The 56,773-nt window shown below is 67.6% G+C and carries 52 protein-coding genes and 2 pseudogenes (2 of these 54 running past the window's edge); 25 read left to right on the plus strand and 29 right to left on the minus strand.

Translation table 11 applies throughout. The features are described from left to right. Both AC6CID_RS11915 and AC6CID_RS11920 read left to right on the plus strand, forming a co-directional pair. Positions 1-1,010: the 3' portion of an ABC transporter substrate-binding protein gene (locus AC6CID_RS11915; RefSeq protein WP_006553698.1), read on the plus strand. The gene continues 163 nt to the left of window position 1, outside the view; only the last 1,010 of its 1,173 coding nucleotides appear in the window; the start codon falls outside the window, past its left edge; the stop codon is at positions 1,008-1,010. Between the two features lie 47 nt (positions 1,011-1,057). Further along, a complete protein-coding gene (locus AC6CID_RS11920) occupies positions 1,058-1,828 on the plus strand; it encodes an ABC transporter permease (RefSeq protein ID WP_202399481.1) in 771 nt (256 codons plus the stop codon). Between the two features lie 7 nt (positions 1,829-1,835). Here the strand turns inward: AC6CID_RS11920 and AC6CID_RS11925 are convergent, their stop codons facing one another. From AC6CID_RS11925 to AC6CID_RS11940, 4 genes are read right to left on the minus strand one after another with little or no spacing between them, the layout of a single operon-like run. After that, on the minus strand, positions 1,836-2,309 hold the full coding sequence (locus AC6CID_RS11925) for a nitroreductase family deazaflavin-dependent oxidoreductase (protein ID WP_039585025.1): 474 nt from the start codon (positions 2,307-2,309) through the stop codon (positions 1,836-1,838). 4 nt (positions 2,310-2,313) lie between these two features. Continuing rightward, positions 2,314-3,186, minus strand: a complete 873-nt coding sequence (locus AC6CID_RS11930; protein ID WP_019290848.1) for an alpha/beta fold hydrolase — start codon at positions 3,184-3,186, stop codon at positions 2,314-2,316. Further along, positions 3,176-3,817 (minus strand): TetR/AcrR family transcriptional regulator, encoded by a 642-nt coding sequence (locus tag AC6CID_RS11935; protein WP_220666564.1) that lies wholly within the window; start codon positions 3,815-3,817, stop codon positions 3,176-3,178. Before AC6CID_RS11935 ends, AC6CID_RS11930 begins: the two co-directional genes overlap by 11 nt. Next, positions 3,814-5,634 carry an N-acyl-D-amino-acid deacylase family protein gene (locus AC6CID_RS11940; protein WP_039585090.1) on the minus strand — a complete coding sequence of 607 codons (1,821 nt, stop codon included), beginning with the start codon at positions 5,632-5,634 and terminating at the stop codon, positions 3,814-3,816. The genes AC6CID_RS11935 and AC6CID_RS11940 overlap by 4 nt, the downstream gene beginning before the upstream one ends. 71 nt (positions 5,635-5,705) lie before the next feature. Here AC6CID_RS11940 and AC6CID_RS11945 point away from each other — a divergent pair, with 71 nt between their 5' ends. The 4 genes from AC6CID_RS11945 to AC6CID_RS11960 all read left to right on the plus strand — a co-directional run bounded on the left by AC6CID_RS11945 (position 5,706) and on the right by AC6CID_RS11960 (position 8,918). Next, entirely contained in the window at positions 5,706-6,767 is a 1,062-nt protein-coding gene (locus AC6CID_RS11945) for an alanine racemase (RefSeq protein WP_024102079.1), read from the plus strand. A 92-nt stretch (positions 6,768-6,859) separates the two neighbouring features. Then, positions 6,860-7,306, plus strand: a complete 447-nt coding sequence (locus AC6CID_RS11950) for an FAS1-like dehydratase domain-containing protein (RefSeq protein WP_019290845.1) — start codon at positions 6,860-6,862, stop codon at positions 7,304-7,306. Beyond that, complete coding sequence (locus AC6CID_RS11955; protein ID WP_094980008.1) at positions 7,303-7,740, plus strand: MaoC/PaaZ C-terminal domain-containing protein; 438 nt, start codon at positions 7,303-7,305, stop codon at positions 7,738-7,740. Before AC6CID_RS11950 ends, AC6CID_RS11955 begins: the two co-directional genes overlap by 4 nt. A 56-nt stretch (positions 7,741-7,796) precedes the next feature. After that, entirely contained in the window at positions 7,797-8,918 is a 1,122-nt protein-coding gene (locus tag AC6CID_RS11960; RefSeq protein ID WP_498353992.1) for a PQQ-dependent sugar dehydrogenase, read from the plus strand. A gap of 3 nt (positions 8,919-8,921) precedes the next feature. Here AC6CID_RS11960 and AC6CID_RS11965 read toward each other — a convergent pair whose 3' ends face one another. From AC6CID_RS11965 to AC6CID_RS11975, 3 genes are read right to left on the minus strand one after another with little or no spacing between them, the layout of a single operon-like run. Continuing rightward, positions 8,922-9,374, minus strand: coding sequence for a MaoC family dehydratase (locus AC6CID_RS11965; RefSeq protein WP_019290842.1), 453 nt, complete (start codon positions 9,372-9,374; stop codon positions 8,922-8,924). A 28-nt stretch (positions 9,375-9,402) separates the two neighbouring features. After that, positions 9,403-10,149: a GntR family transcriptional regulator gene (locus AC6CID_RS11970; RefSeq protein WP_498353993.1), complete on the minus strand. Its 747-nt coding sequence runs from the start codon at positions 10,147-10,149 to the stop codon at positions 9,403-9,405. Positions 10,150-10,175: 26 nt separating this feature from the next. Continuing rightward, on the minus strand, positions 10,176-11,327 hold the full coding sequence (locus AC6CID_RS11975) for an acyl-CoA dehydrogenase family protein (protein ID WP_019290840.1): 1,152 nt from the start codon (positions 11,325-11,327) through the stop codon (positions 10,176-10,178). A 212-nt stretch (positions 11,328-11,539) separates the two neighbouring features. On the opposite strand from AC6CID_RS11975, the gene AC6CID_RS11980 reads away from it, so the two are divergent. Both AC6CID_RS11980 and AC6CID_RS11985 read left to right on the plus strand, forming a co-directional pair. After that, the gene (locus AC6CID_RS11980) at positions 11,540-12,415 is read left to right on the plus strand and encodes an HpcH/HpaI aldolase/citrate lyase family protein (protein WP_052227260.1); all 876 of its coding nucleotides are present in this window, start codon (positions 11,540-11,542) and stop codon (positions 12,413-12,415) included. Between the two features lie 5 nt (positions 12,416-12,420). Continuing rightward, positions 12,421-13,464, plus strand: a complete 1,044-nt coding sequence (locus tag AC6CID_RS11985) for a MaoC family dehydratase (RefSeq protein ID WP_039585032.1) — start codon at positions 12,421-12,423, stop codon at positions 13,462-13,464. Positions 13,465-13,533: 69 nt separating this feature from the next. On the opposite strand, the gene AC6CID_RS11990 is transcribed toward AC6CID_RS11985, so the two are convergent. The 4 genes from AC6CID_RS11990 to AC6CID_RS12005 form a co-directional block, all read right to left on the minus strand. Beyond that, on the minus strand, positions 13,534-13,716 hold the full coding sequence (locus tag AC6CID_RS11990; protein WP_019290838.1) for a hypothetical protein: 183 nt from the start codon (positions 13,714-13,716) through the stop codon (positions 13,534-13,536). Positions 13,717-13,845: 129 nt separating this feature from the next. Further along, complete coding sequence (locus AC6CID_RS11995; protein ID WP_039585034.1) at positions 13,846-14,916, minus strand: 2-oxoacid:ferredoxin oxidoreductase subunit beta; 1,071 nt, start codon at positions 14,914-14,916, stop codon at positions 13,846-13,848. Further along, positions 14,913-16,847: a 2-oxoacid:acceptor oxidoreductase subunit alpha gene (locus AC6CID_RS12000; protein ID WP_498354003.1), complete on the minus strand. Its 1,935-nt coding sequence runs from the start codon at positions 16,845-16,847 to the stop codon at positions 14,913-14,915. Before AC6CID_RS12000 ends, AC6CID_RS11995 begins: the two co-directional genes overlap by 4 nt. Before the next feature lie 130 nt (positions 16,848-16,977). Beyond that, the gene (locus AC6CID_RS12005) at positions 16,978-17,691 is read right to left on the minus strand and encodes a dienelactone hydrolase family protein (RefSeq protein ID WP_094981007.1); all 714 of its coding nucleotides are present in this window, start codon (positions 17,689-17,691) and stop codon (positions 16,978-16,980) included. A gap of 212 nt (positions 17,692-17,903) precedes the next feature. Here AC6CID_RS12005 and AC6CID_RS12010 point away from each other — a divergent pair, with 212 nt between their 5' ends. Further along, positions 17,904-18,596 carry an SDR family NAD(P)-dependent oxidoreductase gene (locus AC6CID_RS12010; protein ID WP_006553717.1) on the plus strand — a complete coding sequence of 231 codons (693 nt, stop codon included), beginning with the start codon at positions 17,904-17,906 and terminating at the stop codon, positions 18,594-18,596. A 5-nt stretch (positions 18,597-18,601) separates the two neighbouring features. Here AC6CID_RS12010 and AC6CID_RS12015 read toward each other — a convergent pair whose 3' ends face one another. After that, positions 18,602-18,916: a WhiB family transcriptional regulator gene (locus AC6CID_RS12015; protein ID WP_371683083.1), complete on the minus strand. Its 315-nt coding sequence runs from the start codon at positions 18,914-18,916 to the stop codon at positions 18,602-18,604. Positions 18,917-19,079: 163 nt separating this feature from the next. Further along, positions 19,080-20,300, minus strand: coding sequence for a CaiB/BaiF CoA transferase family protein (locus AC6CID_RS12020; protein WP_019290835.1), 1,221 nt, complete (start codon positions 20,298-20,300; stop codon positions 19,080-19,082). A 205-nt stretch (positions 20,301-20,505) separates the two neighbouring features. Between AC6CID_RS12020 and AC6CID_RS12025 the strand changes: the two are divergent. Then, positions 20,506-21,920, plus strand: a pseudogene (locus tag AC6CID_RS12025) (MFS transporter). A 52-nt stretch (positions 21,921-21,972) separates the two neighbouring features. Here the strand turns inward: AC6CID_RS12025 and AC6CID_RS12030 are convergent. Then, the gene (locus AC6CID_RS12030; RefSeq protein WP_064060491.1) at positions 21,973-22,869 is read right to left on the minus strand and encodes a LysR family transcriptional regulator; all 897 of its coding nucleotides are present in this window, start codon (positions 22,867-22,869) and stop codon (positions 21,973-21,975) included. 71 nt (positions 22,870-22,940) lie between these two features. On the opposite strand from AC6CID_RS12030, the gene AC6CID_RS12035 reads away from it, so the two are divergent. From AC6CID_RS12035 to AC6CID_RS12045, 3 genes are all read left to right on the plus strand, one after another. After that, complete coding sequence (locus AC6CID_RS12035; protein WP_094980000.1) at positions 22,941-23,858, plus strand: CoA transferase subunit A; 918 nt, start codon at positions 22,941-22,943, stop codon at positions 23,856-23,858. Then, positions 23,855-24,631 (plus strand): CoA-transferase subunit beta, encoded by a 777-nt coding sequence (locus tag AC6CID_RS12040; protein WP_498353994.1) that lies wholly within the window; start codon positions 23,855-23,857, stop codon positions 24,629-24,631. The genes AC6CID_RS12035 and AC6CID_RS12040 overlap by 4 nt, the downstream gene beginning before the upstream one ends. A gap of 134 nt (positions 24,632-24,765) precedes the next feature. Next, on the plus strand, positions 24,766-25,776 hold the full coding sequence (locus tag AC6CID_RS12045; RefSeq protein WP_006553724.1) for a DICT sensory domain-containing protein: 1,011 nt from the start codon (positions 24,766-24,768) through the stop codon (positions 25,774-25,776). Positions 25,777-25,792: 16 nt separating this feature from the next. Here the strand turns inward: AC6CID_RS12045 and AC6CID_RS12050 are convergent, their stop codons facing one another. Then, complete coding sequence (locus tag AC6CID_RS12050) at positions 25,793-27,019, minus strand: EAL domain-containing protein (protein WP_498353995.1); 1,227 nt, start codon at positions 27,017-27,019, stop codon at positions 25,793-25,795. A 293-nt stretch (positions 27,020-27,312) separates the two neighbouring features. On the opposite strand from AC6CID_RS12050, the gene AC6CID_RS12055 reads away from it, so the two are divergent. Together AC6CID_RS12055 and AC6CID_RS12060 are read left to right on the plus strand one after the other, a co-directional pair. Then, on the plus strand, positions 27,313-27,735 hold the full coding sequence (locus AC6CID_RS12055) for an STAS domain-containing protein (RefSeq protein ID WP_052039944.1): 423 nt from the start codon (positions 27,313-27,315) through the stop codon (positions 27,733-27,735). A 221-nt stretch (positions 27,736-27,956) separates the two neighbouring features. Then, the gene (locus AC6CID_RS12060; RefSeq protein ID WP_498353996.1) at positions 27,957-30,569 is read left to right on the plus strand and encodes an AMP-binding protein; all 2,613 of its coding nucleotides are present in this window, start codon (positions 27,957-27,959) and stop codon (positions 30,567-30,569) included. Positions 30,570-30,682: 113 nt separating this feature from the next. Here the strand turns inward: AC6CID_RS12060 and AC6CID_RS12065 are convergent, their stop codons facing one another. The 7 genes and pseudogenes from AC6CID_RS12065 to AC6CID_RS12095 all read right to left on the minus strand — a co-directional run bounded on the left by AC6CID_RS12065 (position 30,683) and on the right by AC6CID_RS12095 (position 37,821). Continuing rightward, positions 30,683-31,723 (minus strand): acyl-CoA dehydrogenase family protein, encoded by a 1,041-nt coding sequence (locus AC6CID_RS12065; protein WP_498353997.1) that lies wholly within the window; start codon positions 31,721-31,723, stop codon positions 30,683-30,685. Next, positions 31,720-32,865: an acyl-CoA dehydrogenase family protein gene (locus tag AC6CID_RS12070; RefSeq protein ID WP_006553729.1), complete on the minus strand. Its 1,146-nt coding sequence runs from the start codon at positions 32,863-32,865 to the stop codon at positions 31,720-31,722. The genes AC6CID_RS12065 and AC6CID_RS12070 overlap by 4 nt, the downstream gene beginning before the upstream one ends. Further along, positions 32,862-33,470, minus strand: coding sequence for a TetR/AcrR family transcriptional regulator (locus AC6CID_RS12075; protein ID WP_232333390.1), 609 nt, complete (start codon positions 33,468-33,470; stop codon positions 32,862-32,864). Before AC6CID_RS12075 ends, AC6CID_RS12070 begins: the two co-directional genes overlap by 4 nt. Before the next feature lie 92 nt (positions 33,471-33,562). Then, a pseudogene (locus AC6CID_RS12080) lies at positions 33,563-34,261 on the minus strand (AMP-binding protein); the annotation flags it as partial. A gap of 2 nt (positions 34,262-34,263) precedes the next feature. Continuing rightward, positions 34,264-35,421 (minus strand): acyl-CoA dehydrogenase family protein, encoded by a 1,158-nt coding sequence (locus AC6CID_RS12085; RefSeq protein ID WP_006553733.1) that lies wholly within the window; start codon positions 35,419-35,421, stop codon positions 34,264-34,266. Positions 35,422-35,461: 40 nt separating this feature from the next. Then, positions 35,462-36,271: a crotonase/enoyl-CoA hydratase family protein gene (locus AC6CID_RS12090; protein ID WP_033096334.1), complete on the minus strand. Its 810-nt coding sequence runs from the start codon at positions 36,269-36,271 to the stop codon at positions 35,462-35,464. Positions 36,272-36,384: 113 nt separating this feature from the next. Next, positions 36,385-37,821 carry an ABC1 kinase family protein gene (locus tag AC6CID_RS12095; RefSeq protein WP_051121662.1) on the minus strand — a complete coding sequence of 479 codons (1,437 nt, stop codon included), beginning with the start codon at positions 37,819-37,821 and terminating at the stop codon, positions 36,385-36,387. A 186-nt stretch (positions 37,822-38,007) separates the two neighbouring features. Between AC6CID_RS12095 and AC6CID_RS12100 the strand changes: the two genes are divergently transcribed. Then, complete coding sequence (locus AC6CID_RS12100; RefSeq protein ID WP_064060483.1) at positions 38,008-39,027, plus strand: sigma-70 family RNA polymerase sigma factor; 1,020 nt, start codon at positions 38,008-38,010, stop codon at positions 39,025-39,027. Positions 39,028-39,036: 9 nt separating this feature from the next. Here the strand turns inward: AC6CID_RS12100 and AC6CID_RS12105 are convergent, their stop codons facing one another. Together AC6CID_RS12105 and AC6CID_RS12110 are read right to left on the minus strand one after the other, a co-directional pair. Next, a complete protein-coding gene (locus tag AC6CID_RS12105) occupies positions 39,037-39,495 on the minus strand; it encodes a VOC family protein (RefSeq protein ID WP_033096336.1) in 459 nt (152 codons plus the stop codon). A 118-nt stretch (positions 39,496-39,613) separates the two neighbouring features. Further along, complete coding sequence (locus AC6CID_RS12110; RefSeq protein ID WP_498353998.1) at positions 39,614-40,147, minus strand: hypothetical protein; 534 nt, start codon at positions 40,145-40,147, stop codon at positions 39,614-39,616. 116 nt (positions 40,148-40,263) lie between these two features. Here AC6CID_RS12110 and AC6CID_RS12115 point away from each other — a divergent pair, with 116 nt between their 5' ends. From AC6CID_RS12115 to AC6CID_RS12130, 4 genes are all read left to right on the plus strand, one after another. Continuing rightward, a complete protein-coding gene (locus tag AC6CID_RS12115) occupies positions 40,264-41,466 on the plus strand; it encodes a sensor histidine kinase (protein WP_033096338.1) in 1,203 nt (400 codons plus the stop codon). Next, entirely contained in the window at positions 41,463-42,119 is a 657-nt protein-coding gene (locus AC6CID_RS12120) for a response regulator (protein WP_498353999.1), read from the plus strand. The genes AC6CID_RS12115 and AC6CID_RS12120 overlap by 4 nt, the downstream gene beginning before the upstream one ends. Positions 42,120-42,172: 53 nt before the next feature. Then, positions 42,173-42,784 carry a DUF1707 SHOCT-like domain-containing protein gene (locus AC6CID_RS12125; protein WP_498354000.1) on the plus strand — a complete coding sequence of 204 codons (612 nt, stop codon included), beginning with the start codon at positions 42,173-42,175 and terminating at the stop codon, positions 42,782-42,784. A gap of 149 nt (positions 42,785-42,933) precedes the next feature. Further along, positions 42,934-43,857: a PaaI family thioesterase gene (locus AC6CID_RS12130; protein WP_019290818.1), complete on the plus strand. Its 924-nt coding sequence runs from the start codon at positions 42,934-42,936 to the stop codon at positions 43,855-43,857. Between the two features lie 242 nt (positions 43,858-44,099). Here AC6CID_RS12130 and AC6CID_RS12135 read toward each other — a convergent pair whose 3' ends face one another. Then, positions 44,100-45,305, minus strand: a complete 1,206-nt coding sequence (locus tag AC6CID_RS12135; protein ID WP_064060479.1) for a serine hydrolase domain-containing protein — start codon at positions 45,303-45,305, stop codon at positions 44,100-44,102. Positions 45,306-45,417: 112 nt separating this feature from the next. On the opposite strand from AC6CID_RS12135, the gene AC6CID_RS12140 reads away from it, so the two are divergent. Next, a complete protein-coding gene (locus AC6CID_RS12140) occupies positions 45,418-47,388 on the plus strand; it encodes a M13 family metallopeptidase (protein ID WP_094979993.1) in 1,971 nt (656 codons plus the stop codon). A 99-nt stretch (positions 47,389-47,487) separates the two neighbouring features. Here the strand turns inward: AC6CID_RS12140 and AC6CID_RS12145 are convergent, their stop codons facing one another. Together AC6CID_RS12145 and AC6CID_RS12150 are read right to left on the minus strand one after the other, a co-directional pair. Next, positions 47,488-48,210, minus strand: coding sequence for a M23 family metallopeptidase (locus AC6CID_RS12145; RefSeq protein WP_498354004.1), 723 nt, complete (start codon positions 48,208-48,210; stop codon positions 47,488-47,490). A gap of 360 nt (positions 48,211-48,570) precedes the next feature. Continuing rightward, positions 48,571-49,905, minus strand: coding sequence for a cytochrome P450 (locus AC6CID_RS12150; RefSeq protein WP_033096344.1), 1,335 nt, complete (start codon positions 49,903-49,905; stop codon positions 48,571-48,573). A 733-nt stretch (positions 49,906-50,638) separates the two neighbouring features. Here AC6CID_RS12150 and AC6CID_RS12155 point away from each other — a divergent pair. The 3 genes from AC6CID_RS12155 to AC6CID_RS12165 all read left to right on the plus strand — a co-directional run bounded on the left by AC6CID_RS12155 (position 50,639) and on the right by AC6CID_RS12165 (position 53,168). After that, the gene (locus AC6CID_RS12155; RefSeq protein ID WP_006553750.1) at positions 50,639-51,931 is read left to right on the plus strand and encodes a cytochrome P450; all 1,293 of its coding nucleotides are present in this window, start codon (positions 50,639-50,641) and stop codon (positions 51,929-51,931) included. After that, entirely contained in the window at positions 51,928-52,116 is a 189-nt protein-coding gene (locus AC6CID_RS12160) for a ferredoxin (protein ID WP_006553751.1), read from the plus strand. Before AC6CID_RS12155 ends, AC6CID_RS12160 begins: the two co-directional genes overlap by 4 nt. A 401-nt stretch (positions 52,117-52,517) precedes the next feature. After that, entirely contained in the window at positions 52,518-53,168 is a 651-nt protein-coding gene (locus AC6CID_RS12165) for a TetR/AcrR family transcriptional regulator (protein ID WP_019290814.1), read from the plus strand. A 28-nt stretch (positions 53,169-53,196) separates the two neighbouring features. Here AC6CID_RS12165 and AC6CID_RS12170 read toward each other — a convergent pair whose 3' ends face one another. Further along, positions 53,197-54,615 carry a glycoside hydrolase family 140 protein gene (locus tag AC6CID_RS12170; protein ID WP_033096414.1) on the minus strand — a complete coding sequence of 473 codons (1,419 nt, stop codon included), beginning with the start codon at positions 54,613-54,615 and terminating at the stop codon, positions 53,197-53,199. A gap of 125 nt (positions 54,616-54,740) precedes the next feature. Then, positions 54,741-55,622: a DMT family transporter gene (locus AC6CID_RS12175; RefSeq protein WP_006553753.1), complete on the minus strand. Its 882-nt coding sequence runs from the start codon at positions 55,620-55,622 to the stop codon at positions 54,741-54,743. Between the two features lie 37 nt (positions 55,623-55,659). Here AC6CID_RS12175 and AC6CID_RS12180 point away from each other — a divergent pair, with 37 nt between their 5' ends. After that, positions 55,660-56,773: the 5' portion of an aminotransferase-like domain-containing protein gene (locus AC6CID_RS12180; RefSeq protein WP_039585050.1), read on the plus strand. The gene runs 290 nt beyond the window's last position; the window shows 1,114 of its 1,404 coding nt (coding positions 1-1,114); its start codon is at positions 55,660-55,662; its stop codon lies beyond the right edge, outside the window.

Consider the following 56,773-nt stretch of genomic DNA (forward strand, 5'->3'; position numbering starts at 1 on the left):
ACGCCGCGCCGCTGCTCGTCGCGCACGGGTCGAGCCTGTATCCCTCCGGCGTCGTCGATTCCGCGAAGCCGGTGCTCTTCCGCAGTTGGGCGTCGCTCGCCGAAGCCTTCATCAGCCGGCGCGTCGACGTCGTGCACCTGCTCATGCCCATGGCGGTCCAGTTGCGGTACAGCCTGGGTAGTTCCGTGCGGATCCTCGGCTGGAACCACACCAACGGCTCGGCGCTGACGGTCGCCCCGCACATCACCGACCTGAGCGATCTCGCAGGCCAGACGGTGGCGATCCCGTTCTGGTGGTCGATCCACAACATTGCTCTGCAACAGCTGTTGCGGGCGCACGGACTGACACCGGTCGTGCGGGAGGCGCCGTCGAAGTCCGCCCGTACCGTGGGCCTCGTCGTGATGGGTCCGTCCGACATGATCCCGGCCCTGGCGAACGGCTCGATCGCCGCGTTCACCGTCGCCGATCCGTTCAACGCCGCCGCGGAGGTCCGCGGGGTGGGGCGGATCCACCGTTTCCTCGGTGATGTGTGGCGCGACCACGCGTGCTGCGCCCTGCTCGTGCACGAGGACCTGATCGAACGCGACCCCGTCGCCGTACAGTCCCTCACCGACTCGGTGGTCTCCGCCCAGTTGCAGATCGGCGCCGACCGTCAGGCCGCGGCCGCGATGTTGTCCGCCGGATACCTTCCGCAGCCGTTGCCCGCGATCACGAAGGCCCTCACCTATCCCGACCGCGAGGCCGGCACGATGCACCCGCAGTGGCAGCCGCAACGCATCGGGTACCAGCCGTTCCCCTTCCCGACCTTCACCGCGGCACTGATCGAGGCGATGCACGACACCGTCGTCGACGGCGACACACGGTTCCTCTCTCGTCTCGACCCTGCGACGGTGCACGACGACCTCGTCGACGACCGCTTCGTCCGCACATCCCTCACCCGCGTCGACGGCACCGATGCCTTCGGCCTTCCCGCCGATCTCACCCGCACAGAGGAGGTCGATCCTTCGTGAGCGCCCCGACCGGCACGGCGCCGGAGACGGCCCGCACCGTCCGGCAGCTGCCCCTCGTCCCCCAGGCCGTCGCCATCGTCATCGCGATCGCCTTGTGGTGGCTGGTGACGACGGTGCTCGTCGCGCCGGATTCGCTCGTGCGGGACTTCGCCCCGCAGTACGTCTTCCCGGCGATCGTCGACCTGTTCGCACGCGGCGTCCTGCTGCCCGACACGCTCGCGAGCCTGTGGCGGTTGCTGGTGGGTCTGCTGATCGCCGCGACGCTCGGCATCCCGCTCGGGTTGCTGATCGGACTCAACCCGTTGGTCGAGCGCGCGACGATGCCCATCATGCAGTTCCTGCGGATGATCTCGCCGCTGTCGTGGGCGCCGATCGCCGTGGCGTTGTTCGGCATCGGCCACCAGCCCGTCTTCTTCCTCATCGCCGCCGCCGCGATCTGGCCGATCGTCATCAACACGGCGGCCGGTGTGCACGGCATCGACCAGGGCTATCTGATGGTGGCCCGCTCGTTCGGTGCGACGCGACTCGAACTGCTCACCACCGTCGTCCTGCCGGCCATCCGCGCGCAGGTGCAGACCGGTCTGCGGGTCGGTCTCGGTATCGCGTGGGTCGTGCTCGTCCCCGCCGAGATGCTCGGCGTGCGGTCCGGTCTCGGCTACCAGATCCTCAACGCCCGCGACCAGCTCGCCTACGACCAGGTCATGGCCGTGATCGTCGTGATCGGTTTCCTCGGGTTCTGGCTCGACTGGGCGGCGCGGCACCTGCTGCGCGAACGGCGGAGGCCGGTGAGCGTCGAGGAAGCCGACCGCCCGCTCTGACCTGCGATCAGGACTCGAGCGGCGTCAGTACGAAGACGGGGAGCACCCGGTCGGTGCGCTTCGCGTACAGCGCGTAGTTCGGCCACGTCTGCAGCAGCACCTGCCACAGCCGCGCGCGTTCGTCGCCCTCCGCGATCCGCACCGACACCGCGTGCTCGTGCCCGTCGTACAGCACCTGCGCCTGGTCGGCCGCGCGCAGGTTGATCGCCCAGGACGGGGCTTTCGGGTGTCCCCAGTTCGACCCCACCACGAGCCATCCCCCGTCGTGCGGCACACACAGCAGCGGTGTGGACCGCGGCACCCCGCTCTTGCGGCCCTTCACGGTGAGCACGAGCGAGGGCAGTCCCGCGATCGCGAGCAGGGTGACCTTGCCGCGCGTGGCCCGTTGGATGGTCTTGTCCACCGCGATGATCGGCTGTGAATACCGCGGCAACCACGGCAACGCTCCGATACGGACGGCGACCGGTCGGAGCGGATTCATGCGGTCATCTCCCCCAGGCTGCCAGCAGCGTCCGGGCGGCGGCGACGACGGCCAGCGGCTGATCGATCATCGGATGGTGGCCCGAGGCCGGAAGATCGATCAACAACGCATCAGGACCCAGATTGTCGACCATCCGCCCGTAGAGCGCGTCGTCGATGATGCCGCGTTCGCAGCGGAAGTAGGCGACGGCGCATCCCGGACTCATCGCCTCGAGGCTACGGCGCCCCTCACGTCCCATGCGGAGATTGTCGAATTTCCACGACCAGCCGCCGTCGACCTGCTTCAGCGATCCGCGGGCGATGTGCTCGAGCACGTAGGGTTCGGCGTCGTCCTGCGGCGGCACGAGGCGGAATCGGGCGACGGCGTCCTCCGCCGCGGCGTACACCTTCGGCGGTCCGGCGTTCGCGACGGCCTTCGCGCGCATCTCGAGTTCCTCGGGCGTCATGTCGCGGATCGGCGAATCGATGATCACCACACCGGCGAGTTCGTCGCCGTGGAGATGTGAGGCGGCGAACGAGACGATCCCGCCCATGCTGTGACCGATGAGGACCGGTGGACCGCTGATACCGCCGGCGCGGGCCGCAGCGACGACCTCCGCGGACCACGCTTCCAGGGTGTAGTGCTCGCGGTGGTCACTGTCGCCGTGACCGCTCAGATCGAGCGCGACGACACGACGTCCGGCGGCAAGCTGCGGGCCGATGTGGTCCCACCACCCCGAATGCGCCATGCCGCCGTGGACCAGCACGATGCCCGGCAGACCGGATTCGCCCCACGCCCGGTAGGCGATGGTCGCACCGGCTGCCTCGACCTTCCCGGTCTCGACGGGTGTGGCCAGGGCGTCGACGAACCACTGAGGAGCAGATCCACTATTGCTCATTATTCGAACTTATGTCAGATGTGACGAGCGCCAACATCCGGGCCATCAGTTCGATCCGTCGCACCTCGAGTTCCGGCTGCGGATGCACCGTCGACGCCAGCGCTTCGCCGTCGAACATGTGCACGAGCGACAGCAGGAGGGTGTCGAAGACGTCGGCCGGGAACCGTGCCGCGACAGGCAGCGACCTGCCGAGATCGACGATCTGGGCGTGGTAGCGCTCGGCCATCGGCGTTAGATGCTCCCGCAACGCCGGGTCGGTGCGCGCCGCGCCGAGCAGTTCGTACCAGGCTGCGTTCATCGGGGCCCGACAGGCGGTGCGCAGCAGTTCGAGGCACACCCGCAGCGACTCGGAGATGTCCGCGTGCTCGTCACCGAGCGCCGCGAGACCCGCTTCGAAGTTCGCGAACTGGCGTTCCCGGACGGCGTCGGCCGCCGCGATCATCAGGTCGAGTCGCGTGGGGAAGTGCCGGAACACCCCACCCGACGACACCCCCGAACGCCGGCACACCTCACCGATCGTGGTCCCGGTACAACCGAGCTCGGCGAGGGCAGTGATGGTCGCGTCGAGGATGCGGCCGATCGTCTCCTCCCTGCGCTCCTGCTGGGTACGGCGTACTACGGATGCACTCACGCGACGGGCTCACCCGCCGAGATGCGCATCGGCGCGGGTCCGCGCTCCTCCACCCCGGCGCGCAGGAACCGGCCGGTGCCGACGGTATGTCCGTAACCGGGCACGAACTCGCCGTCGCGGAAGACCACCCGGCCGGCGACCGCCGTCGCCGTCACCGCGCGGTCATTGCGGTTGACCATGCGGCGGATTCCGCCGAACTCCTCGAGCGGCGACTCGTGATAGGCATCGACGTCGGCGTTCAGTCCGGCAGGATCGACGACGACGAAGTCGGCGCGGTCGCCCACCCGCAGGTGGCCGGCGTCGATTCCGTAGAAGTCGCCGAGTTCGCCGGTGAGCTTGTGGACGGCTTCGGGCAGCGGGAGGAACGGCCTGCCCGCCTTCTCGGCGTCGTGGACGCGGCGGAGCAGGCAGATCGCGAAGTTGTAGAAGGCCATGTTCCGCAGGTGGGCGCCGGCGTCCGAGAACCCGACGGTGACGCCGGGCGTGCGGATGAGCCGGTCGGCGACCTTGCTTCGGTCGTTGGCGATCACGGTGTGCCACCGGAACTTCCTGCCGTACTCGACGACGAGGTCGAGGAAGGTGTCGACAGGATGCAGCTTCCTCTCGCGCGCGACGTCGCCGATCGACCGGCCGACGAGCGAGGCGTCGGGACATTCGACGATCCGGGTGTCGTCGAAATCGCGGTGCCACACGCGCGGTGAGAACTTCTTCTCGAAGTCCTGCCGGAACCAGCGGCGGTAGGCCTCGTCGCGCAGCAGGTCGTTGCGGACGAGTTCGTCCTGCAGATGCAGTGCGGCACGGCCTGATCCGAACTCCTCGAAGACGACGAGGTCGATGCCGTCGGAGTACACCTCGAAGGTCGTGGGCAGGTGTTGCCAGCGGAAGGCACCCTTGCCGATCCGGTTGGCCGCGAATGCAATCGGACCGAAGATGCGGTTGACCCACCGTTCGGCCTTCGTGTCGGCCGCTGCGAGCACCGACGTCTTCATCGGCTTGCGCCCGATGCCCGTGCCGGCGAGGGCGAAGAACACGACGTCGTACTTGGTGTTGAGGTTCGGCACGGCCTGCAGGGTGCGACCGCGTCGGCGCAGGATCTTGTGCAGGCGGCGGAATTCCGACCACGACGCGTGGGTCGACGGCAGGGTGCGCGAGCGATAGCGGTCGCCGTCCATCTTGTCCCACGGGTTCGTCATCGTCGACACGCCGAGGAAGCCCGCGTCGAGGGCGTCCTCGATGCGGGCGTCGATCTCGGCGAGTTCGGCCCGGGTCGGTCGGTTCGCCGACTCGGTAGAGCGTCCGAGCCCCATCACCGACGCGCGGACGTCCGAATGTCCCACGAAGGCCGTCACGTTCGGGCCGAGCGGAAGCTTGTTCAGCGCCTCGATGTATTCGCGGGGCGTGCTCCACGTCTTGGACTTCTCGAGGGCTGAGAGGACGTGCTCGCGCGGGAGTGCTTCGACGCGACTGAACAGGTCGGCAGCGTCGACCGGCGGCACGAAGACCGTCGAGATCGAGCAGTTGCCCATGAGCACGGTCGTGACGCCGTGCCGCACCGACTCGGACAGACCCGGACCCACGAGCACTTCGGCGTCGTAGTGGGTGTGGGTGTCGACGAAGCCCGGCATCACCCAGCGGCCGTGCGCGTCGACGACCTCGGTGTTCGGGCCGGCAGGAAGGTCGTCGGAGGTCGCGGTGACGACGACTCCGTCGCGGATACCGAGGTTGCGGACGACGCCGGGTGCGCCCGTCCCGTCGAACCAGAGACCACCTCGGACGATGACGTCGAAATCCCCATAATTGTGATCCACACCACTCATGGCGCGAGGGTACACGAAAAAGAGGCCGCGCACTCTCTAAATTCCCGGTTCCGACGGTCTACGGTTCGGCCATGGACCTCGACACCACCCCGGCACTGCTCGTCGACCGCGACATCCTCGACCGCAACATCGCGCGGATGGCGCAGTCCGCCGCCTCACGAGGCCTGTCGCTGCGACCCCACGCGAAGACGCACAAGTGCTCCGAGATCGGACGACGCCAGCTCGGTGCGGGAGCCCGCGGCCTGACGGTCGCGACCGTCTCCGAAGCCGAAGTCTTCGCCGACGAGGGCTTCGACGACCTGTTCGTCGCGTACCCGCTGTGGGTCGACGCTGCCCGCGGTGCACGGCTGCGCGCGTTGACCGACCGGGTGCGCCTGACGGTCGGGATCGATTCCGCGACCGGAGCCCGGCAATTCGTCGAGCACGCCGGCACCGCGATCGGGGTGCTCGTCGAGATCGACAGCGGGCACCACCGCACCGGCGTGTTGCCCGAACAGGCCGGAACCGTGGCGTCGGCGGCCCGCGAGGCGGGCCTCGACGTGCGCGGCGTCTTCACCTTCCCCGGCCACTCGTACGCACCCGACGCGCCCGACAGCGCAGCACGGGAGGAAGCCGACGCACTGGCGGCAGCAGCGGCGTCGCTACGAGCAGCGGGGATCGAGCCGACCGTGATCAGTGGGGGTTCCTCCCCCACGGCACATCTCGACGTGCCCACGGTTGCAACCGAGTTGCGTCCCGGCGTGTACGTCTTCGGTGATGCGCAGCAACTCGAACTCGGCGCGGTGAGCGAATCCGACATCGCGCTGACCGCCCTGGCGACCGTCGTTTCCGCTCGCGACGAGGTGATCGTGCTCGATGCCGGTTCCAAGGCGCTCGGCGCCGATCGAGCCGCGTGGGCCACGGGGTACGGACGCATCCTCGGGGAACCGGACGCGCGCATCACCGCACTGTCGGAGCATCACGCGACGGTGCAGTGGCCGGAGGCATCGACCCGCCCACAACTCGGCGACAGGGTGCGGGTGATCCCCAACCACGTGTGCAATGCCGTGAACCTCGCGGACGAGTTGATCACGGTCTCCGGCGACGCGGTAGTCGAGCGATGGAAGGTCGCGGCACGAGGGTGCAACACGTGATCCCGAGACGGTCCCCACACGATCACCTCGAATTCGGCGTGTAGGTCACGAACACGACACCGATCCTCCCCGTACGTCGCTACGCTGCGTTGATGCCGCTGAACCCCGACCTTGCCGGACGCATCTTTCCGCCGACGTCCTATCTCGTCGGCCGGGAGAAGATCCGGGAATTCGCCCGCGCCGTCCGATCGACGCATCCGATCCATCTCGACCCGGAGGCAGCCCGGGCCGCCGGCTTCCCTGATGTCGTGGCTCCTACGACCTTCACCACCGTCGTCCAGAGTCCGTCGGTGACACAGCTTCTGGAGACGCCGGGTACCGGTCTCGAGCTGCACCGGGTGGTGCACGGGTCGGAGAAGGTCGAGCACCGGCGCCCGATCGTGGCCGGCGACGATTTGACCGCGACGCTCACCATCACGGAGGTCACCGAACGCGCCGGCAACCACATCCTGTCCACGATCTGCGAGATCCGGGACGACACGGACGATCTGGTCGCGGTAGTCACTTCGACACTGCTTCACCGAGGAGACGACGCATGACACTCGGCACCGCACTACGATTCGACGAACTCGAGGTCGGTGCGGTCATCGCGAAGACCGAACTGACGGTGACCCGCAGCGATCTGGTCCGCTACGCCGGTGCCTCGGGCGACTTCAACCCGATCCACTACGACGACGTCGTCGCAGCCGGCGAAGGGCTCCCCGGCGTGCTCTGCCAGGGAATGCTCACCGCAGCCCTCGCCCTGCAGACCCTCACGGAACGGCTCGGCGATCCCACCGTGGTCGTCTCCTACGAGACACGGTTCACGCGACCCGTTGTGGTCGACCCGATGCACGGTGCCGTCCTGTCGGTGTCTGCGAAGGTCGGCCACCTCGACGAGGCGGAGCGCACCGCACGGATCGATATCACCGTATCCGTCGACGACCGGCGGGTGCTCGGCAAGACCCAGGTCCGGCTCGCGTTCTCGTCCTGACTCCGAGCGCCGGGAATTCGCCGACGGAACGGACCTCGGTAAGAGAGGATCGACCCATGTCGCGGACACTTCTCGCCGGCTTGGCCGCCGCAGCAACAGCCGTGTACCTCGGGGCATGTGCGTCCCCGTCGAGTCCGTCCGTCGAGGAGGGTCCCGCCGGGGTGAGCCGTACCGTCACCGAGCCCTCGACGCCCGGGACAGGTACTCCGCGCGTGACCGGCACCGTCGCGTCCGGTCTCGACACTCCGTGGGGAGTTGCTTTTCTTCCCGGTGGTTCTGCACTGGTGACCGAGCGCAACACCGGCCGGATCGTCGAGATCACCGACGGCGAGGTCCGCGAGGTCGGTCGCGTCGGAGAGACCCTCGCGCAGGGCGAATCGGGACTGCTGGGAATCGCGGTGTCGCCGACCTTCGACACCGACCGCTTCGTGTACCTGTACGTGACAACCGGCAGCGACAACCGGGTACTCCGAGCCGTTTTCGACGGCACCACGCTCGCCGAACCGGAGGTGATCCTCGACGGTATCCCGGCCGGACGGATCCACGACGGCGGGCGGATGATCTTCGGTCCCGACGGGATGCTGTACGTCGCGACCGGCGAGGCGGGCGAGCGCGAACTCGCCCAGGATCCGGAATCACTCGGCGGCAAGATTCTTCGCATCACCGGCGACGGCGAACCCGCGCCCGACAACCCAGATCCGGCGTCGCCGGTGTACTCGCTCGGTCACCGCAACGTGCAGGGACTCGCATTCGACGACCGGGGACGGTTGTGGGCGTCGGAGTTCGGGCAGAACGACGTCGACGAGCTGAATCTCGTGACGGCCGGTGCGAACTACGGCTGGCCCGTGACCGAAGGGGCCGGGGGCTCCGGCGAATTCGTCGATCCGGTCCTCACCTGGCCGGTCTCGCAGGCGTCGCCGTCGGGCCTGGCATGGTTCGACGGCAGCCTGTGGATGGCAGGCCTGCGCGGAGAACGCCTCTGGCGCATCGATATCCCGGATACTGATGTGCAGGACACCGCAGTCACCGCGACCGACTTCTTCGTCGGCGAGTACGGACGATTGCGGACCGTCGTCGCCGCGCCGGACGGCTCACTGTGGCTGACGACGTCCAATCGGGACGGTCGCGGCAGCCCGGCCGACGACGACGACCGCATCCTCCGGATCGAGATCTCCTGACGATCAGGGGACGAGAACGACCACCGTCTCGGCGACCAGTGCCGGACGCGCTCCACCCTCGATCTCGATGGTGTATCCGACGACGAGGTTCGCACCCTTGGCGGTGCGCTCGAGCGATGTGAACTCGGCGCCGGCACGGATCCGCGAGCCGACGGGGACCGGCGCGGGATAGCGAACCTTGTTGCTGCCGTAGTTGACCTTCATCTTCAGGCCCTCGAGGGAGAAGATCTGGGTGCCGAGCACCGGCAGCAGCGACAGGGTCAGGTAACCGTGGGCGATGGTCTTGCCGTACGGGCCGTCCTTCGCACGCTCGGGGTCGACGTGGATCCACTGGTGATCACCGGTGGCCTCGGCGAACAGGTCGATGCGCTTCTGGTCGATCTCGAGCCAATCGCTGTAGCCGAGGTGCTCGCCGACGGCCTTCTCGACCTCGTCGATTCCGTTGAGAACCCGCATTGTTGCTCCTGTCGATGTGCGGCGACGGTCAGAGACCGGCTCGCCTGAGGGTGACGCGATAGGTGTAGTGCTCGGGCAGAAAGTAACTCACCGACAACTCGGTGGGCACGCCATCGTCGTTCGAGTACAACCGGTCGACGCGCAGCAAGGGATGTCCTACTTCACAATTCAGTTCGGTCGCCACCTGTTCGGTGGCGAGCGCGACCGTGATGGACTGTGCGGCTTCGACGATGGGACTGCCGAGATGGGGTTCGAGCAGGCCGATCATCGTGTTCCGGCTGGACGCACCCGCTTGGAGCTCCGGCGAGTCGAGTACGTGCGCGGCGACGGGTTCGGGCAGATGAACGGTGGTGAGTACGAAGGGGATTCCGTCGTGCAGACGCTTGAAGACCGCGGTGTACAGCACGTCGGTGTCGAGGCGGAGCCGGCTCGCCGCATCGATGTCGACCCCGCGCCGCAACGGCGAGACGATCTGCATGACCGTGTCGGCCGACAGAGCGAGCAGATCCTCGATCGAGCCGAGCTGGCGCCGATAACGCCGGCCCGACTCGTTCGCGAAGGTGCCGCGGCCAGGAACACGGTAGACGATGCCGTCGGCCACGAGATCCTGGAAGGCGCGACGCACCGTCTGCCGGCTCACGCCGTGTTCCTCGGCGAGTTCGGCCTCGGTGGGCAGCCGCGTGCCGTCGCTGTACCGTCCCGCCTCGACGGCCTCCCGGAGCTGGCGCGCGAGTTGCGCGTAGGCCGGTTCCGTTTCCCGCACCTTGTAGTCCATGACGGACCGATCCTAGCGGCCGGTCGTCACAGTCCGCCGCGTGCTACGAGCTGGCTCGCGATGACGTTGCGCTGGATCTCGTTGGTGCCCTCGCCGACGATCATCAGCGGCGCGTCGCGGAAGTAGCGCTCGACGTCGTACTCGGTGGAGTAGCCGTAGCCGCCGTGGATGCGCACCGCGTTCAGGGCGATCTCCATCGCGATCTCCGAGCAGTACAGCTTGGCCATACCGGCTTCCATGTCGCAGCGCTCGCCGCTGTCGTACTTCTCCGCCGCGTAGCGCGCCAGCTGCCGGGCCGCGGTGAGCTTGGTGGCCATCTCCGCCAGGTAGTTGCCGATGGACTGGTGCTTCCAGATCGGCTGACCGAAGCTCTCGCGCTGCTGCGCGTAGGCGAGGGAATCCTCGAGTGCAGCGGTCGCGACACCGAGGGCGCGGGAGGCGACCTGCAGACGGCCGGTCTCGAGGCCCTTCATCATGTGGGCGAAGCCCTTGCCGGGCTCGCCGCCGAGGATCGCGTCGGCGGAGATGCGGTAGCCATCGAAGCTCAGCTCGCACGACTCGACGCCCTTGTAACCCAGCTTGGGCAGGTCGCGTGAGACGGTCAGACCCGGGCCGTGCTCGACGAGCACGACGGAGATGCCCTTGTGGCGCGGCTGCGCGGTGGGGTCGGTCTTGCACAGCAGCGCGATCAGCCCCGAGCGACGCGCGTTGGTGATCCACGTCTTGGCACCGTTGATGACCAGCTCGTCGCCGTCACGCTTGGCGGTCGTCGTCATCGCTTGCAGGTCGGAGCCGCCGCCGGGCTCGGTCAGCGCCATCGTCGCCCGGATCTCACCGGTGGCGAGCTTGGGCAGATACTTGCTCTTCTGCTCCTCGGTGCCGAACAGGGTCAGCAGCTTGGCGACGACGGTGTGCCCGCCCATCGCACCCGACAGCGACATCCATCCGCGGGCGAGTTCCTCGGTGACCTGGACGTAGCAGGGCATCGACACCGGCGAGCCGCCGTACTCCTCGGGCACGGCGAGCCCGTAGATGCCGATCTGCTTCATCTGCTCGATCCACTTCTCGGGGTACTCGTTGGCGTGCTCGACCTCCTGCACCGACGGCTTGACCTCCCGATCGATGAAGTCGCGGACGGTCTCGACCAGAAAAGTCTCTTCGTCGTTCAGGTAGGTCACGGGGCATCCTTCGTTGGGGACGGGCCACACGGACCCGGCAAACTTTGTACGGCCATTTTGTGGACCGAGCTCGGACGTTGTCAACGCAAGGACCGTCATTCGACGTCGTGATTGCAGAGTTTTCGACGATACGAACGACTGCACCTTCCTATGAGCACACCTCTCCGTGGGGTGGCATACCGCCAACAATGGCCGTACATTTAGCGCCGTCATTGCCGACCGAACTCCCCGAGGTCCCCGTGTCTTCCGAGCAACACCTCCGCCGGCGCGCCGTTCTCGTCGCCCCCGGCTCCGACGAACGCAAAGCCGGTAAGGCCCTCGCCTCCGCCGCCGACGAGGTCGTCCTCGACCTCGAGGACGCCGTCACCGCCGACCAGAAGGACGCCGCCCGCGAACTCGTGGCTCCCCTGGTCCGCGAACACGGCGCCGCACGCACCGTCTCCGTGCGCATCAACGGACGCGGCACGCCCTGGTTCGAGGACGACCTGCGCACGTGCGCCGCACTCGGCGACGCCCTCGCCTCGATCGTGATCCCCAAGGTCGAGAGCGCCGACGACCTCGTCGAGGCCGACCGCATCCTCGGCGATTCGACCGTCCCGGTGCAGGCCCTCATCGAGACCCCCGCCGGCGTGCAGCGCATCGACGAGATCGTCGCCGGGCCCCGGGTTGCCGGCGTGATCATCGGCTACGCCGACCTCGGCGCCTCCCTGGGCCGCGCTCGCACCGCCGCGCCCGAGCACTGGCTCTACGTGCAGGACCGCGTGCTGCACGCCGCCCGCGCCGCGGGTGTCCAGGCGATCGACGGCCCGTTCCTCGGCATCGCCGACGACGACGCCTTCCGTCACTCGGTGCAGTGGGTGTCCGATCTCGGATTCGACGGCAAGTGGGTCATCCACCCTGCGCAGATCACCTCTGCTGCAGCGGCCTTCACGCCCACCGACGATCAGGTCGACGCCGCCCGCAAGGTTCTCGCCGCGCTCGAGGAAGCCGAGAACCGCGGCGCCGGAGCCGCCCAGCTCGACGGGCAGATGCTCGACGAGGCCGTCGCCGTCGCCGCCCGCCGCACCCTGTCGAAGATCGGAGCCTGAAAGCCATGACCACCTCGTACGTCGGCGGACCCTATTTCGACGAACTGACCGTCGGTCAGGTCTTCGACACCGCCCCCGCCGTGACGCTCACCGACGGCCTCGCCGCCGCGCACCAGAGCATTCTCGGTGACCGCCTGCGCCTTCCGCTCGACAAGCACCTCTCGGCCGCCGTCGCGGGTGGGCCGGTCGCGCACGCCGGTTTCGTCACCGACATCGCGATCGGGCAGTCCACGCTCGTCACGCACCACGTCAAGGCCAACCTCTTCTACCGCGGCCTGCGTTTCCGCCGCTTTCCGCACATCGGCGACACTCTCTACACCACCACCGAAGTCGTGGGGCTGAAGGAGAATTCGGTCAAACCCAGACGCAGGCCCACCGGACTCGCGGCGCTGCGCATGAATACCGTCGACCAGGACGGCAACACCGTCCTCGACTTCTACCGCTGCGCGATGCTGCCGCTGAGCGAGAACCCCGACCCCGACCGCGTCGTGCACTCCGACGACCTCTCGGCCATCGGACCGCAGGACGAACCGCAGTGGTCCGCGCCCGCCGACTGGGATCTGGATGTCTACCGGTCGAAGGTGCCGGGCGAGCACTTCGACAAGTCCCTCGCCGGTGCCGTGCTGCAGTCCAGCGGCGATGTCGTCTCGAGCGCACCGGAACTCGCGCGCCTGAGCCTCAACATCGCGGCGACGCACCACGACGAGCGGGTCGGCGCGTCGGGTCGTCTCGTGTACGGCGGCCACACCATCGGCCTGGCCTTCTCGCAGGCGACGCGCGCGCTGCCGAATCTCGTGACGGTGCTGGGTTGGAAGTCGTGCGACCACACCGGTCCGGTGCAGGAGGGCGACACCCTCACCAGCGACCTGCACGTCGAATCCGCCGAGCCCCTCGCCGAGGGCGGTGGCGTGCTGAACCTGCGGTCGGTCGTCTACGCGCACCGCGGCGGTGCCGCGAATGGCAACCGCGGCGGTGCCGCGAATGGCAACCGCGGCGGTGCCGAGCCGGCGCCCGTGCTGGATTGGCGGTTCACCGCACTCATGGCCTGACAGCCCCTGCCGAAACCGACGTTGTGCGCGAAATCGTTTGGGAAATCGCGAACAATGTCGGTTTCGTCGTTATGCGTCGACTCGTTTGACGAGACGGATGGCGCCGAGCGGGTCGAGCATCTCGGGGTGCGACTGCCTGGCCCGTTGTTCGGGAGTGCTGCCGTGCCGTTCGGCGATCCGGAACAGCCCCGCGTACTCACGATGGGCGCGTTCGCGACGCGGATCGGGTGGGGTGAAACCTTCCTCGGACATGATCCCAGGACGGCGCGTGAGCAAGTTGTTGTCAACAAATTGTTCACACATGCCCGATCCGCAACGACTTCGACCATCCGCCACAGCAATTGCGGCGGCGAATAGCCAGGACGGTAGCGGCTACGGGCATCAGGGCACGGTCCACGTGTTGTCGCCCCGCAGCAACTGCTGCAGGTCGGCGGTGCCGGACTCCCGCGCGGTCCGCACCCGAGCGCGCTCCGCGTCGTCGTAGGTCGTCCGCCCGACCTGCCGCACGATCCCCGTGACGACGTAACGAAGGTCCTGGTCCGACAGCCGCGACAGCGCGTACGCGTATTCGGGGTCGTCGGTGTGCGCGTCGTGCACGACGATGTCGGCGGCGTCCACCTCGGAGCGTTGCGCCACCCGCAGACCGAAACCCTTTCGGACGACGCACCGCTCGTCGTCGACGCCGAAGATGATCGGTTCGCCGTGCCGCAGCGGGATCAGGTGCGACAGCGCTTCGTCCTTGCGCAACACGTCGAACGAGCCGTCGTTGAAGATCGGGCAGTCCTGCAGGATCTCGACGAAGGCCGCACCGCGATGGTGTGCCGCCGCGCGCAGGACCTCCGTCAGTCCGGCGCGATCGGAGTCGAGAGCACGTGCGACGAAGGACGCCTCGGCGCCGAGCGCGAGCGACAGGGTGTTGAACGGCGCGTCGACCGACCCACCGGGTGAGGACTTGGTGACCTTGCCGACCTCCGAGGTCGGCGAGTACTGCCCCTTGGTCAGGCCGTAGATCCGGTTGTTGAACAACAGGATCCGCATGTTCACGTTGCGACGCAGGGCGTGGACGAGATGGTTGCCGCCGATCGACAGGGCGTCGCCGTCGCCGGTCACGACCCACACCGACAGATCCGGACGCGTCACCGCCAGACCGGTCGCGAGTGTCGGGGCGCGTCCGTGGATCGAGTGCACACCGTAGGTGTCGAGATAGTAGGGGAAGCGCGACGAGCATCCGATACCGGAGACGAACACGAGATTCTCACGCCGGACACCCAATTCGGGCAGCAGGCTGCGGACCGTCGCGAGGATGACGTAGTCGCCGCAACCCGGACACCACCGCACTTCCTGGTCGGACGTGAAGTCCTTCGCCTTCTGCGGGTCGTCCGTCCGGGGCACACCGTCGAGTGCGTCAGTGTGCGGGCGGAGTCCGAGATCGTGGCCGAGGAGTCCGGTCATGCTCGTGCCCTCTCTGCTGTCGGGTCGAGTTTCGTCGACGAGGCGACCGCGGCCGGCGTCCGGGATCGTTCGGTGTCGGCCAGTGTTCCGGCGAACTCGGCTTCGATGGCGTCGTGGAGTTCGTCGGCGCGGAACGCCATGCCGGATACCTTCGTCACCGGCTGGATGTCGGCATCGAACCGCGACCGCAGCAGGAAGGACAGCTGACCGAGGTTCATCTCCGGGACCAGCACGCGCCGGTAGCGGCCGAGCACGTCGCCGAGATTCTTCGGCATCGGCGCCAGGTGCCGGAGGTGCGCGCGGGCGACGACATGCCCCGCTCGCCGGGCGCGACGCACGGCCTCCCCGATCGGCCCGTACGACGAACCCCAGCCGAGCACGAGCACCTCGGCGTCGCCGGTGGGGTCGTCGACGTCGAGATCCGGGACGTCGATGCCGGCCACCCGCGCGACCCGCAGTCGGGTCATCAGCTCGTGGTTGGTGTGGTGGTACGAGATGTCGCCGGTGCCGTCGGCCTTCTCGAGTCCGCCGATCCGATGCTCGCGACCTGCGGTGCCGGGTATCGCCCAGTCGCGCGCGAGGGTGTCGGCGTGGCGGGCGTAGGGCAGGTAGCCGGGATCGTCGTCACCCGGCGACGCGGCGAAGCGCGGATCGATGCGGGGCAGGTCGTCGATGTCGGGGATCCGCCACGGTTCGGATCCGTTGGCGATCGCACCGTCGGACAACAGCATGACCGGGGTGCGGTAGGTGATGGCGATGCGCGCGGCTTCGAGTGCGGCGTCGAAGCAGTCGGCGGGTGACTGCGGAGCGACGATCGCGACGGGCGATTCGCCGTTGCGGCCGAACATCGCCTGCATCAGGTCGGCCTGTTCGGTCTTCGTCGGAAGGCCCGTGGACGGTCCACCACGCTGGACGTCGACGACGATCAGCGGCAGTTCGGTCATCACCGCCAGACCGATGGCCTCGGATTGCAGGGCGATTCCCGGACCCGACGTGCTCGTGACCCCGAGCGCGCCACCGTAGGACGCGCCGATCGCGGCGCCGATACCCGCGATCTCGTCCTCGGCTTGGAAGGTGTGCACTCCGAAGCGTCCGAGTCTGCTCAGTTCGTGGAGGATGTCGGAGGCCGGCGTGATCGGGTAGGTGCCGAGGAAGACGTCCATCCCCGCCGCGCGACCCGCCGCGAGGAGACCGTAGGCGAGGGCGGTGTTGCCGGTGATCTGCCGGTACGTCCCGGGTGGCAGTGCCGCGCGGGCCACCTCGTAGGTTGCGGCGAACGCCTCGGTGGTCTCGCCGTAGTTCCAGCCGGCGCGCAGGGCGAGGACGTTCGCGTGCGCGATGTCGGGTTTCGACGTGAACTTGCGCTCGAGGAACGTCTCGACCGGCGCGATCGGCCTCCCGTACATCCACGACAGGAGACCGAGCGCGAACATGTTCTTCGAGCGCTGCGCGTCCTTCTTGCCCACACCGGCGGGTTCGACGGCTCCGGCGGTGAGGGTGCTCATCGGCAGGGCGTGGACGGTCAGATGCTGCACGGCGTCGGTACCGAGCGGATCGGCGTCGTAGCCCGCTTTGCTCAGGTTCCGTTTGGTGAACTCGTCGCTGTTCACGATGACGGTGCCGCCTCGGGGCAGGTCGCCGACGTTGGCCTTGAAGGCCGCCGGGTTCATCGCGACCAGCACGTCGGGCCGGTCGCCGGCGGTGAGGATGTCGTGGTCGGCGATCTGGATCTGGAAGCTCGAGACCCCGGGAAGAGTGCCCTGAGGTGCGCGGATCTCGGCGGGGAAGTTGGGTTGTGTGGCAAGGTCGTTGCCGAAGGCCGCCGCCTCGGCGGTGAACCTGTCACCGGCGAGTTGCATGCCGTCGCCGGAGTCGCCGGCGATGCGGATGACGACCTGTTCGAGTTTCGCGCTCGACGCCATGCGCTCCATCGTGGCCCTCACGCGCGCATGTGCAACCGTTTCTCCCGAAAAATTCTGCTCATCCGCTACAAGATCGGCTTTCTGCTACAGCAATTGCCGGCAATCACCGCAGCGGAAAGCCAACTTTGTAGCGAACGCGTCAGGAGCGGACGGTGTCGCCGATGAAGCTCAACGCCTGGGGCCACGACACGGCGTAGGCGTCGGCGTTGACGGGATTGCCGTGCCGGTCGCGGGAGGAGAAACCGTGTTCGGCGCCCGGGTAGACGTGGGTGATGGTCGCGCCGGTCTCGCGCTGTTGCAGCGTCGCCTGCAGGTTCGCGAAGGTCTCGGCGCTCATGATCGTGTCGGCGCCGGCGTGCAGCACCATGACGGGTGCAGCGACGCGACCTGCCTGTTCGACGGCGTCGATCGTGTGGTTCGGGGCGGGCGGCACCGCGATCGACGGGTGGTAGGCCACGACGTTCGCGACCCGCGTGTCGCGGGCGCCGAGGACCAGGGCGAGGCGTCCGCCGAGGCACCATCCGATCACGCCGACCTTCTCCAGGCGCAGCTCACCGAAGGCATGGTCGAGCAGGGTCGCCATCTCCGCGAGGCACTTCTCGTCGTCGAGGCCCCGCATCAACTCCACGAGTTCCTCGCGCGAGGCGTCGTCGGCGCTCGGTCCGTGCCAGGGATCCCAGACGAGCGCGGTCACACCGGTTCCGGCGATGTCGTGCGCGTACTCGCGGACCTGGGCGTCGATGCCGGTGATCATGGGCAGCAGCAGCATTCCTCCGGTGGCACCGCCGAGCGGCCTGGCCAGATAGGCGCGCAGACCTCCGATGTGAACGAATTCTGCCTCGATGTCGGTCATCGACCGTCCTTCCACTTTGCGTCGTTTGTTCGTCATGATCTTCGTACGAAGTCGTTCAGCGGGCAGCACATCCACCCGTCACTGCAGCTCAGGGGCCGTCCGTCCCACCCACCAAAAAAGAACATCATTTCCGATCTGCGGTATCGTTCCTCTCGCGCACCGACGTACGGTTGGAGCACGGCAGACGGCTCGCTCGAAAGGGATACCGGCAGATGGCTCGCACCGTATTGGTCAGTGGTGGCACCGGCGGCCTCGGCAGCGCCGTGACGAAACATCTCCTCGACACCGGATGGCGGGTCGTGGTGCCGTGGCTGGTCCGTGACGAGCTCGAGCGCGTGGGCATGCATCCGAACCTCCAACTCGTCCAGGCCGACGTCTCCGACGAGCAACAGCTCGAGGACGCCCTGAACCTGGCGTGCGACGACCCCGACGCTCCCCTCTTCGGCGTCGTCAATCTTGTCGGCGGCTTCACCTCCGGACCTCGGGTGCACGAGACTCCGATCGAGGTCCTCGACTCCCAGCTCGATCTCAACCTGCGCACTGCCTATTCCGTCAGCCAGGCGGCGCTGCCCCACCTGATCCGCCGCGGCGGTGGATCGATCGTCTGCATCTCCACCGCCGCGACGCTCAACCCCTTCCCGGGCGGCGCCCCCTACATCGCTTCCAAGGCTGCGGTGTCGGCGCTGGTCGAGACGATGGCGCTCGAGTACCGCGACGACCACATCCGCGTCAACGCGCTGCTGCCCGTCGTCATCGACACCCCGGCCAACCGCGCCGCGATGCCCGACGCCGACACGAGCCGCTGGTCGAAGCCGGCCGACATCGCGAAGGTCATCGAGTTCCTGATCTCCGATGCGGGCGCCTCCGTCACCGGTGGTCTGATCCCCGTCACCAATGTCGGCTGACAGCGTCAGACCGACTGGAGGCGACCGAGTTTCATCGCACGTTCGAACGCTCGCCGTTCGGCGTAGTTCATGCCGCCCCACACGCCGTGCGTCTCTCCGGTGCGCACGGCGTGCACTCGGCACGCGTCGATCACCGGACAGGAGCGACAGACCTCCTTCGCCTGCCGCTCGGCCCGGAGCACCGCACCACGGCCGTCCTCGGGCTGAGGGAAGAACATCGACGTGTCCACCCCGCGGCACCGCGCCGCGACCACCCAGTCACGGTCGCCGGATCCGTACATCGCCGCCTCCTTGCCCATCGGGTCATCGCGGACCCGCACTCGTCGAACGAGTGTTTGTACGGCCATTTTTCGGTACCCGGCGGGGATCGTCAATCCTTGAGCAGCGCGGATCCATCAGAATCGACGATGGCAGTCGCTTCGGATACCTATAAGCACCGGACGCTATGGCCGCACATCTGATGAGCGGACGAGACAGGGCGGATCAGCCGACGATGCCGGCCTTCTTCAGGCCCGCGATCTGCTCGTCGGTGAGCCCGAGAGCGGCGAGCACCGTGTCGGTGTGCTGACCGAGCCCCGGCACCGCGCCCATCGGCAGTTCGACGTCGCGGAAGTTCATCGGCGGCAGGATGCCACGCACCGTCCCCGCCTCGGTCTGCACCTCACGCCAGCGATCACGCGTCGAGAGCTGGGGGTGCTCGATGAGCCCGCGCAGATCCCGCAGCTGCGCGGCGGGCACACCGGCGTCGGCGAGCTTGCCGTCGAGCTCCGCACTGGTGAATTGCTTGGTGGCCTGCCCGACCAGCGCATCGACGTCCTCGCGGCGACGCACCCGCTCGAGATTGGTGGCGTAGCGCGGATCATCGCCCAGTTCGGGCATGCCGAGCACATCGGTGAGCGTGCGCCAGCCCCGATCGTTCTGCACGCCGATGAGGATCTCGCCGTCCGAGGTGGGGTATTTGTCGTACGGCGCGATCGACGTGTGCGACAAACCCATCCGCGGCACCTGCCGCCCCTGATACATCTGCAGGTACATCGGATAACCGAGCCATTCGGCGGTCGCGTCGAACATCGACACGTCGATCGTCGCGCCGACGCCCGTGCGGTGCCGGCGCAACAGCGCCGCCTGAATGGAGGTGAGCGCATACATGCCCGCGGCGATGTCCGAGGTGGGGATGCCCGTCTTCACCGCAGTCTCGGGCGTGCCGGTGATCGAGCACAGGCCCGTCTCGGACTGCACGAGCATGTCGTAGGCCTTGCGGTCGCGCATCGGTCCGTCGGTGCCGTAACCGGACATGTTGACCACCACCAGTTCCGGGTGGTCGGCACGCAGGTCGTCGGCACCGAGTCCGAGACGCTCCACCGCGCCGGGAGCGAGATTCTGCAAGAAGACGTCCGCACCGCGGATCAGCGCCTTCACCGCATCGATGCCCTCGGGAGCCTTGAGATCCACCGCGAACGATTCCTTGCCGCGGTTGAGCCAGACGAAGTGTGCGGCCAGGCCGTGCACGGCACCGTCGTAGGCGCGCGCGAAGTCGCCGTCGCCGACGCGTTCGACCTTGACGACACGGGCTCCGAGGTCTGCGAGATGGCGCGTCGCGAGGGGCGCGGCGACCGCCTGTTCGAGGCTTACCACAGTGATGCCCTCCAGCGGCAGGCCGGCGGAAACCTCCACCTCGGTCCGATCGGTTCGGTCGCTCGTCACCTGATGTCCTTTCGCGTTCGCGGTTCCCCCATCCGGCGTCGCTGCATGTCTACCAGGACGAACACGGACTCCTCAGTAATACCTCTGCGGTATCGATTCGGGTCCTATTGGGTATTGGACTGGAAATCCGAGCCCTGCCACTCTCTGTTGAGACGCAGACCACATTCCACCCGCCTCGTCCGGGGGCGTAGCAGACGGAGGGCGCATGAGTTCGTCCACACCCACCGATCAGGAGATCGCGAGGAAGGCCCGCAGGCCGGTATCGCCTCCTTCATCGGCACCACCATCGAGTGGTACGACTTCTACATCTACGGCACGGCCGCCGCGCTGGTGTTCGGCCAGGTCTTCTTCTCGGACGAACTCTCGAGCGGTGTCGCGACCCTCCTCGCGTTCGTCACCCTCTGGGCCGGCTTCCTCGCCCGCCCACTCGGTGGCGTCATCTTCGGCCATCTCGGAGACCGCCTCGGACGCAAGAACACCCTCGTCATCACGCTCGTCATGATGGGCATCGCGACGGTGGGCATCGGTTTGCTCCCCACCTACGCGCAGATCGGAATGTGGGCGCCGGTCCTGCTGGTCTTCCTGCGCATCGTGCAGGGCGTCGCGGTCGGCGGCGAATGGGGCGGCGCCGTCCTCATCGCCAGCGAGAACGCCCCGAAGGGCAAGGGAATCCTGTATTCGGCGTTCGCGCAGCAGGGTTCGCCCGCCGGCAACCTGCTGTCGACGATGGCCTTCTTCTTCCTCGCAGCGCTGCCCACCCCGCAGTTCATGATGTGGGGCTGGCGCATCCCGTTCCTGCTGTCGGGCGTGCTGGTCGTCATAGGCATGGTGATCCGCCTCGAGCTCGAGGAATCGGACGCGATGAAAGCCGTTCTGGCACGCAAGAAGACCGTCAAGCTCCCGATCAAGGAAGTGCTGCGCAAGCACTGGGTCCTGGTCCTGCTCGGCGCCGGTGCACTGCCCCTCGCCCAGGTGACCTATTTCAAGAACACCTTCGCCCTGTCGTGGGCGACGAGCGAACTCGGTTACGAGCGCGGCACCTTCCTCGCGATCATCGCCATCGCCCTCGTCGTGCAGTTCATCGTGCAGCCGTTCGGTGCCGTGCTGGTGTCGAAAATCGACATGCGCAGGGCCATGCTCCTGATGATCGTCCCGGAGCTGTTCCTCATGCCGGCGATGTTCTTCGCGATCCGCACCGAGACCTTCGCGGTCGCCGTGATCGGTATGTGCCTCGCGACGATTCCGCACTCGATGTTCTACGGCGCGATCGCCGGCATCCTGGCCCGCGCCTTCCCGGCAAACATCCGGTACTCGGGCCTGTCGCTCGCCTACCAGCTGTGCTCGCTGATCGTCGGTGGTGGCACCCCGGTTCTCGCCCAGTACCTGCTCAACTCGTCCGGCGACGTCACCGGCGTGGCCATCGCGGCGGCCTGCTACGCAGCGGTTTCCCTCGTGTGCACCCTGGCACTGCTCGAGCGCACCGGATACGACCCGAAGGCACCCTCGGTCGCCGAGAAGTCCGACGCCGACGAACTCGCCCTCGAGCAGTCGGAGGCGGCCGAGCACGACCGCCGTACTCCGGGAACCGACGACACCCCACGAGATCGCGTCCATGCCTAGGACGGATCGCTCGCACTCGGGGCCGGCCGGCGCAGTCGCCGGCCGGCCCCGGTCAATCCGGAGTCGGCAGCGCTTCCTCGGAGAGGCGGAGAACCTCCCGCAGCGCGGCACTGTCGTCGTCCTCCCGCCACACGAGCCGCACGTCGAGCGGCTCGGGATGATCTGCGAGAGGAACGAACACGACCTCGGGGTTGATGACGTTCGCCGCGACCGACGAGACCGTCATCGAACATCCCACCCCGGCCGAGACCAGGGCGATCAGCGACAGCGAATCCGGGGCGCTCTGAACGATTCTGGGCGTGAATCCGACGTCGTGGGCGATACGGAGCAACAGCTCGCGCAGCATCGATCCGGGTTCGGCGGGCAGCATCACCCACGCCTCGTGCGCGAGGTCCTCGAGCCGGACCTGCTCACGGTCGGCGAGCGGGTGCTCCTTGGGCAGCGCCACGACGAGGTTCTCTCGGGCCACGACGCGCGACGCGATCCCCGGTGGGAAGAACAACAGGCGCACGATGCCGATGTCGAGCTTGCCCGCGGCCAGCTTGTTGAGCGCCTCGCTCGCGTACGCCGAACTGTCGAGCACGAATTCGATACCGGGATGAGTGCGCCGCACGAGCTTCGCCCACCGGCCCACGAGATAGTGCGAGGACGAACCGGCGAAACCGATACGGACCCTGCCGGTCTGACCCGACCCCGCGGCGGTCACCGCCATCTCGGCGAGCCGGCAGGCGTCGAGGATGTTCCGGGCCGGCTCCACGAGCGCGCGACCGCTCTCCGTCAACCGCACGCTGCGGGTGTTGCGTTCGAAGAGTTCGGCTCCGAGTTCTTTCTCGAGCCTGCGGATCGTGCGGCTGAGCGGCGGCTGGGCCATGCGCAGCCGTTGCGCCGCGCGACCGAAATGCAGTTCCTCCGCCACCGCCAGGAACGCCTTCACCTGCTGGATCTCCACCCGTCGATTATTGCGCCTGCGGGCGCCTGACATCCGACACCGAATTACCGACCACACGGAGGACGACCGGTATGCCGGACAAACTCATGCCCCTGCGCGAGGCGATCGCCACCTATGTCGAGGACGGCATGACCGTTGCCCTCGAGGGTTTCTCGCACCTCATCCCGTTCGCCGCGGCGCACGAGATCATCCGGCAGGGCAGGCGCGACCTGACGTTGTGCCGCATGACCCCCGACATCATCTCCGATCAGCTCATCGCCGCCGACTGCGTGTCGAAGCTCGTCGCCTCGTTTTTCGCCAGCGGCTCGGCCGGGTCGCTGTACGAGATCCGCCGGCGCATCGAGAGCCACGACCCCGTCGCACTCGAGGTCGAGGAGTACAGCCACTACGGCATGGTCTGCCGCTACCAGGCCGGCGCGGCCGGGCTGCCCTTCTTCCCGCTGCGCTCGTATGCGGGCAGCGACCTGCCGAAGATCAACCCGAACATCCGGCTCGTCGAGGATCCCTTCAGCGGCGGCAGCGTCTACGTTGTGCCTCCGCTGAACCCGGACGTGACGATCATCCACGCGCAGCGCGCCGACCGCTCCGGCAACGTCCAGATCTGGGGCATCGCCGGTGTGCAGCAGGAAGCGGTCTACGCTGCGAAGAAGGCCATCGTGGTGGTCGAGGAGATCGTCGACGACGACGTGATCCGCTCCGATCCCAGCCGCACCCTCGTCCCTTCGCACGCGGTGGACGCGGTGGTGCTGAGCCCGCGCGGAGCGCACCCCTCCTACGCGCAGGGCTACTACGACCGCGACTGCGCGTTCTACCGCCGATGGACCGCGATCAGCAAGGACCCCCAGCAACTGCGCACCTGGTTGAAGGAATGGGTCCTCACCACCGCCGATCACGCCGAATACCTCGAGAAACTGGGCGCGGAGTACTGGGCCGACCTCGAGGTTGCCCCGCGCCCCTCCGGGACCGTCGACTACGGGAGCCGAAAGTGACCACCACCGAAACCTTCTCCACCACCGAACTGATCGTCTCCGTCGCCGCGCGGGCCCTGGCCGGCAAGGCCCGGGTCTTCGCCGGGGTGGGTCTGCCCACCCTCGCCGTCGACCTCGCCGCCCGCACGTCGAACCCCGACGTCGAGCTGATCTACGAATCCGGGGTCTGCGGTGCGCACCCCGAGGCGATGGCCGAGGGCATCGCCGACTCCGTCGTGGTCTCCGGCGCCGAATCCGTGGTGTCCATGGCGTCGCTGTTCGGGTACGTGCTCCAAGGCGGCAACGTCGACGTCGGGTTCCTCGGGGCGGCGCAGATCGACCGCGACGGCAGCCTCAACACCAGCATCATCGGCGACTGGGACAAGCCCACCGTGCGCCTGCCCGGCGGCGGCGGAGCCGTCGAGATCATGCCCAACGCCGGCGAGGTGTTCGTGATCATGCGACGCCACGATCCGAGTGCCTTCCCCGCCGAACTGGACTTCTGCACGACCCCGAGCCCGGTGCGGGCCCGTGAGGCGGGCGTCGGCATCATGCCCCGCGGCTGCGGGGTGACGAAGGTGTTCACCAGTCTGGGCGTGCTGTCGCGGCAAGATTCCTTCGACGAACTCGAACTGACCAGCATCCACCGCGGTGTCACCGTCGACCAGGTCCGCGCCGCCACCGGCTGGGATCTGAAGGTCTCCGACGAGCTGACGCTGACCGAGGATCCCACCGCCGAGGAGATCGACCTGCTGCGCAACGAGATCGACAAGGTCCGCCTGTATCTGCGGTGATCCCGTCGACGTGACCGACGTGGCGGCTGGCAGGATGTCCGCAACGGACGACGCCCCGGATCCTGCGAGCCTGCGCGCGTCCGGCGTGATGCTCGGCGGACGGACCGCCGCGTGATGCGGGAAGGCGGCACGTCATGCACGCGAGCACGATCCACGACCTCGTGGACGGCACGGTCGTCGCGGCTGTGATGCCGTTGACCGACCTCGCGCACAGGCCGGTGGCCGGACGCGATGCCGTCGCACTGGTCGACGAGCACGAGGTGTTCGCCGATCCCCCGACGGTCCTGCACCGGATCGCCGCTGTGCGCGAGCGCGGATTCGCCGTGGCGGTACGCATCGCGGAATCGGCGTCCCGCGCCACGGTCGTCCTGGCTCTGGTCGAGCCGGAAGTGGTCGTCGTACCGGCCGAGGCGCTCGTCGCATCCGACCTGCGGGCCGCCACTACCCTGCTGTCGTTGCGGGCCCACTGCGAGCGCACGAACTCCGTCGTTCTCGCCGAGGGCGTCGACTCCGACCTTCATCGCGAGGCGGCCCTCGCCCACGGTATCGATTTCGGTTGCGGTACAGCACTACACGTTGCGGAGGGTGAAGCCGGCCCTTCGTCGCCGCGCGGCGGGTTGTTCCGTGAACCCACCTGGAGTGCGCCGCTCGACGACGCGACCGCCGCGCCCTTCCGCATCCTGTCTGCCGGTCGGGAACGCGTGCGGAGCGGCAAGGGTCTGCTCGTGTCCATGAGCGCCGACCTCGAGGCGCGAGCCGGGGAGGCCGGACCCGACACGATCGCCCTCGGCACCTTCCAGCACCACGACCACTTCACCGGGGCCGCACGCAGACGATGGCTGTCGATGGCCGACACCCTCGCGCACGTCGCGGTCTTCGCGGTCGGGTTCGGCACGAGCACCTCGGGCCCGGACCTCGTCCCGATCGAGCCGCACGATCCCCTCGTCGACGAGTGGAACGTCATCCTCCTGGGAGAGTCGTTCGCGTGCGCGCTCTCTGCCCTCGACCTGCACCGTCGAACGGCCGGCGGCGAGCGGGAGTTCGAGTACGTCGTCTCCTACGACCGGGAGGCCGTCGCCCGCGCGGCGCGCGCGACCCTGTCCCGTCCCCGACCGGTCCCCTTGGAGGTCCCACCCTCGTCCTGAGCCGCTCTCCCTCGGGTCACCCCTCGAAACGCGCCAGGATGCTGTGGGCGCACCGGATCACGGTGCCGCGGTCGTAGGACAGCACGTAGCGGAACTCGCGGTCGAGATCCGCTGCGTCGGTGTGCATGTCGAGCGCGGCGAGTACGCACGCGAAGTGCGGACCGAGGACGACGACGTTCCATTCGTCGACGATCGGATCGTTCGGGTCCAACGGCGCGTGGTGTACCGCGGAGTCGACGTAGGGATCGATTCCGACGCCGTAGACCCCGGTGTAGGCGACCTGCTCGGCGAGCTGCGCCCATCGAACCCGGGAGGTCGGGGTGAAGTGCTCGGCGCGCTGGAAGGTGCCGAGCACGATCGTCTCCGGTCCGGCTCCCACCGCGTTGGTCTCGAGCAGCTTGCTCATCGACACCAGAAGTCGCTTGAAACTACTTGTGCGTCTGCGTCCTTCGGACGCCAGAGCGAAGGGAGTGAGTTCGGGGCCGCCGGGAACGGCCCGTCGCGGACGCAGCGATATCGGTTCGACATCCGAATCCGCTTGCGCGGCATCCCCGGTCGATCCGACTGTCGGATACAGCGCGCCCATTCCGTATTCGGCGGCCAATCCCAGAGCGCGGCGGCGATGCAGTTCCGAATCGACGCCCTGCGCGATGACGACCGCGCTGCTGGATTCCATGTACGCGGCGACGGCGTGGGCAATCCTCGCCGTCGAGGCGTCGGCCGCACGCGCGATCAGGGCCGGCGACGTGATGATCACATCCGGTTCGACGAGCGGCAGCAGCGCGAGGGCCTGAGCACGCGCTCCCACACCGTCCACCGCGACGAGCATGCCGGCGGTGCGCGCCGCCGCAATGGTGCGCAACGTCCTGGCAGGGGCGGCGATCAGCGCCTGCTCGGTGATGAGAGCGACCGTGGTCGGGCCCCCTCGATCCCCGAGCGCGCCGAGTTCGTCGAGCGAATCGAGATCGACGGTCACCAGATGCGGAACCGCCGACTCGGCTTGCCGTCCGGCCCTGCGCCACTTGATCCGGTCCAGTTCCGACTTCTGATGCATCGCCCGGGCGGCCTCGCTCAGAGCGGTCGCATTGTGCAACGATGATCCTTCCGGACCACGCAGTTGCAGTTCGACGGCGGACAGCGCACCGCTGCCGAGCCGGTGGATGGGGGCGAGCTCCGTCTCCACGACGAGGCCGCCGAACGCGGCCTCCGCGTCGGCGGCAGCGTCGGCAGGAACAGCGCTCATGGATCCAGCATCCCATCTCCGGCCACCGATCGTCCGCTCGGGCCGACGGAGCCAGGAAGATAGGATATTTTCGCAGCTCCGAACGCCTACGTTACAGAACCGTGATGTTTCGTTATCGTTCCGTTATGGAACGGGTGGTGGTGAAGCGACATCCGTCGGACAGGCTCTGTGCAAGCCCGAGGCGAGTTCTCACCCGACCCCGACGTTCTCACCACGACCCCAGCAGGCCGACCGTCTGCTCGTGATCCAGCCCGCACCGGACGGCACGAAATCCACGCCGACAGGAGACCGCAATGAGCACACGTACGAGCACCACCCGCAGGATCGTCACCCACACCGGCGCACTCTCACGAGTCGGTGCAGAGACGGTCGCCCGAGCACCGCGCTACCGTCTCGACGTCCACTCGCCCTCCCGTCGCTGCAGCGTCCTGCGGGCGAAGGGAGATCTCGACATGACCGCCCGAGCGGAGTTCGCCTCCACTCTCGGCGACCTCGCACACTCGGGCGACCACGTCGTCGTCGATCTGTCCGAGGTGACCTTCATGTACTCCGAGGTCGCCTCGATGCTCGCCGATGCCGTTCACATCCGGCCCGGCCGTTTCCACGTCGTCGCACCCACACGCCAGGTGCGCATGCTGCTCGACATCCTCGCTCCCGACCTCGACGTCACAGCCGATGCCGCACCCTGCGACGCGGGCACAGCACCCGCTGCCTGATCACAGCAAGGGGCGCGTGACGGCGTCCGGCCGGCGTGCAACCGACTGCTGTAGCAGTGCGCCCGCCACGTGCGCGCGTCGCAACACGTCGGACACGACTGCAGCATCGGATCCACCCACGACCGCGGCGACATGTGTGTGGGGGGCGAACCCCATAAGGTGGTGGTAAAGGCCAATTCAAGCCCTCGGTTGTCAGGTTTGGCAGCCCTTACACTCTATCGGTGCTCAGCCCGTTCTTCCGCAAGGAACATCCTCGCGTGCGTTTCGTCCTCCATCTGGAAGACTTCGGTGACGCCCCAGCCTTGATCACCCAGCAGGAAACCGTCACCTACAGCGACCTGGCCGACCGAGTCCATCGGGCAACTGCCCGGCTGGGCAACACCCGCCGACTGGTGTTGATCGCAGGTGCCAACGAGATCGATGTTCTTGTCGTCTACCTTGCAGCCCTACTCGCCGGACATCCGGTTCTGCTGGCGCCGGGCGACCACCCCGCAGCCTTCGAAGGCCTGATCGCCGCATACCGACCCGACGTGGTGGTGCGCAGTATCGACGGGACCGTGACGATCGAGGAACGGGGTGACGGTTCTGCGCATGTACTGCACCCCGACCTGGCGCTGCTGCTGAGCACCTCCGGCTCGACGGGCTCCCCGAAACTCGTCCGCCTGTCCCATCGCAACGTGCAGTCCAATGCAGAGTCGATCGCGGAGTACCTCGACATCCGTAGTACCGACCGGGCAGTGACGACGCTGCCGATGCATTACTGCTACGGGCTCTCTGTCATCCACAGCCACCTACTGCGCGGAGCCGCAGTGATCCTCACGAGCCGCTCGGTGACCGACCCGGCGTTCTGGGAGCTGTTCCGAGACCACCGCGGCACCAGCTTCGCCGGCGTGCCTTACACGTTCGATCTGCTCGATCGGTTCGGATTCGACGAACTGGACCTACCCGACCTGCGCTACATCACCCAGGCCGGCGGTCGACTCTCACCGGATCGGGTCCGCGCCTATACGCAGTCGGGCCGTGAGCGGGGCTGGGATTTCTTCGTCATGTACGGGCAGACGGAGGCGACCGCACGGATGGCGTACCTGCCTCCGGAACTCGCCTCCGACTATCCGCAGTCGATCGGACGAGCTGTTCCCGGTGGATCCTTCCGGCTCGAGCCGATACCGGACGCTCCGGACGGCACCGGTGAACTGATCTACACGGGGCCGAACGTGATGCTCGGCTACGCGCACACGCCCGAGGATCTGGGTCTCGGGGACGTCCTCGAGGGTGAACTGCGGACCGGCGACCTCGCGCGGCAGATCGACGGCGGCGTGTACGAGGTGGTGGGCCGACGCAGCCGTTTCGTCAAGATCTTCGGGCTACGGATCGACCTGCAGCAGGTCGAGTCGACCCTCGCCGAACAGGGACTGACAGCATGCTGTGTCGGCGGGACGGACGACATGATCGTGGCGGTCGAGGGTGCGAGCGATCTCGAGGCGATCCGGTCCGCGAGCGCACGGGCCTGTGGTCTTCCCGTCGCGGCCGTGCGTGTGTGTCTCGTCGACGAGCTTCCGCGGACCGGCACGGGCAAACCCGACCTTCGGGCAGTGGCCGCGCTCGTGCACCACGCGACGCCCGATTCACCCGAGGCAGAGAGCACCGTCGTGGACACGGCCGCCCTGCGGACCCTGTATGCCGAGGTGCTGCACAGTGGGCAGGTCACCGACGACAGCTCGTTCGTGAGCCTGGGCGGCGACTCGCTGTCCTATGTGCAGATGTCTCTGCGGCTCGAGCGCATGCTCGGCTATCTACCCCAGAACTGGCACACCACCGCGATCAAGGATTTCGTGCCTACGCCCCGGCGACGATGGTGGCGGGCGGTCGAGACCAACGTGCTGCTCCGCGCTGTTGCGATCGTGCTGATCGTCGGTTCGCACATCCGGTTGTTCGGGGTTCTCGGCGGCGCGCATGTGCTGCTGGGGGTCGCCGGATACAACTTCGCACGCTTTCATCTCGCCACTCCCCGTACCGAACGGGTGCGACATGTCCTGGGCAGCGTCGCCCGAATTGCCGTACCCAGCATGGTGTGGCTCGGCGTCGTGATCGCACTGACCGGGGACTATCTCGTGACCAGTGCGTTGTTGCTCAACGGCATTCTCGGCCCCGACGGGTGGACGCCCGAATGGCGGTACTGGTTCATCGAAGCGATCGTGTACATCCTGCTCGTAGTCATCGCGGTGTTGTCCATCCCGCTCATCGACCGTGTTGAGCGCAGGCACTCGTTCTGGTTCGCGATGGCCTTGGTGGGTGTGGGTCTGCTCCCCCGCTACCGCGTGATCGAGCTCGGGGACGGCAACAATCTGATTCTGAGCGCGTCGATGGTCTTCTGGTTGTTCGCCCTGGGCTGGGCTGCCGCTACGTCGACGACCGTGTGGCACCGAATGATCGTCACGGCGGTGATCGCAGCCACGGTGCCCGGATACTTCTCGGGTGATCTCCAGCGAGAACTTTTAGTCATCGGTGGGCTGGGCCTGCTGGTGTGGTTCGAGTCCGTTCCCTGCCCACCTGTGCTGAGCCGGATCGCAGGGGTGCTGGCGAGCGCGTCGCTCTACATCTACCTGACGCACTTCCAGGTGTATCTGCCGCTGCGAGAGGACCATCCCTGGTTGGCGTTCGCCCTGTCGATTCTGGTCGGCATTCTCTTCTGGCAAGCCGTGACGGTCACCCTTGCTCTGCGTCGACGGGTCGGTGCTGCGCGGGCGAAATCCGATCCGAATCCGGCCGGTACCAGCAGTGGTTCGCCCCCGTCCCACGCTGCGGAGATGCCGGGGAGATCCCCGGTGGCGTGAACTGTCACTGCTACTGGTTCGAAGATCCCGGGACGCGTGGTGTGCAGTCCTCGCCCCTGTGAACGACATCGATAAGACCGCGTTGAAGCATGCACCGACATGTCTCGTGCTCGTCAGCGTGCCGGGCCACCCGTGATCAACGCCCACACGTCCCCGGCTTCACCGGCCGCGGCGAGCAGTTCGGAATCCCACGACGCGACCGTGCCGAATTCGCTGCGCCACGACAGGATCCGGTTGGCGTGCCGATGCAGCTCGTGTTCCATCGTGAAGCCGATCGCACCGAGCGCCTGATGCGCGTTGCGGGCGACGACCGACGCCGCATGTCCGGCACACGACGCGGCCGCCGCGATCGCGAAGCGGGTCGACGCGTCATCGAAACCACCGGCGAGAACGGCATCGACCGCACCATCCGCGGCGGCGTGCACGAGCGAGGCCTCGGTGGCGATGTCGGCGACGAGCGCCTGCACCGCCTGGAACTTGGCCAGCGGACGACCGAACTGCACGCGGGCAGTGGTGTGATCGACGACGAGCTCGAGAACCCGATCCATCGCACCCGCGGTGGCCAGCGCACGGACGAGCGCGCCCCGGTAGCGGAACTCGTCGGCGGTGCCCGCCGGAACGTCACGTCCCGACAGTGCCGACAGGTCGACGCACACGTGGTCGCGGGGCTCCGCCGCCAGGTTCACGGCCTCGACGATCTCGACATCGCCGCGAGCGACCTCGGCGACCTGCCATCCCTGCGGTGACTCCCACAACACGACGATCGAGTCCGCGAACCGGGCCCACGGCACGTGGCGTGCGCGGCCGTCGGCGTCGAGCACCGCGGCGGTACGCACGGCCGGCACCGTCTCGAGGCCTGCCTGCTCGAGGAGCCAACCCGCGAGCAGATCGTTCTCGGCCACCGGCACGGCAGCAGCAGCACTGCCGGCAGCTTCGAGCAGCAGGGCGGCTTCGAGCCATCCCGCGCCGCTTCCACCACTGTCCTCCGAACCGGTGAGCCGATCGAGGCCGAGCTCGGTGAGGGTGCTCCACAGGGCACGATCGAGTTCGACGACGTCACCGATGCGGTGGTCGTCGCCCGAGGTGAACACCTCGGACAGCATCTGTGCGAAGTCGCGCAGTTCCGTCGACTGCAGTGCGTCCTGCCCGCTCATCTCATCCCCAATCCTCGTGCGATGACCCCGCGGAGGATCTCGCTCGTGCCGCCGCGCAGTGTGAAGCCCGGTCGTTGCATGACTCCTGCCCGGACGAGCTCGGCCAGATGTGCGTCGGCCGCGGTGTATCCCGCGACCTCGTCGGCGAGATCCGCCAGGTCCCCTTCGGTCTTCGTGCCGAGCACCTTCACTACCGACGCCGCGAGTTCGGCGTTCTCGCCACGTTCGAGGGACTCGGAGACCGCGGTGGACATGCGGTGCAGACCCGCGATGCGCCCGATGGTCGCTCCGATGCGGGTGTCCGCTTCGACGCTGCCGTCGGCCACACCGTGCACGAGGGATTCGAGCACCCCGAAGGTCGACAGGAAACGTTCGGGACCGCTGCGCTCGTAACCGAGCTCGCTCGTCACCTGTTCCCAGCCGGCGCCGATCTGTCCGAGCACCAGGTCGTCCGGGACGAAGACGTCGTCGAGCAGCACCTCGTTGAAGTGGTGGTCGCCGGACATCGACAGGATCGGGCGGATGGTCACGCCCGGGGAGTCGAGCAGCACGATGAACTGGCTCAGCCCGTCGTGGCGGTGCGCGGGATCGAGCGGGGCGGACCGCGCGAGGCCGAAGAAGGCGTCGGCGTGGTGGGCCCCGGACGTCCACAACTTGGTGCCGGAGATCCGCCACCCACCGTCCACCTGCGTGGCCTTCGTCTTGACGCTCGCGAGGTCGGATCCGGAGTCGGGCTCGGACATTCCGATGGCCCAGCAGATCTCACCGGCCGCGATGCCCGGCAGGAACCGCTGCTTCTGCTCTTCGGTGCCGTACTTCAGTAGCGACGGTGCGGCCTGGCGGTCGGCGACCCACTGGGCGGCGACCGGCGCGCCCACCGCGAGCAGCTCCTCGGTGACGACGAAGCGCTCCATGAAGGTTCGTCCGTGTCCGCCGTACTCGACGGGGATCGTCATGCCGACCCAACCGCGAGCGGCGAGTGCGCGCGTGAACTCGGGGTTCCATCGCGTCAGCCAGGTGTCGATGCCTGGGGTGAACACGCCCGCGTCGATCTGTTCCTTCAGGAACGCCCGTACCTCGGCACGGAGTTCCGTCAGTGCCGGGTCGGGGGTACCCGCCCTCGGTACGAGTCGTGCACTCATCGTTGATCTCCTTCTCCACCGGTGATGGTGGGACACAACAGCGCCAGCGACAGGTCCGCGTAGCGTTCTGCGATCTCGTCCGGGCCGTCCGGACCCGCGGGGTCGTACCAGTTGGCGATAGCCGAGACCATCGCCAGAATCGATCGGCGGCAGTCGTCGGGATACTTCGTGGTGAAGACACCTTGTGCGACACCACGATCGATGATGTCGCGGATCCGCCTTCGGCCGGCGCGCCGGCCTTCCTCGTACAGCAGCGCACCCTCGGGTTCGAGATTGCGCACCTCCGTCGCGATCATGCGTCCCTGCTCGGGGAACTGCGTGCGGAAGATGACGTTCCCCTTGACGAACGCGCGGATCTGCTCGACCGGATCGTCGCCGACGCGGGCGAGTTCGGCGTCACAGACCGCGTCGTAGGTGTCGACGCCGTCGAGCAGGATCGCCAGCAGCAGATCCTGTTTGTTCTTGTAGTGGTAGTACAGGGCGGACAGGCTCACGCCTGCCTCCTGCGCGATGGTCCGGATCGACGACGAGCCGTATCCGTTGCGCACGAACTCCTTCCGGCCCGCCTCGATGAAGACGCGCTGCTTCGGCGACAGCACTCTCACGACAACGCTCCGGTATCGGCGTACTGCGCGATCAGCTCGCCGAGCCTGCCCTTGACCATCTTGCCCGTCGGCGTGCGCGGCAGTTCGTCGACGAACCGCTCCATGAGCACGACCGTGCCACCGAGCGCCTGCGTCGACACGCCGTACCGCAAGGGCGCGGCGTGGTAGATCGGTGCCGGCGACAGGTAGACGGTGTTCTCGTCGAAACCGAAGCGGCGCACCTGCTTCAGCAGCAGAGGACCGGGCTCGTCACCGACCTGAGCACCGGAGAGAGCGGGCTTGATGCCTTTGGGGCGCCCGGTGGTGCCGGAGGAGTACAGCATGTCGCTGCCGCGGGGTTGGTCCGGCATCGGGGTGACGGGAAGACCCGCCACCTCCTCCTCGTACACGAGATGTCCGGGCACCTGCCCTCCGAAGGCGACACGGTGCGTCACCTTCGGGGTGAGCGGCACGATCGCCTCGGCGAGGTCGGCGAGCGGCGCCGAGACGACGAGCACCTTCGCGTCGCAGTCGTCGACGAGGTAGGCCGCCTCGACGGGAGCGAGATGCGTGTTGACGAAGGTGACGTAGACGCCCGAACGAACTGCCCCCCAGTATAGTTCGAACGCAGTGGCGTCGTTGACGGTGACGACCGCGATGTGGTCGCCCTTCCCGACGTCGTGTGCGCGCAGCCAGTGTGCGAACCGGACGGACGCGCCCTCGAGCTCCCGATAGGTGAGCGTCCGGCCGGTCGCGGCCTCGTGCACGGCGGGCCGATCCGGGGCGACGGCGGCGTAACGGCCCGGGTACATGCCTACAGCCCCAGATCCTTGGAGATGATCGTCTTCATGACCTCGCTGGTGCCACCGTAGATCCGGGTCACGCGGGTGTCGGCGTACAGCCGGGCGATCGGATACTCGGTGATGTAGCCGTAGCCGCCGTGCAGTTGCAGGCACTTGTCGATGACGCGACCGGAGACCTCGGTGCAGAACAGCTTCGCGCGGGCCGCATCGGCGACCGTCAGTTCCTTGCGGTCGAGCAGTTCGAGGCAGTGGTCGACGTAGACACGCGCGGCCTGGGTCTCGGCCGAGCACTCGGCGAGCACGAACTTGGTGTTCTGGAACGAGGCGACGGGCTTGCCGAAGACCTTGCGTTCCTTGGTGTATGCGATCGCGTGGGCGATGGCGGCCTCGGCGAAGCCGACCTGGTTCAGAGCGATGCTCAGACGCTCCTGCGGCAGGTTGTGGGTGAGGTAGCCGAAGCCCGCGCCTTCCTCACCGAGGAGGTTCTCGACCGGCACCTTCACGTCGGTGTACGAGAGCTCGGCGGTGTCCTGCTGGTGCAGGCCGATCTTGTCGAGCTTGCGGCCTACCGCGAAGCCCTCGGTGTCGGTGGGCACCGCGATGATCGACAGGCCGCCGCGGCGGTTCTCAGGATCGAACGGACTCGTACGGCAGACCGTGAGGATGAGGTCGGCGGTGACGCCGCCGGTGATGAAGGTCTTCGCGCCGTTGATGATGTAGTGCTTGCCGTCCTCGGACAGCTTCGCCGAGGTCGCGATGTTGGCGAGGTCGGAGCCGGTGCCGGGCTCGGTCATCGCGATCGCGGTCATGATCGAGCCGTCGGCGAAGCCGGGCAGCCAGCGTTGCTTCTGCTCCTCGGTCGCGTACTCGAGCAGGTAGGGCAGGATCAGGCAGGCGTGCACGGTGTAGGAGCCGAACGAGACTCCGGCGCGCGCAACCTCTTCGAAGACGATCGTGTTGAACTTGAAGCCGGACTCGCCCCCTCCGCCGAACTCCTCGGGGACCTGGATCCCCAGGATGCCGAGTTCGCCCAGCCGGCGGAAGAATTCGCGGGGCGGGCGACCCATCTCGTCCCATTCCTCGCGATGCGGCGCGACCTCACGTTCGATGAAGTCGCGCACCATCTTCCGGAACTGCTCGTGTTCTTCGGTGAAGATCGTCCGCTGCATGGCTTGTCCTCCGGGGTGTGGGGGCAAGGAGAGGAGAAGGTCAGTTGCCGGTGAAGTCGCCGGTGCGTCGTTCGAGGAACGCCGAGAGGGCTTCGCGGTGGTCCTCGGTGTGGTGCGAGAGCGCCTGGAAGGAGGCCGACAGTTCGAGGAGCGTGTCGAGATCGACGCGCTGACCCTCGCGCAGCAACTTCTTCGTCATGCGCAGTGCGCTCGGGGGGTTGACGGCGACGCGGGCGGCGAGCGCATTCGCGGCGTCGAGGAGCTGCTCGGGTTCGACGACCTGCGAGACCATGCCCCAGTCGAATGCCGTCGCGGCGTCGACGCGGTCGCCGGTGAAGGCCATCTCGGCGGCGCGCGCCGCACCGACCGCGCGCGGAAGCAGCCAGGCGCCGCCGTCGCCGGGGATGATGCCGAGCTTGACGAAGCTCTCCGCGAAGAACGCCTTCGACGAGGCGATCCGCATGTCGCACATCATCGCGAGGTCGCAGCCGGCGCCTACGGCCGGTCCGTTGACCGCGGCGATGATCGGGACCTCGCAGTGGTAGATGGCGCGGGGCAGGCGCTGGATGCCGTAACGGTAGCCCTCGCGCAGGGCGTGGGGGCTGCCGCCGAACATGCCGCGACGTTCGTCCATATCCTTGACGTTGCCGCCGGCGGAGAAGGCCGATCCGGCGCCGGTGAGAATGACGACGCGGGTGTCGATGTCGCGGTTTGCCTCCTCGGCGAGCTCGACGAGGCGATCGATGACGTCGTCACCCGAGATCGGGTTGCGCGCCTCCGGAAGGTTGATCGTCCAGGTCACGACGTTTCCGTCGCGCGTGCTCAGTACGACGTCCTGCGAAGTTGCCATTGCGGTCGCGGTCCTTCCGGTAGCCGGTGTGTGGCTCGCACCATAATTTGGTCGAACGATCGTTCAAATTACGGGGCCGGTCGGATCCTGTAAAGACCGAACGGGCTCGTGGCTCAGTCGGGCAGGCTCACGTTCGATTCGGCGATTCTTATGGCTACCTCGTCCGGGAAGATGTTCCGGAAGACGAAGGGATCGCGGCCGAGCACCCAGCCCGGCGCCAGCGCGGTCGCGTAGCGCTCGAAATATCCGAGCTGCTTCCCGAACAACACGAGTTCCTCGGGCGTCGACGTGTTCCACTTGCGGCCGAGCGAGACGAGCGCACCGATCAGTTCGCTGAGCCGCAACTCCCCCACGTCCTGACCGAGCAGCGGACCGAAGATCTCGGCAACCTGCCGGCCGACCGCCGCGTCGTCGACGTCGAGGTCGGCGGCGACACCGAGCGCCCGCACACTCTGCGCGACCGCCGTGAAGTCCCCGTCGAGCAGGGCCGCGCGGAACAACGCCCGCAGCAGCGCGCGCCACTTCTCGGGCAGTTCGCCGACGATGCCGAAGTCGAGCAGCGCGACACGTCCGTCGTCGAGTAGCCAGAGATTGCCCGCGTGCACGTCGCCGTGGAACGGGCCGTGACAGAGCACCGCCTCCATCCACACCTTCACTCCGCGGCGCACGAGCAGGGAGGTGTCGAGATCGTCCTGGCCCGGCACCACCCGGTCGACGGGCTTGCCCTGCAGGCGCTCCATGCAGATCACCCGCGGACCGCACCACTGCCAGTACACCTCGGGCACCGTGACGTAGACGTTGTCGCCGAACGCGGAGATGTTGCGGCGGAAACGATCCTGACGATCCGCTTCGACCGCCGCGTTGAGCTCGGTCATCGTCGCGTTGTAGAGATCGCGGATGATCCCCGGAGTGTTCGCGATACGGAAGAACTCGAAGAGCTGCAGCAGCTTCGCGCCCATGTAGGCGGCGCGCAGATCGACGAGCATGCGGTGCGCGATCCCCGGTCGCTGCACCTTCACCACGGCCCGTCGGCCGTCGCGCAGCACGCACCCGTGCACCTGGGCCACGGACGCCGCGGCGAGCGGCACATCGTCGAACGACTCGAACATCTCGTCGATGCGGTGTCCGAGATCCTCCTCGATCACCGCGCGGGCCTGCTCGGAAGGGAAGGTCGGCACGTCGTCGAGCATGCGCAGGCACGCGTCGGCGAGGGCCGCGGGGAACAGTCCGGGTGACGACGCGATGAGCTGGCCCAGCTTCACGAAGGTCGGCCCGAGATGTTCGAAGGCGTCGACGGTGCCGTGCGCGGCCGCTTCGACGACGCTGTGCTGCCGGGGCCGGACGGTCCACCGCAACACCGCCCACACCACGAAGGCGATCAGGACGGCGGCGACGACCACGGCCCGTCCGAGCTCGGCCGGCCCGAACCGGTCGAGCGGAGGCCGCTCGACGTCCAGTGCCCCGGGTGGAAGGACGTCGGCGAAGGGGCCGACGGGCCCGTTGCGCTCGGGCCTGCTGTGACCCCGCGCTCCGGATACGCCTTCGCGCAGCGTGTACTCGTGCACGACCTGTCCCCACTCCGTCCACCACGCGCTCACCTCGGCGCGACTTCGTGCACGGTACCTGTATCCGGCCCCCCGATCGAGACCCGGCGATCATCTGTCTTCTGTCGGTGCCCCCGACTACTCTCTGACGGGTAGCGGATTCGGGTCCGACCAGCCGGGGGTATCGCGCTCATGACCGAACAACTGCTCGAAGAATCTGCCGGTTCGACATCGACGTCGACCGATTTCATGGAACTCGCCGAGCCGTTCCGTCGCGAATTGCTCGCCCACTGTTATCGCATGAGCGGGTCGCTGCACGATGCGGAAGACCTGGTCCAGGAGACCTACCTGCGCGCCTGGCGCGGTTACGAGAACTTCGGCGGCCGCTCCTCACTGCGCACGTGGCTGCACCGGATCGCCACCAACGTGTGCCTGACGGCGCTCGAAGGCCGCAGTCGCCGGCCGTTGCCCACCGGGCTCGGCGCGCCCAGCTCCGATCCCACCGACGATCTGGTCACCCGCCCCGAGGTGCCGTGGCTCGAGCCGTTCCCCGTGGGGTACGCCACCGACGATCCGTCGGATCCCGCCACCATCGCTGCCTCCCGCGATTCCGTCCGCCTCGCCTTCGTCGCGGCCCTGCAGCATCTCTCCGCTCGTCAGCGCGCGGTCCTGCTGCTCCGCGAGGTCCTGCAGTGGCGCGCCACCGAGGTCGCAGCCGCGCTCGACACGTCGACGGCGGCGGTCAACAGCCTTCTGCAACGGGCACGTGCGCAGCTGAAAGACGCCCAGGTCCGCGACGACGACCTCGCCGAACCCGACAGCGCCGAGACCAAGGCGTTGCTGCAGCGCTGGGTCGACGGCTTCGAGAAGTACGACATCGATTCGCTCGTCGAGATGCTCACCCAGGACGCCGTCTGGGAGATGCCGCCCTTCGAGGGCTGGTACCAGGGCCCCGACGCGATCGTCACCCTCATCAAGCACCAGTGCCCCGCGAAGGGCCCCGGCGACCAGGTGCTGCTTCCCACCGTGGCCAACGGCCAGCCGGCATTCGGGCTGTACATGCGAGGGGAGGACGACCGCCACCACCCTTTCCAACTGCAGGTGCTCGACATCGTCGACGGTAGGGTCGCGCACGCCACCGTCTTCTTCTCCGACGACACCGCCGGGTTGTTCGCCAGGTTCGGGCTGCCGGAGGACCCGGCAGCCCGCTGACGTCGAAGGTCACGCCTCGGCAGGCGCAGCTTCCGTAGCATCGGCCTGCTGAGCGGCGGCCATGTCCATCCACATGACCTCCCAGACGTGGTTGTCGAGGTCGCGGAACGCCCGCTGGTACGCGTAGTCCCCCATCTCCTCCTGCGCCTTCTGCGCGCCGGTCGTCACCCATTCGCTGCCACCGGCCGCGATCGCGCCGTCGACGAGCGCGTCCACACCTTCGCGACTGTCGGCCGACACGCACATCAGCACCTCACGAGCCTTCGTGGTGTCGCAGATGTCGTCGTTGGTGAACATCCGGAACATCTGCTTCTCGAGCAGCATCACGTAGGTCTGGTCGTTGATCTTCAGGCAGGCGGCGTTCTCGTCGCAGAACGACTCGTCGAACGTGAATCCGAGCGTGTCGAAGAATGCGCGGGTGGCGGTGATGTTCTCGACGGCGAGATTGACGAACAGCATGCGCGACATGGTTTCTCCTGTGGTCGGCCCGTCCTGTGCGGGACGCGGTGCGGGTGTCACCGATACAGACCGGCCGCCCCGTGAGAACTCATCGCGCACCCAGAGATTTCTCGGCGCGGTGTGGTCGTCACTGCTTGCCGAGCACCCAGACCGGGCCCGTGATCAGCCAGATCACCGTGATCGTGGCGAGGGTGGGGAAGATTCCGTACAGCGCCGAGGCCTGTTCGCCGTTCGCGACGGTCGACCCGAGCCCGAGCACGGCTGCCGCACTGATCCCGGCCGCGAGCAGCCATCGCCCGAAGTCCACACATTCCTTGCGGAAGGCCTCCGGGCCCTCCTTCGGAGCGCGTTCCGGTTTCGGACCACCCGCGAGGTGATAGGCGAACCGCCGGTCGGCCCACCGGACGACGCTCGGCCCGAAGGCGACACTCGCACCGAGATAGATACCCGCGGCGCGGTGGACCCAGCCGACCTCCGCCCCGTTGTGCAGATCCACCGCGACGGCCACGAGCAGAACGACGTCGATCAGCGGGATGAGGGCGAGCAGCACCGTGCCCGTCCTCCGGAGCCGGAGCAGATACCGGCACACGAGGCCGGCCGCGAGCACGACCCAGAACGCGATCTCGCACCCGACGATGAAAGCGGCGATGTGGCTGAACATGACCTCAGAATCGCGCGCACATCCCCCCGCGCGCGTCGCCCGATGGGCGGCAAATGCCTCATCACTTCGGGTGACGCCGACCCTGATCCTCCCCCGGTTGTGGTCGAATCGTTGCCGTGGACAACCGTGAATCCGAGATTCGAGTGGGATTCGTGAACCCGCGCTACAACTCCCTGCTCGTCGCCCTCGCGTACTTCGCGGGTGGCGCGCTGTTGTACGCCCTGGATCTCGGTGTGCTCGTCGAGGACCGGCCGCCGCAGCCGCTGTGGGTGTGGCTGGTTCTGCTCGCGTGCGTGTGTGCACCGATGACGATGCGCCGCACGCGACCGCTTCTCGCACTCCTGCTGGGCACGGTTCCGGTACTGGTCGACCTCGTCGTCGGCCCTTCGCTGCCGGTCTGGATCGCATACGGCGACCTGCTGTACACCGCAACGCTCTTCGGCTCGGCGCGCACCAGCCGCTTCCTCGAACGCGCCCCGTTGGTCCCGATCGTCGTCGGCGCCGTCGCGCTCGGTGTGTACTTCGGAGAACTGCGCATCGCCGTATGGGCCGTGTCGATCGCCGCGCTCGTGATCGTCGTCCCGATCTGGTGGGCCCGATCCGTCCGCACACATCGGGACGCCGCCGAGATCGAACGGGCACGCGCCGAGGCTCTCTCGCGGGTCGCGGAACTGGACCGTCGCGCCGCCATCACCACCGAGCGGCAGCGTCTGGCCCGCGACCTGCACGATGTCGTGGCTGGGCACCTGTCGTCGATCGCGATCCAGAGCGAGGCCGCGCTCCGCCTCCGCGATTCCGATCCCGACCGAGCGCTGACCGTGCTCGAGTCCGTGCGCTCCGGCAGCGTGGCCGCCCTGCAGGAGATGCAGTCGATGGTGCGTCTGCTGCGCAGCGACGACACCGACGAGATCACCACCGCGGGTCGCCTCGCCGACCTCGAACCGCTCACCGCCTCCGCACGCGCCGCCGGCACCTCCGTCCGGATCGACGGTCGTCCACCCGCAGACCTCGACGCGGAGGTCGATCTCACGGCCTACCGCATCGTCCAGGAGACCCTGACGAACGCGGTCAAGCATGCACCCGGACGGCCGGTGACCCTTCGTTTCGACGACGCCGACGGCCGCCTCGGGATCGAGGTGGTGAACCCGATCGGCGACCCGGACACCCCGGACCCGTCACCGGCCCGCGGCGCCGGGCACGGCCTGCGCAACATCGCCGAACGCGCCGCCGCGGTGGGCGGGCACGCCCGCTCCGGTCGCGACGGGAACGAATGGAGGACATACGTGCAACTGCCGATCGCGAACAGGAGTACGACGTGACGATCAGGGTGTTGCTCGCCGACGACCACAGCGCCATCCGCGCGGGCCTGCGGCTCCTGCTCCACACGAGCGAGGACATCGAGGTGGTGGGCGAAGCCGCCGACGGTGCCGTCGCGGTGTCGCAGACGCGCGCCCTCGCCCCGGATGTCGTCCTCATGGACATCCGCATGCCGCACGTCGACGGGATCGCCGCGACCCGCACCATCACCGAGGAGACGAGTGCCCGGGTGCTGGTGCTGACGAGTTTCGAGATCGACGAGTACGTCTTCGAGAGTCTTCGGGCCGGAGCGGCCGGATACCTCCTCAAGACCGCCTCCGCGGATGCCATGCTCGACGCGATCCGGGCGGTGCACTCCGGGGAGTCCGTGCTCTCACCGCAGATCACGCGAACCGTCATCGACGCGTTCGTCTCGAAATCGACTCGGCGGGAGTATGTTCCGGACGGTCCGGATATCGACGCCCTCACCGCACGCGAACAGGAGGTCTTCGCGTGCCTGGGCGAGGGATTGTCCAACCGCCAGATCGCCACCCGCCTCGGCATCGGTGAGAACACGGCGAAGACACACGTCGCCCGGGTGCTCCACAAACTCGGGCTGCAATCGCGGATCCAGGCGGCCATCCTCGCCCGGGACATGCCCGACCATCAGCTCTAGGATCGGGGATGCACCAGGATTCGACAACCGACTCCGAAAGCGCGGGAAAAACAATGACCGGCACTTCCGATCACGACGACCTGCTGCTCAGCGACGCCGAACGCATGCACGCGTTGAACGCACTCGGCGAACACTACGCCGCGGGCCGGCTCGACAGCGCCGAGTTCTACGAACGATCCGGAGAGATATCTTCGGCGCGAACGTTTTCGGCGTTGCTCCCCTCCTTCCGGGGGCTACCCGGCGGTGTTCCCCTCGAACAGGTCGACGGTCACATCCGGATGACCCACGACTCCTCCGCGCCGGCGGTCAGCCACGACAGCTCCTCTGCGACGGCACCCCAGTCCCCGGAGGACGAACTGGCCTCGCTCCGCGAACGGGGCAGCATGGTCGAGACGCTGGACTGGATCATCATCGGCGTCACGCTCGTGACCTTCCTCGTCCTGCAGATCGCTCTCGACTGGAGCTACGCGTGGATCGTGTGGCCGTCGCTGATCGTCACGCTCAGCGTTCCGCGGTTGATCCTGAAGTACAGCGACGACGACGAGAAGGTCTACGAAGAGCTCAAGAAGTCGGAGGCCGAAGAACGGAAGAAGCGGCTCGAGGAGGCGTCGAAGCGGATCCGGGAACTCGAGGGTCGTCGCGGTCCGGAGACGCCACGGAGCTGAAGCGACCGACAGTCACGGAGCTGAAGCGACCGACAGTCACGGAGCTGAGCCGAGGGGTGACCGCAGAGCGGGGTCGACCGGTGATCGCGGACCGGGACGAACCACTCCCCGATTGCTCTTTATTGCGCTGTTCCTGGTAGAAGCAAGGAATGGCAATCGAGACCGCACAGTTCACCGTCGATCGTCCGGGTCGTTTCATGGGCGTCGGCATCGAGGTCGCCGACGACGCGTCGGTCTCGGTCACCCAGTCCGTCGGATCGCACCTGTTCGACCACCGCGGGCAGACCACGCTCGCCTCCATCGGCGTCTTCACCGACGTCGCCGCGGGCGCACCCGCCGGTATCGCGCGATTCGCGGAGACCGGTGAGCGACCGCAGAGCGTGCTGTCGCACGTGACGGCGACGCTCGCCCACCCCTTCCCCGCCTCGGGGGCCCTCGTCGGTCACGGCAGCAGCCTGTTCTTCGACGAGTCCACCGCCGTGTCGGGCACCGACGTGCGCGACGAGCAGGGTGCTCTCGTCGCGCACCTGGTCGGCCGCTCCATCGTCGTCGGGCGCACGCCGATGGAACTCGGCGCCGAGGCGTCGGAGGCCGTGCCGGAGCGGGACGAGCCGGAACCGTGGTCCGATGTGGCGATCCTGGCCGAACTGCCCGGCCTCGACATCGTCACGGGCATCTCCACCGGGACTCTTCCGCGCGGACCGCTCGCCGGGCTGCTCGGACTCGAGGTGACAGCCGCCGAGCGCGGCGTCGTGCAGGCCCGGCTGTCGCCGCGCGAGTGGATGGCCAACGTGATCGGTTCGGTGCAGGGCGGTGTGCTCGTGTCGATGGCGGAGGCCGTCACCGGCCTGGCCGCACAGACGCTGACCGGCATCGATCAGGACTATCGCGTGCTGGAGATCGGCCTCGACTACCTCCGCTCGCCCGCCGTCCCCGGGCCGGTCATCGAACTGCGATCCGAAGCGGTGCGGGCCGGACGGCGACTCGCGTCCTTCGAGACGACGCTGTGCGCCGCCGACGGCACCGTCTACGTGCGCGCACACGCCAACGTCCAGCTGTTCCCCCGCGCGTAACGGATTCGCAGGAATCTCCCAGCTCTCTCGCACCGTGCCTCGAGCGTCCGGACGCACGATGGTCGGAACGAGGACGCACGGAGGAGAGATCATGAACGAGGACGGTCGAGCCGTACACCGAGCACAGCGGCCGCGACACTCGCAACGACACCGACTCGATCCCCGACCCGACGGGGACGACGGTCACCGCACGTGAGGGTGACCGGGTCCTCGCCGCGGTCAACGTGGGTGTCGACGTCTGATCACGCTGCTCTGCGCGCGGCCGTCACCGCCGCGGCGCCGAGCCTCGGGAACCGGCCGTCGGAGATCGTGGTGAAGGTGTTGCCCATGCGGTTGGTGACGAACGCGACCGACAGTCCGGTCTCCGGGTCGGCGAACGCTCCCGAGCCGCCGAAGCCGTAGTGGCCGACCGACCGCAGCGGCTGCTGCCTCAGGGCGACCCATCCGGGGTGGTAACCCAGCCGCCAGTTGGGCCGGATGCCGAGGACGTAGTCGCGTTGCCGGGTCTGCACTTCGAGCAACTGGCCGACGGTGTCCTCCTTCAACAGGCGGGCACCGTCGATCGCTCCGCCGTTCGCGATCGCCGCGTACATGCGGGCCAGGGCCCGAGCGGTGAACACACCGTTCCATCCCGGCATGACGGCGTCGTGCGCGGACGGACTGCGCATCAACTCGTCGAAGCCCTCCGCCATGCCTGCCTCGGCTAGACCCCGCACGCCCGGCGCGTGCGACAGCACCGCCGACGCCGTCGTCCACGGTGCCGGCAGGAAGTTGACCTTGGGGAACACCCGGGCGATGCGGTGCCGTTGGTCCTCGGGCACGTGGTACCAGAACTCGTCCGTGCCGAGCGGCTCGGCGATCTCGGTGCGCACGAGTTCCTGGAAGGACACCCCGGTCACGCGCGATGCGATCTCGGCGACGAGGTTGCCGTAGGTGACGGCGTGATAACCCGGCCCGTGGAAACGTCGTGGATCGGGTGGGGAGGCGGCGAGCGCGGCGGCCACCGCCTCTGAATCGAGCAGTCCTTCCCTGCCGGGCACGAGACCGCGGGACCTGTGCAGTCCGGCGCGATGCGACATGAGCTGTCGCAGGGTGATCGTCTCCTTGCCGGCCGCGGCGAACTCCGGCCAGTACTCGGCCACGGCTGCGTCGTAGTCGAGCAGGCCACGCTCGGCGAGGCGGTGCACCACCGTGCTGGCCACCCCCTTGCCGGTGGAGAACGACAGCACCACGGTGTCGCGGGTCCACCGCTTGTCGCGTGCGGCCCAGCCCGCCCAGATGTCGAGGACGGGTTCGCCGTGCAGGTAGCAGGCGAGAGCGCCGCCGCCCTGGCTCGGCTTGTAGAACATCCGGAAGAAGAGATCCGCGACAGGCATGAAGCGCGGATCGACCAGCATCTGTGTGGACGGGGTCGCCACGGGCGGCTCCGTCGTGGAACCTTCGGTCATGAGGGCGATGGTAGGAGTATGTAAACGCTCCCGAGGGTGTTCTCCCACTTCCGCGGCGGTCCGGTCCGCAGGGTGACTGCACGACCTGTCCTTCCGGTGTAAGGATGGGAGCATGACCCTCGCGCAGAACTCGGAGATTCGCTCCGGCATCGATCTCGGACACGTCGACGAACGGGTCCGCCCCCAGGACGACCTCTTCGAACACGTGAACGGCCGATGGCTCGCCGAACACGAGATCCCCGCCGACCGCGCGCTCGACGGAGCCTTCCGCACGCTCGCCGACAAGGCCGAGGTCGACGTGCGGACCATCATCGAAGAGGCCGCGGCGTCCGGCGCCGAGCCGGGCACCGACGCCCAGAAGATCGGCGACCTGTACACCTCGTTCATGGACACCGCGACGATCGAGGCAGCCGGTCTCGATCCGATCCGCGGGGAACTCCGGGCGGTCTCCGGCGCTGCCGACCGCGCCGCGCTCGCGGCAGTACTGGGCGGGTTGCAGCGCGCCGGCGTGACGGGTGCGCTCGCACACTACGTCGACACCGATTCGAAGAACTCCGAGCGGTACCTGATGCACGTTTCGCAGGGCGGGCTCGGGCTGCCCGACGAGTCGTACTACCGCGAGGACCGCTACGCCGAGATCCGTGACCAGTACACCGCCCACATCGGCCGGATGTTCGCCCTCGCCGACCTGCCCTACGACGCGGCGAAGGTGGTCGCGCTCGAGACGAGGCTGGCCGCTGGGCACTGGGACGTCGTCAAGCGTCGCGACGCCGACCTGAGTTACAACCTGCTCACCCTCGACTCGCTGCGCACCGATCTTCCGCAGTTCGACTGGACGGGATGGATCACCGCGACCGGCGCGACCACCGAACAGTGGGCCGAGATCGTCGTTCGTCAGCCGAGCTTCCTCGAGACGTTCGCGACGTTGTGGGCCGACGAGGACCTCGACGACTGGAAGGCCTGGGCGGTGTGGCGGGTGCTGCGCGCGCGGGCTCCGTACCTGTCCGAGGCGTTCGTCGACGAGAACTTCGCGTTCTACGGCCGTACGCTCACCGGTACGCAGGAGATCCGCGACCGCTGGAAGCGCGGCGTGTCGCTCGTGCAGGACCTGCTCGGCGAGGCCGTCGGCAAGCTCTACGTCGAACGGCACTTCCCCGCCGAGGCGAAGACGCGCATGCAGGTGCTCGTCGACAATCTCACCGAGGCGTACCGGCAGTCCATCACCGACCTCGAATGGATGAGCCCGGCCACGCGCGAGGCCGCGCTGCGCAAGCTCGAGAAGTTCACCCCCAAGGTCGGCTATCCCGACACCTGGCGCGACTACTCCGCTGTGACGATCACCCCGGACGACGTGGTGGGCAACTACCGCAGCGGGTACGCCGCGGAATACGACCGCGATCTCGGCAAGCTCGGTGGTCCGGTCGATCGCGGCGAGTGGTTCATGACCCCGCAGACGGTCAACGCCTACTACAACCCGGGGATGAACGAGATCGTCTTCCCCGCCGCGATTCTCCAGCCCCCGTTCTTCGACCTGCATGCCGACGACGCCGCGAACTACGGCGGTATCGGCGCGGTCATCGGGCACGAGATCGGCCACGGATTCGACGATCAGGGCGCGAAGTACGACGGCGACGGCAATCTGGAGAACTGGTGGACCGATTCGGACCGCGAGGAGTTCGGTAAGCGCACCGCGGCCCTCATCGCGCAGTACGACGAGTTCGAGCCGAAGGCCCTTCCCGGACAGCGTGTCAACGGCAGCTTCACGATCGGCGAGAACATCGGTGATCTCGGTGGCCTGTCGATCGCGTTGAAGGCCTACGAGATCGCGCTCGACGGCAAGCCCGCGCCGGTCATCGACGGCCTGACCGGCCTGCAGCGCGTGTTCTTCGGATGGGCGCAGGTGTGGCGTACGAAGGTTCGCGACGAGGAGGCGTCACGACGCCTCGCCGTCGACCCGCACTCGCCGCCGGAGTTCCGCTGCAACGGCGTGATCCGCAACATCGACGCTTTCTACGAGGCGTTCGACGTCACCGAGGGCGACAGGCTGTATCTCGATCCTTCGGAGCGCGTGCGCATCTGGTAACTCCACGCACGACACTGCCCCGACGCGGACAGCGTCGGGGCAGTGGTCGTTTCGGGGGCGTTCGTTTCGGGGGCCGTTCTCGGGCTGTCGCCTACCGGATCAGCCGAGGTGCGAGCTCGGCACCGGAACGCCGCGCGCGTGGAACCACGGGATGGGGTCGACCTTGGCGCCGCCCGGCTGCCACACCTCGTAGTGCAGGTGCGGGCCGGTGGACTGGCCGCGGTTGCCCATCGTGGCGATCTGCTCACCGGCGCGGACGTGCTGGCCGACCGAGACGAAGGACTGATCGATGTGGCCGTAGACACCGGTCGTGCCGTCGTCCTGCGCGATGCGCACCCACAGGCCGAAGCCCGAGGCCGGACCGGATTCGATCACGACGCCGTCGGTGACGGAGACGATGGGCGTGCCGATCGAGTTGGCGACGTCGATACCGTTGTGGTTGGTCCCCCAGCGCGGACCGTAGCCCGAGGTCAGCGTTCCTGCAGCGGGGAAGGCGAGCGCGGGGCGACGCGCGGCCTCCTCACGAGCGGCCTGCTCGGCGGCCTCGCGGGCGATCCGCTCGGCCTCGGCACGCTGTGCTGCCTCCTGGGCAGCGATCGCCTCGGCGACACGCTGTGCTTCCCTCTCGGCGGCGCGGTTCAGCTTCTCGGTGTAGTGCGATGCGTCGACACCGGTGACCTTCAGCACCTGCGGTGCGGTCGAGAGGTTCTCCCCGGCGCCCGTCCATGCGGTGGCGGACTCGACGCGGACCCGGTCGCCTGCGGCGTTCGCGACCGTCGTTCCGCCGACGGTGACGGCGCTCGCGAGGACCGCGACTGCCATCCACCTGCCGGCGCGGGTTGCGCGCCGTCGCAGATCGGTGGCTTCTCGGGTGTGGGTGGATTCAGGATTTCGGATCACAGCAGTTTCCTCTGGGACAGGCCCTCGGTAACGAAAGGGTCACGATTCCATCACAGAGTACTTCGACCTTTGACGAACTCAGCGTGTCGCCTTGACTCCAAACCGACCGGTATCGGACAAAAAGCGCCCGATTCTCCCTACTCGATTCACATCGACACCATCGACCTCACGCGTTGGTCGCAAAACCGGGGTGAACCGTGAGTGACGTCACGCCATCGGATAACGGGGAAACGATCTCCGAGGGGGTATCGAGGCGGTATTGCGGCCCCAGCCGAGAGAGCCCTACCGCACCGCGAAACGCAGACCGAAATTGTCGAACGTCGCGGGCAGCGGACGCGCCGGATCCGGCTTCATATCCGACACCACGGTGAACTCGGCGGACCGGAGCAGAGTCGCAAGGAAGGTGCTCGCCGCGAACAGCACGATGCTGCGCCCGGGGCACACCGTCGGTCCGGCGCTGAACGGCACGAGCGCGGGATAGCGCTCGGCGCGGCCGTCGAGCCAGATCTCGGGTTCGAAGGTGTCGGCGAACGGCAGGTCGTCGGAGCGGTGGAAGGCCGAGGACAGGATCACGAAGCCCGTACCGGCGGGAATCGTGGAGGTACCACCCGCACCGTCGCTCCACGTGGTCTCTTCCACGGAGTCCCGGAGGATCACCGGAGTGGTCGGCCACAGCCGGGTCGTGTCCAGCACGCAGGCCCGCAGGTACTCGTAGACCTGCGGTGTCCCGGCTTCGGTTCCTGACAATTCCGACTCGACGCGCAGACGCTGCTCGGAATGGGTCGACAACACCGCCAGGGTTCGGGCGCTGACCATGCCTGCGGCGTCGAACGCGAACAACCAGTGCGGCATCTGCCCGATCGGGTCGACGGACGCCGGCGCTGCGAGGTCCCGGACCACCCCGGCCAGACTCTGGGACGGAGCCGCCGTGACATGACGGTGCAGGTTCTGGGTGAACCGATCGCGCAGGCGGTGCCGGAGCGGATGCGCGAACGACCAGTTCCCGTTCGAGCGCAGCGTCCACAACTGGTCGGTGATGCTCTCGTCGTCGCGGGCGGCGTCGCCGAACGCGAGTCGCCGAACGAGGCGCCACCAGGTCTTCACGAAATCAGGAGCGTCGAGTTCACCGCGCGACCTCGCATGCTCGAGCAGATCCTGCGCCTCCTGCTCGATCACGGGAACCCATTCGGCCGCGAGACGGTGCAGGGCGTGTTCCGGTTCGAGGACCGACTCGTTGAACGCGCGTCGCTGGGCGCGGATGTTCCCTCGGGAGATGAGCACACCGTTGGGCTGGAACGGGCTGAGTGCGGCCACCTTCTCCTTGTTGGCCGCAGTGAACGATGCCGTGTCGGTGCGCAGGATCCGGTCCACATCCTCGGGCGTCAGGACGATCGCGAGGGTGCGGCCGGGGATCGGCACGACCACCGGTCCGTCACCGTGCCGCTTCCGTAGATCGGCGACCAGGCGGACCACGCCGGCATCGGATTGGTTCTTCTCGAGCAGCTTCATCGCCCAACGCCGACGAGCGATCGGTCCCACCGCCACGAACGGCACGGCCACCTGCCCGAGGAGCCGAGCGGCGTCGGTGGGCGAAACGGTCGCGGTCGTTGCAGGCACAGGTGCTCCCGGCGTCGGAGGGGCAGGACTTGTGAAGGCTTCCCGTCGGGAGCACATCCAAACGTCCGTCCGGACCCGCAGAGGGAGATCACCGCAACCCCGGAACGAGCAGGCTTGCACGGTCCGCGGACAGAAGCACGCCTTCGGACGGCATGCAACTGTCTTCAAGGCGCGCAAACGGTCGGCGCTGCAGTGACAACTACCCGTCCCGATTTCCCCTGCGCCCTATTTTCCGCGCGCCTGCTTGCCGCGAGAGCACCTTGTCGGCCGCTTCCCAGTGCGCATCGAACAGATCGCCACGACCGTCGGAAAACCCTGCGACGGTGTGGAAGTGATCATCGCCGGCGACAGCGAGGTGCTAATCCGCGGATACAACGTGATGCAAAGGTCGTCGCGTCGCTCTTCCTCCCGTCGACTCCACCGACCCACCGTCGGCGTGAAGTCACCCATCGGACATTCCGACGATGAACACATCCCGTGCCCGTACCCGAACTTTCCGAGGCTCGAGTACGGGCATGTTGTCGCTTCTGTGGTTACACACATTTCAAGATCGAACACAGCACATCGATCGTCGTCACGTTATCCATCACAAGTCCGAAATGCACGAAAGATCCTCTCGCGCCCAACTTTCGAACCCGTGGTTGGATGTGCGGTCGAGATACGGACTCGAGCGCGCGACGCCGCGTGGCGAAGCCGAACTCCATCACAGCCACCGCCTGCCCCGGGAGGAACCATGACCGACATCGAGACGAAGAACTTCTTCACCGATCCGGAACTCGTCGAGGACCCGTACCCCTACTACGACGCCCTGCGCGAGGGATGCCCGGTCACGCGCGAACCCCACCACAACGTCATGATGGTCACCGGCTACGAAGAGGCGATCCAGGTCCTGAGCGACGAGCAGACCTTCTCGTCGTGTATCTCGGTGACCGGTCCGTTCTCCGGCCTTCCGGCCTGCCCCGAGAGCGACGACATCACCGACTTCATCGAGGAGCACCGCCCCTCGCTGCCGATGAACGACCAGCTCCCCACCATGGATCCCCCGCAGCACACCGACCATCGCGGCCTGCTGATGCGGCTCATCACGCCCAAGCGCCTCAAGGAGAACGAGGCCTTCATCGAGCGCATCGCCGACCGCCTCCTCGACGATCTGCTCGCCCGAGGCGAGGGCGACTACATCACCGGCTTCGCCGCTCCGTTCGCGATGCTCGTCATCGCCGACCTGCTGGGCGTGCCGGAGAGTGACCATCAAGAATTCATCGAGGGCCTGAAGATCCAAGTGGAGAAAGGCTTCTCGCTCGGCAGCACCGAGGGTGAGACGCTGAAGCTCAACCCGCTCGAGTTCCTGTACAAGAAGTTCGGCCAGTACATCGAGGACCGCCGCGCGAACCCCACCGACGACGTGCTGACGGGCCTCGCCACCGCAACCTTCCCCGACGGCACCCTGCCGCCCGTCGACGACGTCCTGCGTATCGCCGCGAACGTGTTCTCCGCCGGCCAGGAGACCACCGTGCGTCTGTTGAGTTCCGCGTTGCGGATCATCGCCGAGCAGCCCGAACTCCAGAAGACCCTGCGCAGCGAGCCCGATCGCATCCCGAACTTCATCGAAGAGACGCTGCGTTTCGAGAGCCCGATCAAGGGCGACTTCCGGCTCGCGAAGACTCCCACCACCGTCGGCGGGGTCGACGTCTCGGCCGGCACGATCATGATGCTGGTCAACGGCGCCGCCAACCGCGACCCGCGCCAGTTCTCCGACCCGAACGAGTTCGACATCGATCGCCGCAACGCACGCACCCACATCGCGTTCGGTCGCGGCGTGCACTCGTGTCCTGGCGCCCCGCTCGCCCGAACCGAAGGACGCGTGGGCATCGCGCGCCTGCTCGAGCGCACCAGCGAGATCCGGATCTCCGAGAAGGTGCACGGCCCCGAGGACGACCGGAAGTTCGGTTACCTGCCGACCTTCATCCTGCGTGGCCTGCTCGCCCTGCACCTCGAGTACACGCCGGCGGAAGGTGAGTCGAAGTGAAGGTCGTCGTCGACGACGACGCCTGCCGCGGACACGGCGTCTGCCTCGCGGCCTGCCCGGAGGTCTTCGACCTGAGCGACGGCGGATACGCCGTCACCCTGATGTCCGAGGTCCCGGCCGAACACCAGGACTCCGTGCGGGAGGCCGCAGGGGGTTGCCCCGAAAGGGCGATCCGGCTCGACTGAGATCAGAGCGCGCCGTTCTTCGACGGGTCCGGCGTCCGGCCTTCCATTCTCCAGCAGAGAATCCACCTCCCGAGCCTCTTGCGGGGAATGACCCGTCTACGGGGGCCGGGTGCGCTCCGATCCCCGCGTTGGTTGTCAGGATGTCTCACGGCCATCCTGACAACCAGCGAATTGCCGCAGCGGATGGCGAGAACGGCAGCGGATTGCGTCCCGGGTGCGCATTCCGACTTGCCTCTTTCCGGCCCCGAATCAGCCGTATCGGGATGAGAACAAGGTTTCTTTTTCTGATAGCAACAGTCTCGAGTCCGGACGGAAAGCGGAAGGACGGCCCCGCGTTGCCTCCCTACCCTCCGGTACAGTGTCCCCATGTCCACTCCACGCGACACAGGGCGATCCGGGCAGTGACGGGCGCCAGCGAAGAGCCGGCCTGGAAGCAGCGCGCGGTGGAGCGTTCCATCCGGACCGCGAAGCTGCGCGCCGAGCAGCGCGTTCAGCGCTTTCTCGATGCCGCACAGGCGATCATCGCGGAAAAGGGCAGCACCGACTTCACGGTTCAGGAAGTTGTCGACCGGTCGAAGCAGTCGCTTCGCAGCTTCTACCTACAATTCGACGGTAAGCACGAGCTGTTGCTGGCACTCTTCGAGGATGCTCTGAGCCGCTCTGCCGATCAGATCCGTGCCGCTGCCGCCGACGAGAAGGATCCTCTCGATCAGCTACGCGTCGCAGTGGAACTGCTGTTCGAGTCGTCCCGACCCGATCCGGCGGCCCCGCGCCCCCTGTTCACCGACCTCGCGCCGCAGCTGGTGCTCACCCATCCTGCCGAGGTGAAGGTCGCACACGCACCGATGCTCACGCTGTTCACGGAGCTGATGGAGAAGGTCGATGCCGAGGGCAGCCTTCGCGAGGGAACGAACGCGAAGCGAATGGCCGCCATGACAATGCAGACCGTGATGTCCATTGCCCAGTCGAGCGGTGGCGACGACACCACGACCCTTCTCATCTCGGCCGACGAGGTATGGAGTTTCTGCTCGCAGGGATTCGCCGCCCGCTGACGAGAGCAGCATTCTCGAACAGCAAAGTTCATCCCTCTCGCTCGGTGATCACGAGAAGCCAATCCCCGTCTCCATCCGTGTTCGGCCCCGGTATAGGGATGTCGCCGTTCTCGTCGGAAGTCGCCGGCTGCCGAGGCCCGGTCGCGTCGGCGGGGTCGACCCACTCGAGGGTCGCCTCCTCCGGTACCAACGCAGGATCGAGCCGGATCGTGCGCTGCGTCGGAAGGTAGACGACGGCGAGTGAACCGTCGGGTGTCCGGGCAGCGGTGACGTACTCGTCGTCGAGAACGTCGATCATCTCGTCACTCGTCCACGGGGTGCCGCGACCTGCGACGACGAGCGGTTCGTCGATATCCGGCACGAGCTCCCACCACGGCCACGACTGCCACAGTTCACGTATCGCTCGCAGCTGTGCGACAGCGGGAGTATCCAGACGGGTTTCCCACCCGTCCGGGAACTCCCAGTCGTCGGAACCCCGGAACTCGCCGGGCGAACCGGAGGTCAGTGCCCACAACGCCTGACGTCGGAGTGTCTCGTCGGTGGTCGGTGCCGTGTCCTCCTGGTTGTTCTCACCTTCGTAGTTGCCCTCCGAGAACAGTGCGGGTCGCGGGTCGCGGGTTCCGTCGGCACGCTCGTAGGCCTGCAGGACGGCCTGATAGGTGGGCGCGTAGGTGTAGACGAAGTTCCAGTCCACGACCGGTTCCCAGAACGGGTGATCCGTGGACAGCAGCTTGTCCCACCCCAGTTGGATCGTGAACGGTGCGTCGGAGCCGGCATCACGGATCCCGTCGAGCATCGCGTGCAGCACGAGATCCGACTCGGCACCGGCCGCGAGATCCTCCGCCTCCGGTGAGTAGTCCCCGCCGGTCATCCAGACGATGTTCGGGAATTCCGCGTACCGCTGCGCGAACCGCCGTCCGTACTCGAAGGCCTGTTCCGGCGTGGTCGACGCGAAGACGTGGGTGAGGTTCCACCCGTCCATCGGATACAGAAATACCGTGTTCCCGTGGCGGCACGCGATCCGGAGGTAGTCGTCGACACGCGACCAGTACACCTCGTTCCACTGCGTGATGTCGCCGTCGACGAACGGTTCGATGCCGTCGAAGGTGGCGCCTTCGTAGCTCGGGCCGCCGTTCACCGGCACGACGATCGCCGACATGATCGAGGCATTGAACCCGTTGATCTCGCGGTCGGTGAAATACAACTCGGCCTGCTCGGGCGACCAGTCGGCCATCCCCGACCACGGCGAGTCGCCGCGGACGAGGACGGGATCACCGTATTGATCCTCGAAATGGCGGCCATCGGCGCCGACGGACGAGACGAAGCGGTGGTCGGCGGCATCGCAGTCCGCTTCGACCGCCGGGACGTTCGTCCGCTGTTCCTGCTCTCCCGCGTTCGAACAGGCCGCGACCAGCAGCAACACCATCACAAGGACTGCCTGTTTCATCGTCACCCCACCGCGCCCGTGGTACGTCCAGGCTACGGAGGAGATCGTGGCTCCGAGCGAAAACACGGAACCCGTCGTCGGCGACAACCCGCGCTGGGGACTTCTTCCTCGACAAGGACCGACGTTCAATTCCGACGGACGCGGACGGCGGTGCCGGCGCACAGCACGACGACGGCACCGCCCGCAAACACTGCCCATGTCAATGGTTCTCCCAGCAGCCAGGCGGCCCAGCCGACCGTCATGATCGGCTGGGTCAGTTGCACCTGCCCGACCCGAGCCATCGGCCCGATGGCCAGACCTCGGTACCACGCGAAGAACCCGAGGAACATGCTGACGATGCCGAGGTACGCGAACGACGCCCAGTGCGTCACCCCACCCTGCGGCGGTCCGTCGGCGAGCGAGACCAGGGTGAGTGTCACCATCAACGGTGACCCCAGCACCAGTGCCCACGAGATCGTCTGCCACGCACCGATCTCCCGCGCCAGCAGCCCGCCTTCTGCGTAACCGACGGCGGCGGCGACCACCGCGCCGAGCAACAGCAGATCGGCTCGACCGAATCCCGCGGCACCTCCGCCACGCAGGCCCGCGAAGGCCATGACGGCGACCGTCCCCGCACCCGCCGCGACCCAGAACGGGGTGGGCGGCCGTTCGTGGGCCCGCAACACCGCGACCACCGCGGTCGCAGCCGGAAGGATCGCGATGACGATCGCGCTGTGGTTCGCCGGTGCCATGGTCAGGGCGTACGAGGTGAGCATGGGGAATCCGATCACCACCCCACCTGTGACGACGGCGATCCTGCGCCACTGATGCGTGTTCGGGAGTCGTTGCCCCGTGAGCGCGAGCGCCAGAGCGGCGAGAACCGCCGCGACGACCGCGCGGCCGGCGGCGACGAACAGCGGTGACATCGCCCCGTTCTCGACGGCGATGCGGGTGAGCGGCACGGTCAGGGAGAAGCCTGCGACGCCGAGCAGACCCCAGGCGAGCCCGCGAGGATCGGACGATAGCACTGGCCTGCCGGACACAATAGCGCTACTCTTCAATCTCATGTCGAACAGTAGCAGTTCCCAGCTCGTCGCGGAACTGACCCGGTGGATCGCCACCGCAGCACCCGGCGCCCGGTTGCCGTCGACGAGATCGCTCGTCGCGCAGTACGGCGTCAGCCCCGTCACGGTGCAGAAAGCATTGAAGACACTCCAGACCCGGGGTCTCGTGGAGAGTCGCACCGGTGTGGGAACCTTCGTCCGCCGGATCCGCACGTCGAACACGATCGATCACAGCTGGCAGACGGAAGCGCTCGGAACGGCTCCCTCGTTGCCTCGCGCCTCCGCCGCCCTGCGCACCGTGTCCAACGATGTGGTCTCACTCCACTCCGGCTATCCCGACCGCACGCTGCTTCCCGAACGCCTTGTCCGCGGAGCATATTCACGCGCAGCCCGCAGCGACGCCGCCGTAGGACGGACACCTGCTGCAGGACTTCCCGAACTGCAGGAGTGGTTCGCCGCGGAGCTGTCGGAAGCGACGAACGCGCGCACGGCCCCGCCGTCCGCGGGCGACGTGATCATCACCCCCGGCAGTCAGAGCGGGCTCGGGTCGATCTTCCGCGCACTCGTCGGCGCCGGTAATCCCCTCATCGTGGAGTCACCGACCTATTGGGGTGCAATCCTCGCGGCCACGAAGGCCGGCGTGCAGCTCGCACCGGTTTCCAGCGGACCCAACGGGCCCGATCCCGACGAATTGGCCCGCGCCTTCGATCGGACCCGGGCCCGCGCCTTCTACGCACAACCGAACTTCGCGAATCCCACCGGGGCGCAATGGTCGTCGTCGACCGGCGAGCGGGTCCTCGACGTCGTGCGCGATGCGGGAGCGTTCGTCATCGAGGACGACTGGGCCCACGACTTCGCGATCTCGGCCCCGTCCGTTCCGCTGTTCGCCCGCGACGATTCGGGCCACGTCGTCTATGTCCGCTCCCTGACCAAGAGTGTCGCGCCGTCGGTGCGGGTCGCGGCGATCGTCGCGCGTGGACCGGCTCGCGAACGCATCCTCGCCGACGTGCAGGCCGAATCCGTCTATGTGAGCGGCGTTCTCCAGACGGTCGCGCTCGACGTCGTCACCCAGCCGGCATGGCAGACCCATCTGCGGGCGGTGCGGCGCGAGCTCG

The organism is Rhodococcus sp. GQ147 (assembly GCF_059759155.1).

What these genes read in the sequence shown, in the direction of transcription:
- AC6CID_RS11925 (WP_039585025.1), bottom strand. Translation starts at nt 2,309, where the DNA reads ATGAATCCGCTCCGACCGGTCGCCGTCCGTATCGGAGCGTTGCCGTGG.
- AC6CID_RS11930 (WP_019290848.1), bottom strand. Translation starts at nt 3,186, where the DNA reads ATGAGCAATAGTGGATCTGCTCCTCAGTGGTTCGTCGACGCCCTGGCC.
- AC6CID_RS11940 (WP_039585090.1), bottom strand. Translation starts at nt 5,634, where the DNA reads ATGAGTGGTGTGGATCACAATTATGGGGATTTCGACGTCATCGTCCGA.
- AC6CID_RS11945 (WP_024102079.1), top strand. Translation starts at nt 5,706, where the DNA reads ATGGACCTCGACACCACCCCGGCACTGCTCGTCGACCGCGACATCCTC.
- AC6CID_RS11950 (WP_019290845.1), top strand. Translation starts at nt 6,860, where the DNA reads ATGCCGCTGAACCCCGACCTTGCCGGACGCATCTTTCCGCCGACGTCC.
- AC6CID_RS11955 (WP_094980008.1), top strand. Translation starts at nt 7,303, where the DNA reads ATGACACTCGGCACCGCACTACGATTCGACGAACTCGAGGTCGGTGCG.
- AC6CID_RS11960 (WP_498353992.1), top strand. Translation starts at nt 7,797, where the DNA reads ATGTCGCGGACACTTCTCGCCGGCTTGGCCGCCGCAGCAACAGCCGTG.
- AC6CID_RS11965 (WP_019290842.1), bottom strand. Translation starts at nt 9,374, where the DNA reads ATGCGGGTTCTCAACGGAATCGACGAGGTCGAGAAGGCCGTCGGCGAG.
- AC6CID_RS11970 (WP_498353993.1), bottom strand. Translation starts at nt 10,149, where the DNA reads ATGGACTACAAGGTGCGGGAAACGGAACCGGCCTACGCGCAACTCGCG.
- AC6CID_RS11985 (WP_039585032.1), top strand. Translation starts at nt 12,421, where the DNA reads ATGACCACCTCGTACGTCGGCGGACCCTATTTCGACGAACTGACCGTC.
- AC6CID_RS11990 (WP_019290838.1), bottom strand. Translation starts at nt 13,716, where the DNA reads ATGTCCGAGGAAGGTTTCACCCCACCCGATCCGCGTCGCGAACGCGCC.
- AC6CID_RS11995 (WP_039585034.1), bottom strand. Translation starts at nt 14,916, where the DNA reads ATGACCGGACTCCTCGGCCACGATCTCGGACTCCGCCCGCACACTGAC.
- AC6CID_RS12000 (WP_498354003.1), bottom strand. Translation starts at nt 16,847, where the DNA reads ATGGAGCGCATGGCGTCGAGCGCGAAACTCGAACAGGTCGTCATCCGC.
- AC6CID_RS12005 (WP_094981007.1), bottom strand. Translation starts at nt 17,691, where the DNA reads ATGACCGACATCGAGGCAGAATTCGTTCACATCGGAGGTCTGCGCGCC.
- AC6CID_RS12010 (WP_006553717.1), top strand. Translation starts at nt 17,904, where the DNA reads ATGGCTCGCACCGTATTGGTCAGTGGTGGCACCGGCGGCCTCGGCAGC.
- AC6CID_RS12035 (WP_094980000.1), top strand. Translation starts at nt 22,941, where the DNA reads ATGCCGGACAAACTCATGCCCCTGCGCGAGGCGATCGCCACCTATGTC.
- AC6CID_RS12045 (WP_006553724.1), top strand. Translation starts at nt 24,766, where the DNA reads ATGCACGCGAGCACGATCCACGACCTCGTGGACGGCACGGTCGTCGCG.
- AC6CID_RS12050 (WP_498353995.1), bottom strand. Translation starts at nt 27,019, where the DNA reads ATGAGCGCTGTTCCTGCCGACGCTGCCGCCGACGCGGAGGCCGCGTTC.
- AC6CID_RS12055 (WP_052039944.1), top strand. Translation starts at nt 27,313, where the DNA reads ATGAGCACACGTACGAGCACCACCCGCAGGATCGTCACCCACACCGGC.
- AC6CID_RS12065 (WP_498353997.1), bottom strand. Translation starts at nt 31,723, where the DNA reads ATGAGCGGGCAGGACGCACTGCAGTCGACGGAACTGCGCGACTTCGCA.
- AC6CID_RS12070 (WP_006553729.1), bottom strand. Translation starts at nt 32,865, where the DNA reads ATGAGTGCACGACTCGTACCGAGGGCGGGTACCCCCGACCCGGCACTG.
- AC6CID_RS12085 (WP_006553733.1), bottom strand. Translation starts at nt 35,421, where the DNA reads ATGCAGCGGACGATCTTCACCGAAGAACACGAGCAGTTCCGGAAGATG.
- AC6CID_RS12090 (WP_033096334.1), bottom strand. Translation starts at nt 36,271, where the DNA reads ATGGCAACTTCGCAGGACGTCGTACTGAGCACGCGCGACGGAAACGTC.
- AC6CID_RS12100 (WP_064060483.1), top strand. Translation starts at nt 38,008, where the DNA reads ATGACCGAACAACTGCTCGAAGAATCTGCCGGTTCGACATCGACGTCG.
- AC6CID_RS12105 (WP_033096336.1), bottom strand. Translation starts at nt 39,495, where the DNA reads ATGTCGCGCATGCTGTTCGTCAATCTCGCCGTCGAGAACATCACCGCC.
- AC6CID_RS12110 (WP_498353998.1), bottom strand. Translation starts at nt 40,147, where the DNA reads ATGTTCAGCCACATCGCCGCTTTCATCGTCGGGTGCGAGATCGCGTTC.
- AC6CID_RS12125 (WP_498354000.1), top strand. Translation starts at nt 42,173, where the DNA reads ATGACCGGCACTTCCGATCACGACGACCTGCTGCTCAGCGACGCCGAA.
- AC6CID_RS12130 (WP_019290818.1), top strand. Translation starts at nt 42,934, where the DNA reads ATGGCAATCGAGACCGCACAGTTCACCGTCGATCGTCCGGGTCGTTTC.
- AC6CID_RS12135 (WP_064060479.1), bottom strand. Translation starts at nt 45,305, where the DNA reads ATGACCGAAGGTTCCACGACGGAGCCGCCCGTGGCGACCCCGTCCACA.
- AC6CID_RS12140 (WP_094979993.1), top strand. Translation starts at nt 45,418, where the DNA reads ATGACCCTCGCGCAGAACTCGGAGATTCGCTCCGGCATCGATCTCGGA.
- AC6CID_RS12145 (WP_498354004.1), bottom strand. Translation starts at nt 48,210, where the DNA reads ATGGCAGTCGCGGTCCTCGCGAGCGCCGTCACCGTCGGCGGAACGACG.
- AC6CID_RS12155 (WP_006553750.1), top strand. Translation starts at nt 50,639, where the DNA reads ATGACCGACATCGAGACGAAGAACTTCTTCACCGATCCGGAACTCGTC.
- AC6CID_RS12170 (WP_033096414.1), bottom strand. Translation starts at nt 54,615, where the DNA reads ATGAAACAGGCAGTCCTTGTGATGGTGTTGCTGCTGGTCGCGGCCTGT.